This is a genomic window from Geobacter sp. PheSNFMC (assembly GCF_059620965.1).
In genome coordinates this window covers 1-42,979 of the sequence record NZ_JCAMRN010000024.1, presented here as the reverse complement: position 1 = coordinate 42,979, position 42,979 = coordinate 1, and the positions used below count along the sequence as shown (strand labels likewise).

Here is a 42,979-nt window from a genome sequence, read left to right as displayed (position 1 = left end):
CTGACCGTAACGATCGAGGCAACGAGCAAGGACGAAACGGGCCAACTGCTGGCGGCCATGCACAACATGGTCGAGAAGCTGAAAGGAGTGGTAGCTGACGTGAAGAGCGCAGCGGACAACGTGGCCGCCGGCAGCCAGGAGCTCTCCTCCAGCTCCGAGGAAATGAGCCAGGGTGCCACCGAGCAGGCTGCCGCTGCCGAAGAAGCCTCCAGCTCCATGGAACAGATGAGCTCCAACATCCGGCAGAACGCCGACAACGCCACCCAGACCGAAAAGATCGCCCTCAAGAGCGCCGCCGACGCCAAACAGGGTGGCACGGCCGTGGCCGAAACCGTCGTGGCCATGAAGGAAATCGCCTCCAAGATCTCGATCATCGAAGAGATAGCCCGCCAGACGAACCTGCTGGCCCTGAACGCGGCCATCGAAGCGGCCCGTGCCGGCGAACACGGCAAAGGGTTCGCCGTGGTAGCCGCCGAAGTCAGAAAACTTGCCGAGCGGAGCCAGAAGGCGGCAGGCGAGATCAGCGAGTTGTCTGCCTCCAGCGTACAGGTAGCGGAAGAAGCCGGCGAGATGCTGACGCGGATCGTGCCGGACATCCAGCGGACCGCGGAACTGGTGCAGGAGATCAGCGCCGCGTGCAAAGAGCAGGACACGGGCGCTGAGCAGATCAACAAAGCGATCCAGCAACTTGACCAGGTGATCCAGCAGAACGCCAGCGCCAGCGAAGAGATGGCCTCCACCAGCGAAGAACTGGCCGGTCAGGCCGAACAACTGCAGGCAACCATTTCATTCTTCCGGACCGATGATCGTGGCGCGTCGAGCCGGAGTGCGGCCCGTCTGCCCGTTGCCAAGAAAAAGGCAGCAATCCCTCATCTGGGTCACGGCACATCCAACGGCTACCATGCCGAGCCCGCGCCACCGCGAAAAGTAGCAGCAGGCGGCGGGGTGGATCTGAACCTGGCCACCGATCACCTGGACGACCAGTTCGAGAAATTCTAGGAGAGAGCGATGGCACACGCAGACGCAACAGAAACGCAGCAGTACCTGACCTTCACCCTTGCCGGGGAAGTATTTGCGGTGGACGTGGCCAAGGTCCGGGAGATACTGGAATGGAGCAGCATCACCAAGGTCCCGCAGACGCCCGGATTCATGCGCGGTGTGATCAACCTGCGGGGCAGCGTGGTTCCGGTAATCGACTTGCGGCAGAAGTTCGGGATGCCCGAAACCGAGCGCAGCATCGACACGTGCATCATCGTAGTCGAGGTGGAGACGGCAATGGAGACGCTGGTACTGGGAATGCTTGCCGACTCGGTGCAGGAGGTGTTCGAGTTGGAGAGAGGAAACATCGAGCCTGCGCCCCGGATCGGGACAAAGTTGGACACCTCGTTCCTGAAGGGCATGGGGAAACACGGCGATGCGTTTCTCATGATCCTGGACATCGACCGGGTGTTCGGGGAGGACGATCTGGCCGGGCTGGCCGCGGCAGGGGAGGCGGCTGCGTAACAGAGATAATCAAGAGCAGGAATGACACAAGGGCGCTCCGGGGAATCGGGGCGCCCTTGTGTTTGGATGACGTGGCAACGGGGTTTCACGCTGTCGCTATCATGATCGTAGGTATCAGGAAATTCCTGATGTCCGGTACCGGTTGGCGTCTGCACTCCGTGCGGGGAATTACGGAACATGCTTTGATGGATCTAATGATGGCGCCGGGTTACGGCCGGGGTGCTCGGCAGCTCGTTCCCGGGTATGGTATACGCGGTTATAAAACCGCTGTTGGTTTGAAGGCGTCGCGCAATCGCCGCTAAAGATGGGTTGCGGCCTGTCGAAAGGTATTCATAGCACAGTGTGAATGTTCGGGAGGTACGCATGGGATTACGCAGCATGACCATCCGGTGGAAGCTCATAGCCATGACCGCGATCATCGTTGTCCTGACGGCAACGGTTATCACCGCCATCTGTCTTGCGCGGTTCAGGGCCGATCTGATGAGAGTCGCCACGGTTTCCCAGGAAACGCGGATCAAGACCCTCTGGGAACTGCTCCGCCAGAAGGGAGCCAACGCCCGGATCGACAACGGCAGGCTCATGGTCGGCGAGTACGTGGTGAACGACAACTTCGAGATACCCGACAAGGTGAGGGATCTCTGCGGCGGGACGGCAACCATCTTCATGGGCGACCTGCGGGTCTCCACCAACGTCAAGAAGGAGGACGGCAGCCGCGCCATCGGCACGAAACTCCAGGGGCCCGCCTATGATGCCATTTTCAAGGAAGGGAAACCTTACCGCGGCGAGGCGAAGATTCTCGGCGTCCCCTACTTTACGTCCTATGATCCGCTCCGGGACGCGAGCGGTTCGATCATCGGCGTGCTGTACGTCGGCGTGAAGAAAAGCGAGTTCTTCGAATCCTACGAACGCCTCAAGCTGATCATCGTTGGCAGCGCAGTGGGCACGGTCCTGCTGGCGTGTCTTGTGGCCGGGTTCGTGTCGGGGCGGCTCGTGCGCCCGCTGCGCGACGCAGTTGCCACCGTGGACCGGTTGGCCACCGGCGATCTTTCCGTTGCCATTGAAGCGACGGAGACGGATGAGATCGGTCGCCTGCTTGCCGCCATGGGCAATATGGTGGACAAGCTCAGGAAGGTGGTCACCAGCGTCAAGTCCGCGTCGGACAACGTTGCCGCCGGTGCCCGCGAACTGTCCGTAAGCGCCGAGGAGATGAACGAGGGGGCCACCGAGCAGGCGGCAGCGGCAGAGCAGGCGTCCAGCAACATGGAGGAGATGAGCGTCACTATCAGGCATACTGCCGATAATGCGGTTCAGACCGAGAAAATAGCCGGCAAGAGCGCCGAGGATGCCCGCGAGGGCGGGGAGGCGGTGGCCGAGACCGTATCTGCCATGAAGGTTATTGCCGGCAAGATAGCGATCATCGAAGAGATCGCCCGCCAGACGAACTTGCTGGCCCTGAACGCGGCCATCGAGGCGGCCCGGGCCGGCGAGCACGGCAAGGGGTTCGCGGTGGTGGCCTCCGAGGTGCGCAAGCTGGCCGAGCGGAGCCAGAAAGCAGCGGGCGAGATCGGTGAGCTCTCCGCATCCAGCGTGCGAGTCGCGGAGAAGGCGGGAGAGATGCTCGCCCGCATCATCCCCGATATTCAGCGGACCGCGGAACTGGTGCAGGAGATCAGCGCCGCGTGCAAGGAGCAGGACTCGGGCGCGGATCAGATCAACCGGGCCATCCGGCAACTGGACAACGTGATCCAGCAGAACGCCTCCACCAGCGAGGAAATGGCCTCCACCAGCGAAGAACTGGCCAGCCAGGCCGAACAGCTCCAGGCAACCATCGCCTTTTTTAAGGTTTCATAGTCCTCTCGGGCAGAGAGGGGGATATTCCGCAGTGCGAGCCGCGGTATTTTTATGTCCGCAACTGTCTGTATGTCCTGTTGTTAGACCAATTGTTTTGTCTGGTGGACTCCAGGTTTAAAATTTTTCCTCAAGGTTTTGCTGGCTAAACCGATATATGCAATGAAATGTGGGGAATGGGGGGCGTCCTGGAGATGGTGTCAGAAAAACCCCGAATGAACGGAGTGTGGAGGAGTTAATGAGTTGGAAAAACCTGAGGCTGAGCCTCAAGGTGCTGGTGGGCATAGGCAGTGTCCTTGTCCTGCTGGCAGTTATCGGCGTCTGGTCGGTGAAGGGACTGTCTGAGGCCGTCAGGGACGGCAAGGAGGTCAGCGACGGCAACAAGCTGCGGGCCGAGCTCCTCCAGCGGGAGGTGGATCACCTCAACTGGGCCAAGAACGTCAGCGCGTTCCTCCTGGACGACAGGGTAAAGGAGCTCACCGTTCAGGTGGATCACACCAAGTGCAAGTTCGGCGAGTGGTACTACGGCGAGGGGCGTAAGCAGGCCGAGGCCATGCTTCCCGCACTGAAGGACGAACTGGCTGCCATCGAGGACCCCCACCGCAAGCTCCACGAGTCGGCGGGACTCATCAGGAAGGCCTACAACAAGGAGCAGGGTGAGCAGGGCCGCCGGGAGGCGGAGATCATCTTCGCAAGCCAGACCCAGCCGAACCTGCAACTGGTGCAGAAGCACCTGGGCGGGCTCAATGAGACATCCCGCACGCATATCCTTTCCGATGAGCAGATGATCGCCAACGCCAACGGCACCAAGGCTGTCGTCATCGCCCTGAGCGTCGCCGCCCTGGTGATCGGCATCGTTCTGGCGCTGCTCATTTCCCGCTCCATTAGTGGCCCGGTCCTGAAGGGGGTTGAATTCGCCCTGAAGATCGCCGGCGGTGACCTGCGGAGCACCCTCGACATCGACCGGAAGGACGAGGTGGGGCAGTTGGTGGCGGCCCTGAACGACATGGTTGCCACGCTCCGCGACATTGTAACCGACGTGAAGAACTCGGCAGACAACGTGGCCGCCGGCAGCCAGGAACTGTCCGCCAACTCCGAGGCCATGAGCCAGGGGGCCACCGAGCAGGCTGCCGCTGCCGAAGAGGCATCCAGTTCCATGGAGCAGATGGCGGCCAATATCCGGCAGAATGCGGACAACGCCTCCCAGACCGAGAAGATCGCCCTCAAAAGCGCCATGGACGCCCGGGAAGGCGGCGCGGCCGTTGCCGGCACGGTGAGTGCCATGAAGGAAATCGCCTCCAAGATCTCGATCATCGAAGAGATCGCCCGCCAGACGAACCTGCTGGCCCTGAACGCGGCCATCGAAGCGGCCCGTGCCGGCGAACACGGCAAAGGGTTCGCCGTGGTAGCCGCCGAAGTCAGAAAGCTTGCCGAGCGGAGCCAGAAGGCGGCGGGCGAGATCAGCGAGCTGTCTGCCTCAAGCGTTCAGGTAGCGGAAGAAGCCGGCGAGATGCTGACGCGGATCGTGCCGGACATCCAGCGGACCGCGGAACTGGTGCAGGAGATCAGCGCCGCGTGCAAAGAGCAGGACACGGGCGCTGAGCAGATCAACAAAGCGATCCAGCAGCTTGACCAGGTGATCCAGCAGAACGCCAGCGCCAGCGAAGAGATGGCCTCCACCAGTGAAGAACTGGCCGGTCAGGCGGAGCATCTCCAGTCGGCAATCGCATTTTTCAAGACCGACGAGCAGGGGCGATTTGCCGGGAATCCCCCGGTTGTGCGAACGGCTGCGGAGGCGAAGAAACCGGCTGTGCTGCGCCTGGGCCACGGCAGCGTAAACGACCGCCGGGCTGAGCCGGCCGTGCTGCGAAAGGCTGCCACCGGCAGGGGCGTTGACCTGAAGATGGACGGCGACTACCTGGACGACCAGTTCGAGAAGTTCTAGCTCCCGATGGAGTCTAACGCAAAAAGCCCGGCCCGGAGATCATCTCCGGGCCGGGCTTTTTGCGTGGGTCATGCCCGGTTACGGACAGGTTCCTAGACGAGGCCGTGGGCCACCATGGCGTCGGCAACCTTGGTAAAGCCGGCGATGTTGGCACCCAGCACGTAGTTGCCCGTGGCGCCGTATTCCTCGGCTGTCTCGTGGCAGAGACGGTGGATGCCTTTCATGATGTTCTCCAGCTTCTTTTCGGTGTCTTCGAAGGACCAGGAATCACGCTGGGCATTCTGTTGCATTTCCAGGGCCGACGTGGCAACGCCGCCGGCATTGGCGGCCTTGCCGGGGCCATAGGCGATTTTGGCGTCGAGGAATATCTTGATCCCTTCGGGGGTGGTGGGCATGTTGGCGCCCTCGCCCACGGCGATGCAGCCGTTCTTCACCAGGGTCTTGGCGTCCTTGCCGTTGATCTCGTTCTGGGTTGCCGACGGCATGGCCACCTGGCAGGGGATGTCCCAGATGTTGCCGCTCGCGATGTACTTGGCATCCTTGTGATAGGAGGCGTAGTCCTGGATGCGGCGGCGTTCCACTTCCTTCAGTTGCTTGATGAGGTCCAGGTCGAGACCTTTTTCGTGGTAAATGACGCCGTTGGAGTCGGAGCAGGCCACGCACTTGCCGCCGAGCTGGTGAATCTTCTCGATGGTGTAGATGGCCACGTTGCCGGAGCCGGACACGGTGCAGATCTTGCCGTCAAAGGAGTCCTTGCGGACCTTGAGGGCCTGGTTGATGAAGAACGTGGCGCCGTAGCCGGTGGCCTCGGTGCGCACCAGGGAGCCGCCCCACTTGAGCCCCTTGCCGGTCAGCACGCCCGCTTCCCACCGGTTGGTAATCCGCTTGTACTGGCCGAACATGTAGCCAATCTCGCGGCCGCCCACGCCGATGTCGCCGGCGGGAACGTCGGTGTGCTCGCCCAGGTGGCGATAGAGCTCGGTGATGAAGCTCTGGCAGAAGCGCATGATCTCGTCGTCGGACCTTCCTTTGGGGTCGAAGTCGGAGCCGCCCTTGCCGCCGCCGATGGGCATGCCGGTGAGGGAGTTCTTGAAGATTTGCTCGAAGCCCAGGAACTTGATGATGCCCAGGTAGACCGACGGATGGAAGCGAAGGCCCCCCTTGTAGGGACCGAGGGCCGAGTTGAACTCCACGCGGAAGCCGCGGTTGATGTGGACCTGGCCCTTGTCGTCCTGCCAGGGCACCCGGAAGATGATCTGGCGCTCGGGTTCGCAGATCCGCTCGATAATTTTGCGCTCCAGGTATTCGGGGTGCTTGGTGACAACAGAGCCGAGGGATTCGAGCACTTCGGCCACTGCCTGATGGAATTCCACTTCGCCCGGATTGCGCTTGAGAACGTCCTGATAGATGCCTTGAAGTTTCTCGTCAACTTGATGCGGTGACATGGTTCCTCCTCTGGTTAAGATGTAGGCAGCCAGCTGTGTGAACAGATTGCGTCCTGTTTTCTGAGTAGATCGTTTGTTTAATGCATATAGCGGACCAAGATTGTGAGTTTAGTGTATTTGTCTGACTAATCAGTTGATATTACGACTAAATTAATGAAGGGGGCATCGTGGCTGCCTGCGGTGAGATGAGTCCGGTGATTATATAATGTACACTGTCGTGTAGATTGCCTGTAAGGCGGGCGCATCCTGATCGAGCGGAACGGTTGTTGCCGGGAGGGGGTCTGGTATCCTTTTCGTGAGACCCGAATGAAGGGAGGATTCACCGTGCTGATCGAAATGCATTGTCATACCTCTGAATACTCCTCCTGCAGCGGCGTTGCGGCCGTGGACCTGGTGCGCCAGGTGGCGGCGAAGAACCTGCAGGGGATCGTTCTTACGGATCACCATCACCTCTGGGATCCCTCTGAGCTGGCCGATGTCCGGCGCCGGGCTGAGGTTCCCGATCATTTCGTCATCCTCACCGGTCAGGAAGTGACCACGCCGGAACTGGGCGACGTGCTCGTCTACGGTGCGGATGCGACGATCGACCGGGGGACTCCCCTGGCCGAAATCCGGCGGCGCTACCCGGCTGCCGCCCTTGTCTGGGCCCATCCCTACCGCAGGGGGAAGCGTCCCGCGCCTGAGCAGCTCTGCCATCCGCTGCTGGACGGTGTGGAGATCTTCAACTCCAACCACACGGTGCGGGAGAACAGCCAGGGGCTCCAGGACTGGCATCGGGAGCGGTTCACCGCCATCGCGGGCACCGACACCCATGGCGAAAACTACGCAGGGCTCTATCCGACCCAGTTCGACCATGCCGTCAAGACCATCGCCGCCCTGGCAGCCGAGATCAGGCACGGCAGGTGCCGGCCGTTCCTGAAGGAGATTCCCCGCTCGGGCGCCAACAGCCAGGTCATCGAGGTGACCATCGGCACCAAGGGGGCCGATGAGGTGCGCGAGCGGCTCATCATCAAGGAGATCGGAACCCGGCACAAGTGGCGGTCCGCCGAGCGGGCCTTCCGCATTATGGGGGAGATCGTCGGCCACGGCTTCGACGCGGGGAGATTCAGGGTGCCCCGCCCCATCGACGAGGATGATGCCTCCATGACGCTCATCGAACAGGGCTTGCGGGGGAAATCGCTCTTCGACAAGCTCCTGGCCGCCGAACCGGAGGACGGGAGGGAATACCTGTCCCTGGCGGCCGGCTGGCTGGCCCGGCTCCATAACTGCCGTCTCAGGATCACGCCGTCCGATGAGTTTCTGGTCCGGGAAGACGAGCGCCTGGCCCGATACCTGGAGCGGTTCACCGCCATTGAGCACAGGCACACCCGCAAGGTGCGGGAAATCCTCGCAGCAGTGGCGGCAGAGGAGCGGCGGGTGGTGGCGGAGGGGAGTGGGTACATGGTGCAGGGACATGGCGATTTCCATCCGAAAAACGTGTTCGTGGGCCAGGATGTCATGGAGAACCGGTCGACCCTGTTCGTGGCGGCCATAGACTTCGAAAGCTCCTACGTGCTCCCCCGGGCCTTTGACGTGGGGTGTTTCCTGGCCCAGTTCCGCAACCAGTTCTATCGCCATGGGGAGATAGCGAACGCCTATCCCGAGGAGCTGTTCCTGGATGCCTATCTGCGTGATTCCGATCAGGTGGAGCCGGATTTCCTCCGCCAGGTGGAACTGTTCCGCGCCCGGACCAACATGAGCATCGCTGCCTACCTGGTGAAGGTGGGGCTGGGGGACAGCGAGGATCTGTGGCGGGTGATCGTGGAGGCCGAGCGCTCCATCAGCAATCTCTCAGCCGGTCCGGCCGGTTGAACCGCCTGGCCTTTCGCTCGTTTTCCGATATACTGATCCCAACTCACCACACCCAAGGAGGAATATCGTCCATGCTGAACACCGAGATGGCCGCGGCCCTCAACAAACACTTGAATATCGAGCTCTATTCGGCCCAACTGTACCTCTCCATGTCGTCCTATGCCAACTCCATTGGGCTCAAGGGGGCCGCCACCTGGTTCATGGTCCAGTACCAGGAGGAGATGCTTCATTTCATGAAGTTCTATCAGTACATCAACAGCCAGGGCGAGCACGTGACGCTCGGTCCCATAGACGCACCGCCGGCCGAGTTCGCCTCCCTGCTGCAGATGTTCGAAAAGACCCTCGAACACGAGATGTTCATCACCCGGTGCATCAACGACCTGACCGAGCTGGCGGTCCGGCAGAAGGATCACGCCACCCAGATTTTCCTCCAGTGGTTCGTGACCGAGCAGATCGAAGAGGAGGAAAACGACCGGGAGATCATCGGCAAGCTGAAGCTGGTGGGAGACAACGGCTACGGGCTGCTGATGATCGACAACGAACTGGGTGCGCGGGTGTTCACCGCTCCCCCTGCCGACGGCCAGGTGCCCTGAGGCCTCGTTGTCCGGCATGCGAGATCGGCCGCGGGGAGGCGGTTTTTTCCGCCTTCTCCGCGGTCCGGGTGTGAAAGGATGGCGTGATGAAAATACGCTTCTGCGAGCACAACAAGGGAAAGAACAAGGTGGCCAAGCGGCTGCATGAACAGTTCCCCAAGCTCGACGTGAAGATCAGGGACTGCATCGGCAAGTGCGGCCCCTGCCACAAGACCCCCTTTGCCCTTGTGAACGGAAAAACGGTCTGTGGTATTGACTCCGAAGACCTGTATGGAAAGATCGTGAAGGAAATGGGCAAATAACCAAATAGTGCCACGCCTCATCTCTCTCCGAATTCCCTGTCTTTTCCCTGGCTGATTCTGGCGACTAATTCAAAAGTTACGAATAATCAAGATGTTGGCTTTGTGTATACGTAATCATGAAAATAACTTATGTAGCATATAATTGAATATTGGCGTTATTCTGTCAGGCACAGGATCTGTCATATGGCGAAAATGTATGACGGATGCAGGCAGCCGGTCCATGGAGCCACCAGGTCCGGGGTTTGGTTGCCGACAGTTATTTCCGGCAGGATGACGCATGGCGATCCCAAGGTTTCCTCTGTTCAGATGGCCCAAGCGCAGGCTGTTCACCCTTGCAGCCCTGCTCGTGGTGGCACTTGCGGCCGCCACGTCGGTGCGGGTCCGCTATTACGGACACTGGCAGGGTATTTACATCCTCAAGGGGACGGACGGCCGCTTGCTGGTGAAGGACGACCTGATGCTCGGCGACGAGAACGGCCTTCTCTTCGCCCTGCCGGCCGAGCCCGTGTTCCGTTTTCTCAATGGCGATGTGAGCCACGCTACGGGCGGGCCGCGTCTCGAATACGAGTGGTTCCGCCGTGACGGGAGCGGATTCGTCCGTAGTTTTGCCGCCGACGGCACGGAGTTTCTCACGTGTCTCAGCAGGTATCTGGATAGCGGAGGGGAGGAAACCCAGGGGCTGTTCGTGGGGGGTGGGCTGCCCTTTGATCTGGAAAAGGACCGCCGGGTGAGCATGAACGAAACCGGAATGGCCTTTTTCGACGGCAAATCCTGGCATCACATCTGGTGCAACGTTAACGAGGCCATTTCGCCCTGGAGCAATCCGGCCGCGGTGATGCCCCCTTCGGCCTTGAAATACCGGGGGAGCCGCATCCTCGAATCTACGCCCCAGCGGCTCGTTCTCAGCAGCAGCCACTGGTTCGAACTGGATGGCGTGCCGGTATCCATGGACCGCTTCATGGTCTTCAGGCCCGGTACCCGCTACGTGACCCTCGTGATCCGGATGACCAACATCGGCAAGCAGCCCACGGGCTACTACTATGTCTACGGCGACGAGCCGTGGGTGGGGAACTATGGCTCGGCCGAGGGCAACGTGGGTTGGGTTGTCGACGGCCTCGTTCCCTATGAAGGGACCATTGATCCGGAACGCTACGGCTGGACGGGCTACGTGGACCACGGCAACGAAGCGGCCGGCGAAACCCATGACCGCAGCGGTCTGGCCAACTTCATCGAGTGGAAGGGCCCCCTCGTGCCGGATACGGTCTATTTTTCCAACAGAATCGGCTCATTCTCTGACAGCTCCGCCCGAATCCCCCTGTCCCACCCCCAGGACCGGGTCATTTTCCTCCAGTGGGGCCCCCGCCTCATGGCGCCGGGGCAATCGGACACCATCGTTCTTTCCATCGGCATGGCGGACCGGGAGCCGAACACCGGCTTCCCGCTCAAGCCGGACACCTCATTCGATCTTGCCTCATTCGGGCAGTTCCTGGCATCCCAGGGCTTCTGACACGCCTCCGTACCCTTTACACATCCTGTCTGACATCTCACACCACTCCTGAACGGTCCGCACGAACCGGCAATCGATCAAGTCCGTGAGGCGCCAGGCGAGGTGCACCCGGAGATTGCACGGAAAAGCGGTCCCTGACGGTCCGTATGGACTTCCACCCGCAGCAGGGGATGCCCTCGAAGGCGATGCAGCCGCCGCCCACCACCAGGAGGCCGGGAGGCGCGGCTGGTCATCGGGCGGAAAAGCGGCTCCGGGCAAGGGGGGATGCCGCTGTCATGACGACACCGTGGTCCGGGTTGGCGGCGGCGTGCAGGAGGCTGCGGAATATCGTTTCCGCCTCCTCCGGCCTGCCGAGGGCCGCGGCGATTTCAGGGGCGGTGAGGGGTGCTCCCTCCCGCCGCAGGAAGGCAATGGCCTCACCTTTGAGGGCCAGGACGCTGCCTGCCGCCTTTTTACCCGCCTCCACGCCGGGCTGGTGGTAGGCATTGATGTTGACCAGGGAGGCATAGAGCCCCACGGCCCGCTCGAAGAGGGCCACCAGGACACCCACGGTGCGGGGGGTCACGGCAGGGATGGTGATGGTGAGTGACTCGCGCCCCTTTTCGCTCAGGGCGGTGCGGGTCCCCTGGAGAAAGCCGGACAGGTAGTCGCCGCTGGTGAAGCCTGGCTCAACCGCCAGGGAGACCCCCTCACGGTCCTTCAAGACCTCGATGAAGGCGACGAAGAAGTTGTTGGTCCCCTCACGCAACTGCTGTACATAGGCGTGCTGATCCGTGGAGCCCTTGTTGCCGTAGACCGTGAGCCCCTGGTTCACCACGGCGCCGGCCAGGTCCAGCTCCTTGCCGATGGACTCCATGATGAGCTGCTGGAGGTAGCGGGAGAACAGGAGCAGGCGGTCCTTGTAGGGGAGCACCACCATGTCGCGGGAGCCGCTGCCGCCGGTGGCGTGATGCCACATGAGGGCCAGGAGGGCTGCCGGGTTGCGGAGGGTCTCGCGCCGGCGGGTCAGGATGTCGCAGACCCGGGCGCCGTCGAGGAAGTCCCCGATGGGGATTCCCTGGAGCGCAGCCGGCAGGAGCCCCACGGCCGAGGTTTCCGAGGTACGGCCGCCGACCCAGTCCCACATGGGGAAGCGGTAGAGCCAGCCGCCGGCCTCGGCGGTCCGGTCCAGCTCGCTGCCGGCGCCGGTGACCGCCACGGCATGACGGGAAAAGTCGAGCCCGGCGCGCCGGTAGGCCGCCTCCGCCTCAAGCATGCCGTTCCTCGTTTCCTTGGTGCCGCCGCTCTTGGAGATGACGATGGCAAGGGTTTCCGCCAGCCCATCCCCCCCGAGGGTCTCAAGCACCCGGTCCATGCCGTCCGGGTCGGTGTTGTCGAAGAAAAAGGGCCGCATCCGGTCGTTGGGGCCGCCCAGGGCATCGGCCACGAACTGGGGGCCCAGGGCCGAGCCGCCGATGCCGATCACCAGGACGTTGCGGAAGGGGCGGCCTCCCGGTGCCGTGACCGCTCCGGCATGGACGTCGGCGGCAAAGGCGGTTACACGCTTCACGGTCTCACGGATCGCGGCGGCGATGGCAGGGTCGGGGGCCAGTTCGGGACTTCTGAGCCAGTAGTGCCCCACCATCCGGTTTTCGTCCGGATTCGCAATCTCACCCGCCTCCAGTCGTTCCATGGCGTCGAAGGCGCGCTGCATGGCCGGTTCCAAGGAAGCGAGGAAATCGTCGGTAAAGGCCATTCTGCTGACATCAAGAATGAGTCCCGTGTCCGCATCGGAAAGAAGATAGGTCTGGTAGCGCTGCCACAGCTCATGGGCGTTCATTGGACTCCTCCTCCGGTCGTTATGGTGTTCCGGGCCCCTCCGGGGCTCCGATGGTGCCGCCTCAGGTGAAGCCGGAGCCGGCGGTGCAGGCATAGCAGTAATCATCGGTGGGGATCAGGGTTCCCTCCGGGGGCAAGCCGGTCATGCCGGCCACGTGACGCCGCTCTCCCCCCAGCCCCCGGCCGGCGGCAAGGTTGAAGTCGCAGTCGTAGAGATGGCCGTCCCAGGCCACCGAGACCAGTGAGCGGCACATGAGGCCCGGCACCGTGGCCGGGTTGAAGCTCCCGGCCAGCCGCTGCAGGTACCCCTCCAGGTTGCCCGACTCCTCCAGCCAGCGGCGGAAGCGCCCCAGGGGGACGTTGGCAAAGGTGTAGAGGTGGGAGAAGGCCACCCCGTACTTGCGTTCCAGGTCCCGGCGGAACTTCCGCTCCGCCTCGCACTGGGACGGGGGAAGGAACGCGCCCGTGGGATTTGCCACCAGGTCCAGTTCCAGGCCGCTCCCATCGCGGCCGTAGCCGAGATCGTTCAGGAGCTTCAGGGCCGCGATGCTCTTCTCCATGATGCCATGGCCCCGCTGGGCCTCGGCCTGACCGGTATTGGCCGACGGGAACGATGCCACGACGGCCGCGCCAGCCGACCTGAGCAGTTCGGGCAGGTGCGCCGCTCCGGGGGTCAGGAGCGCCGAGAGGTTCGTCCGGACGATGAGCCGGGGCGTCAGCGGCGCCAGCCCGGTCACCAGGCGGTCGATGCCGGGGACGAGCTCCGGAGCGCCGCCGGTGATGTCGATGACCTGAAACCGGCAGCGGGAGGCGTAGGCGATGACCTCCTCCATGGTCTCCCGCGCCATGACCTCGGTCCGGGAGGGTCCCGCCTCCAGGTGGCAGTGGCGGCAGGCCAAGTCGCAGAGGGAACCCACATTCACCTGGAGAGTGGTGGTCCGGTCCCGGCGGAGCTCCAGCCCGCACCGTTCCAGGGCGTGGGAGAACGCCTCGATGCAGGGGGAGGAGGATGGCGCGAGGGATTCCGTCATGGTCCGTTGCGCTACAGCGACAGCTTCTCGGCGATCTTGCGCATCTGGACCCCGTGGACCAGGGCCGCGCCGCCCCTGATGGCGTTGGCCACGTGGACCGCCTCGGTCATCTCCCCCAGGTTCGACCCTTTCTCCAGGCAGGCCCGGGTATAGGCGTCGATGCAGTAGGGGCATTGGACCGCGTGGGCCACGGCCAGGGCGATGAGGGTCTTTTCCCGCTCGGTCAGCTCTCCCTCGGCGAACACGGCGCCGTAGTAATCGAAGAACTTCTTGGCCAGGTCAGGCGCATCCTTGCCGATGTCGCCGAATTTCGCCAGATCGTCGGGAACATAGTACGAGTCCATCAGGTTCTCCTTTGAGCGGTAATGTTCTTGTACAGGGCCGGCACCAGGGAAAAGAGTCCCAGCAGGGCGAAAGAGCCGATCACCCGCGGCGAGGCGATGTCAGCGGGGCTCGCGATGGCGGCGAGACTGGCGCCGGCATTGACGTAGACGAAGCCGCCCGGGATGATTCCCACGAAGGTCCCGAGCACGAAGGTGCGCAGGGGGAGCCGCGTCAGGCCCGCCCCCAGATTGATCAGGAAGAAGGGGAACAGGGGGACGAGCCGCAGAAAGAGCAGATAGTTGAGCCCGGCCTTTTCAAGTTCGCGGTTGATCCCCTCCAGCCTGGGGCCGAAGCGCCGCTGGACCGCATCGTGGAAGAGGTAACGGGTGAGCAGGAAGGCCAGCGTCGCCCCGATGGTGGCGCCGGTCACTGCCCAGGCGGTCCCTGCCGCGGCCCCGAACAGGGCGCCGGCGGCAAGGGAAAGGATCGTGGCCCCCGGCAGCGACAGGGCGGTCTGAATGACATAGACCGCCAGGAACATGGCAACCGTCAGGATCCGGTGTTCGTCGTAAAAGGCCAGCAGGGCTCCATGGTTGGCCTTGAGCGAGGCAAAGGTCAGCAGCCGCCCCAGGTCCAGGATGAAGAACAGGGCCACCAGCGCGGCAAAGAGGGAAATGACGGTAATTCGTTGTGCGTTCATGAACGAAGGTTATATACCAGTCACGGGTGCTGATGCAATCAGGTATAGGGATATATTCATATTTTCCATGCGTCACCCGCAGTCGATTGGTTCGCGACACATGCGAGAGCTCCTGCTGGGTTCCCGGTCCCCGTGGCCGCTGCCTGCTCCGACAACCGCCAGGTCATGGCGTGAAGCCGGCAACGGTATGATCCGGCCCGGGCGGGCGCAGCGGTTCGCCAAGGATCGGGCCGTGTGGGGAAGCGGGATTGTCGGACACGGTGTTCCTCCGCGGATCCGGCGGGGAAGGGGGAGTCCCAGGGGTATCGAGGCGATAGCCCGTTGTTGAGAAACGCTGCAAGGAGGGCATGATACCCGGCGCGCGGAGCAGTACAGCCGAGGCATGCCAGATGGCCAGGCAAGGGTGCGAGCGCCGCGCAACGCAGCAGATGGCTCCCACAGCAGTTTTTCAATGGTCTGATAGAGAGTGTACTTGGATGATGGCGGTGATGCAACGGACGTGGGAGCGGGCGGGTCAGGAGGTCCCTTTTCTGAGCTTGTAGAAGGCGCCCGCCGTGTCAAGGGCGATGGCCGAGTGGTTCGCCAGGGTGGTGAGGAATTCGATTTCCGCATCGGTGAAGGCTCTGCCGTCGGCCCTGCCGGAAAGGGTTACCACGCCCGCCACCCGGCCCTTGAACTGGAGGGGCACCGTGATGATGCCGGGAGTGGTGAAGAGCTCGCCGTTGGGGTCTTCCTCCAGCATCCGGTGGGTGAGGGGGGGCGGCACCTCCCCGTCGATGCACAGGGGCTTGTTGTTGGCGGCAACGAGCCCGGCTATTCCCTGGTCGTGGCGGAGCCTGAATCCATGGGCAAGGGTGCGGCTCACGCCCACGCTGACCTTCATGGAGAAGGAGCTCCCGTCCCGGTCCAGGAGCAGAAGGTATCCCTTTTTCGCCGTTACTTCCTCCACGGCCCCCTCCACCAGCCGTTTCAGGATTTCGCCGGCATCCAGGGAGGCCGAGATGGCCGTGCAGAGACGATTGGCGGATTTCATCAGGTGAAGCGCGTCGTGGAGCTCCCGGTTCTTCTTCTTCATGTCCTCCATGAGCCGCCGGTTCTCACGGGTGAGGGACTGTTTCTCGACGGCGCGTCCCACGATGTTGGTCAGGATGGCGGGGTCGTCCACGGGCTTGATGATGAAATCGTAGGCCCCCAGGCGGAGGGCCTTGATGGCGGTGAAGCTGGAGGCGTTGCTCGTGACGATCACCACTTCCAGGTCTGGATAGGAGTCTTTCAGGAGTTTGAGGAGATTGAGACCGCTCATCCCCGGCAGGTTGATGTCGGTCACCAGAATGTCGAAGGGGGCGGCATTGACCTCGTGGATAGCCTCTTCGCCGGAGGCGACCGAAGTGACGGTATGGCCGCCTTTTTCGAGGGTTGAGGCGATGAACGCGCGGGAAGGGGCCGATTCGTCCACGACCAGGACTCGGATTTCGATGGCGTGGCCCATTTGTACACCTCCCCATCCCGTCTGTATCTGGAATTTTGGATGGTAGTTCAGGATGATACAAAAATCAATCAGAAAGGAATCGGAAATCGACAGGGTTACGCTCTCCGGAAGACTGACGGAGAGAAATGCTTTGACAAAAAAGGCGTAATTACCTAGTATTGGCGAAAATTTACCCGAGGTTGCCTGATGCACGCTGCCCTTTCCCTGGTCGGGGACGACCTGAAAAACGTCGAATCACAGTTCAGAAAGGACCTGGAATCAGATGTCTATCTGATCCGCAAGGTGGGAGAGTACGTCCTTGCCAGCGGCGGCAAGAGAATACGTCCCATGCTGCTGCTCCTTTCGGCAAAGCTGTGCGGCTACCAGGGCGATCGCCACGTCCCCCTTGCCAGCGTCATCGAATTCATCCACACCGCGACCCTGCTCCATGACGACGTGGTGGACAACGCCACGCTACGCCGGGGCAACGCCTCCGCCAACGAGGTCTGGGGCAACGAGGCCTCGGTGCTGGTGGGCGATTTCCTTTTTTCCAAATCCTTTTCCCTCATGGTGGAGGCCGGGGACCTGCGGGTGCTCAAGGTCATTTCAGGCGCCACTACCATCATCGCCGAGGGGGAGGTCCTGCAACTCCTCTGCACCAGCGATCTGGAGATGACCCAGGAGCGTTACATCGAGGTGGTCAAGAGCAAGACCGCCGTGCTCCTTTCGGCCGCCTGCGAGGCCGGCGCCATCCTGGGCGCGTCGTCGGCCGAGCAGCAGGAGGCCCTGCGCGACTTCGGCATGGACCTGGGCATTGCCTTCCAGCTCATGGACGACACCCTCGACTACACTGCCAGCGAAGAGCAGTTCGGCAAGGAGATCGGCCACGACCTCGAGGAGGGGAAAATCACGCTCCCTCTCATCCACACCCTCATGAAGTGCTCCGACGAGGAGCGCGAAACCATTGCCGCCGTCGTGGAAAAGGACGTCCTGGAACCGGGGGATTTCGAAGCGGTGTTCACCCTCGTCCACAAGTATGGCGGCATCGAGTACACCGTCTCCGTTGCCAACGAATACATTGCCCGCTGCAAGGCCCACCTTGGCGCATTCGTCGATTCACCGGAAAAAGTCGCACTGATCGAACTTGCCGATTATGTGGTGAATCGTAAACGCTAAATAACCGTACGCTTTGGTCAAATAACGCTCCGTTCCGATTTGCCGTCTTTTTTTGCCAGTCATTTCCGTTGTTCACGGGTTGGCCCGCATATTGCTCACTCCCCGGTATGTAATCAGTGCACGGCGCCCTTTTCGGCGCGGGGAGATGTGCGATGGAAGACGTCACTCTTGTTATGCAATCGGAAGTGAAGATCAACGGCATCACCTACGCGATTCTCGTCTACCGGCGCGAGGACGGTCATTGCTTCGCCGTGACCCATCTGAAGAACGGCGACATCATCATCAACGACGGGGAGACCCAAGAAGAGGCCCTTGCCCGGCAGGAAGGGGTCCTTCCCCTCGCCGTCGGCTCCCGGGTCATTCTGGATGAATTCCGCCGCTCAAACGGACTGCTGCTCAAGTTTTCCCATTAGCTTTCCCATTAGCGGCCCCGTTGCCGCGGAACGTGCGCCCCTGCCAGGGCGCTTGGTTCACGGGCCCGGGTCCGTCTATTCATGTAGTTTTACCCTTTTGTCCTTGCATTATCTCCGGCCATGAACTACATAGTTTCCATCCCGTATGCAGGATGGGAAACTCTTTTGCTTTTCACGGGAATGCCATGCGACTGCCCGGTTCGGCGCGGATTCCATTGCTGGCGGTGTTCATCGTCGGGATCAGCCTGTTCCACTATCTGACACCCCTTCACCTGCCCGCTCTCCATGATCTGTTCCAGAGGCTCTACTACATCCCGATCATCCTGGCCGCATTCTGGTTCGGGCTCAGGGGGGGGCTCGGCACGGCAGTCGCCGTCAGCATCCTCTACGTGCCCCACGTCCTGTTCCAGTGGGGGGCGCGGCCGTCGCTGGAGTTGGAGAAGTTTCTAGAGATTCTCCTCTACAACGTGGTGGGAGGCATCACCGGCTACCTGAGCCAGAAGGAAGAGGAGCGGAGGAACGAGTTGGAGCGCGCTGCCCGGCGCCTGGAGGATTCCTACCGCACCCTCAGGGGGCAGGCCGACCTCATCATCGGCATCGAGGAGCAGTTGCGCCGGGCCGAACGCCTGTCGGCACTGGGGGAGATGTCGGCCATGCTGGCCCACGAGATCCGCAACCCGCTGGGCTCCATTCGGGGCACGGCGGAGATCCTGCGCGACGACTTCAGCCCCGGCGACCGCAAGTTCGAGTTCCTGGAGATTCTCATCAAGGAAACCGACCGGCTCAACCGGGTGGTCGAGGATTTCCTGCGCCTGGCGCGTCCGCTGGATGGGGAGAAGAAGCGGTGCGACCTGGCGGCCGAGTTGCGTGAGCTCGTGGCGCTCCAGGAGAGCGAGGCGAACGCCCGAAGGGTGGGGCTCAGTCTGGAGGCGGGAGATGCGCCGCCGGTGGCCGGTGACCGGGAACGGCTGCGCCAGGCCTTACTCAACCTGATCCTCAATGCGCTCCAGGCAACCGGCGAGGGCGGGCGCGTGGCCGTTCGCCTGGCAATGCGCGGAGCCAGCGGCGACACGCCCGCCGGAGTGGAGATCACGGTGTCGGACACGGGGCGTGGGATCGATCCGGCTCAGCGGGAAAGGATCTTTACCCCGTTTTTCACCACCAAGGAGGGAGGAACCGGCCTGGGGCTCGTCATTACCCAGCGGATCGTGGAGGCCCACGGCGGCACCATCGGCCTGGAGAGCGAGCCCGGCAGGGGAACCACTTTCAGGGTGTGGCTGCCGGTGTGATCGGGGAGGCAGGGGGGAGTGATGGCTGAAGAGCGGCAACCGGCCCGGGTGCTGATCGTCGACGACGACGTATCGCTGCGCCGGGTACTCGAATACAACCTCCAGGAGGAGGGGTACGACGTGATCACGGCGGGCAGCGGCGAGGAGGGCCTGCGCCTGTTCGACGAGCGTTCGCCGGCCCTGGTGGTCACTGACCTGAAAATGCCTGGCATGGGAGGATTCCAGCTCCTGCAGGAAATCAAGGGGCGTTCGCCCGACACGGCGGTCATCGTGATCACCGCCTTCGGTGCCGTGGAGACGGCGGTCGACGCCATGAAAGCAGGGGCCTACGATTACATTACCAAGCCATTCAACCGCGATGCCCTGAAGCTGACGGTGAAAAAGGCCCTGGAGATGCTCGGGCTTTCCCGGGAAAACCGGCGCCTGCGGGAGGCCCTCACGGAGCGGGAGGACTACCGGAACATCGTGGGCATCTCCCGCCGGATGGAGGAGGTCTTCCGGATCGTTGACCGGGTGGCCGACACGGACGCCACGGTCCTCATCACCGGCGAGTCAGGCACCGGCAAGGAACTGGTGGCCCGGGCCGTGCACACCCGCAGCTCCCGGATAGCAGCCCCCTTCGTGGCGGTCAACTGCGCGGCCATCCCCCGCGATCTGCTGGAGAGCGAGCTGTTCGGCCACGTGAAGGGCTCCTTCACCGGGGCCGTGCGCGACAAGCCGGGGAAATTCCAGCAGGCCGAGGGAGGGACCCTTTTTCTCGACGAAGTGGGCGAGTTGCCCGTGGAACTCCAGTCGAAACTCCTGCGGGCGCTCCAGGAAAAGGAGGTCCAGCAGGTGGGGGGCACCGAGGTCCGGAAGCTGGATGTCCGGGTGGTGGCCGCCACCAACGCCGATCTGGAGCAGGCCATCGAGGAGGGACGCTTCCGCGAGGACCTCTACTACCGGCTTTCGGTCATCCCGATCCACCTTCCTCCGCTGCGGGAACGGAAGGAGGACATCCCCCTGCTGGTGCGTCACTTTGCCGCGCGGCACGGCGGCGATCGGGTGACCTTCGCCCCGGAGACCCTGGAGCTCATGACCGCCTACGGTTGGCCGGGCAACGTCCGGGAGCTGGAAAACACCGTGGAGCGGCTTCTCATCATGCGCGGCAGCGACACCATCACTCCGGCGGACCTCTCCGACAAGCTACGCAGCCGCCGCGCACAGCCCATGGAATGTCCCGTTATCAGCCTTCCCGACGGGGGATACTCCCTGGAGCAACTGGAGCGGGAAATCGTGGTTGAAGCCCTTGAACGGAACAACTGGAACCAGAGCTCGGCGGCGCGTTTTCTTCGCATCCCGCGCCATACGCTCATCTACAGGATGGAGAAGTATCAGATCACTGCACCGGAGAGAAAAAAATGAGAAAGATTGTCCGCCTTCTGCCGCTGTTGATCCTGCTGGCGCTCCTGGGCTGCTCCAAGCAGCAGAAGCCCGCCGTGGAGGGAAATCCCGCCCCCGACTTCACCCTCAACACCCTCAAGGGGGAGGTGGTGAAGCTGTCCGACCTGAAGGGACAAGTGGTTCTCGTCAACTTCTGGGCCACCTGGTGCCCCCCCTGCCGGGAGGAAATTCCCTCCATGATGCGGCTTGAGACGGCCATGGCCGGCAAGCCGTTCAAGATGCTCTGCATCTCCATCGATGACGGCGGGCAGGTGGCGGTGGAGGATTTCTTCCGCAAGACCGGCTTTAATCTGCCCACGCTGATGGACACCGACAAGCAAGCCAGTAAACTCTACGGCGTCACTGGCGTGCCGGAGACGTTTGTAGTGGATAAAAATGGGGTTATACTCAAGAAGGTCGTGGGGGGAGTAGAGTGGGACCACCCCGACGTGATCGCTTATCTCAACGGCGCCCTGGCCAAGTAGGGCACCCCGCCAAGTCGAGGTATTCATGGAATCAACCAACATAACCTTTGTGGGCGCCTTCGTGGCGGGGCTTCTTTCCTTCCTCTCCCCCTGCGTGCTGCCGCTCATCCCGTCCTTCATAACCTACATCACCGGCCTCTCCTTCGCCGACATCCAGGCCGAGCACCCGACCCATGAGGTGCGGCAGCAGACCATTGCCCACTCGCTCCTCTTCATCGCCGGATTCACCTTCGTCTTCGTGCTTCTCGGCGCCTCGGCGACCTTTATCGGCGGATTCCTCCACGAGCACATGGACGTGATCCGCAAGGTGGGTGGCGCGCTGATCGTGATCTTCGGCATCCACGTGTCGGGCCTCGTGCCCATCCATCTCCTGCTGGGGGAAAAACGGCTCCACGTCCACCGCAAGCCGGCCGGGTACCTGGGGAGCTTCCTGGTGGGGCTCGCCTTTGCCGCCGGCTGGACCCCCTGCATCGGACCGATCCTGGCTTCCATCCTCATGGTGGCCGCCACCGAAGAGACCGTGACCAAGGGGATCCTTCTCCTGTTCACCTATTCCATGGGGCTGGCCATTCCGTTCTTCCTGTCGTCCCTGGCCATGCACCAGTTCCTGACCTTCTTCAACCGCTTCAAGAAGCATATCCGCATCCTGGAGATCGTCACCGGCCTCTTCCTGGTCATCGTCGGCGTGATGATCTTCACCAACTACCTGAGCGTCCTTTCCCGCTACACCATGAAGTGGTTCGGGGGGATGTAGGGTGGCCGGAGCCTCCGTCTCGATCCAACTGGCGGTGGCCGACCTGGACGCCACCGAGGCCTTTTACGTGGGGATCCTTGAGCTGGACGTGAACCGCGCCCTTACCGCCCGCGGCGCGCCCGAGCATCTGGAGCTGCACAGCGGTGCCTGGGAGATCATCTTCGTGGAGGAGGATGCCGTGGTCCAGGCCCACCCCTTTCTGGGCGAGCGCCTGGAGGAGTACCCCAAGGGGGTGGGGATGACGATCCATGTGCAGGTGCAGGGGATCGAGGATATCTTCGACGCGGTGGTGGAGGAGGGGCTCGACGTGGTCTATCCCCTGGAGGAAAAGCCCTACGGCGTCAAGCAGTTCTGGTGCTTCGACCCGGACGGCTACCTGCTGGTGGTGGAGGAGCCGCACCGGCAGCGCCGGAACGGCAGTGTGCGGAAAAGCGAAGGGGCGTGATCGCTCACGCCCCTTTGTCGTCCTTCTTTTCGTTCTTCCCGCCGGGAGAACAGGTGTCCGCCATTCAGGTCGGTACCCCGAGCCGGGGCAGGATGAATTTGTTGAGTACGATCCAGAACGCCAAAAACCCAAGCATATACAGTAGTTCTTGCATCGTCGCACCTCCCTGAACAATTCTATCAGATAGTCGGATTATTGAATAGAGGTTTTTACGACGGCCGTTTTTTACCGGACCTGCCCGCCGGTCCGGGCTTCCCGCGGCGGGGAGCGGGACGGGTGGCCTGTTTCTGGGGGCGTGCCACGCTCACGGTGATCACCCTGTTCCTGAGCAGGGCGCCGTCAAGGGTCTCGATCGCCTCTTTTGCCTCCTCCTCGGTGAGCATCCTCACGTAGCCGCACCCCTTGGACCGACCCGTTTCGGGATCGGTGATGATGTGGACCGACGTCACCGTTCCGGCCACCGAAAACAGCCGCCGCAGATCGTCCTCCGTTGCTTCGTACGACATATGCCCCACATAGAGCTCTTTAGCCATGGTCAACCCTTTCGTGTGTCATTGGAGTGCCTGATCCTGCATGGCCGCTCCACCGGCTGAAGCTGCCACCCCGCAATAGTTTTTCAACAGTCTTGCAGGTGGAAGTCAGGGGGTGGAAGGTTATTAACACATACTCTCCCCGGGCACAAGGTTTCCTTCTCCAGCCGCGAATGGAAGGGGGGCGGGGTGGTGTCGGCGAATCAAGGGGGGCGTGATTGCCGGTCGCAAGTATCCCCTTGCGGGCCGCGCATGGTGATGGCAGTATGTCTGTTCAATCGATGCCCACACGGCGTCATGATGAATTCATTCCGGAGCGGGAACGCCACTCCGCTCCCCGCAGCAGTTGTGAAGGACTCCCCCATGCCCGTGATGAAGAGGTCTGAAGACGGTTCGCTCCTGATCCCCGCCGATCTGCTGGGGCCCCTCGGACTTGCGCCCGGCGACCGGGTGGCGGTGGAGGCGGACGCAGAGGGGCGCCTGGTGCTGACCCGGTCGGCGGCCCGGGAGCCGTCGGCTGAGGGGAGCCTCCGGCAGGCCATTGCGCGCAAGAACTTTGAGACCCCCATGCAGTTCATCAAGGGGGTGGGGCCGAAGATGGCCGAGATCCTGGCGCGGAAGGGGATCGTCACCGTGGAGGATGCCCTCTACCTGCTCCCGAACCGCTACGAGGACCGCCGCCAAGTGGTGCCCATGAACCGGCTCCGCCCCGGTGAGACCTGCGTGTTCACGGGGGAAGTGGTATCGGCCGACGTGGTGACCACCAAGGGGGGGCGCCGCTTCTTCGAGGTGATGGCGCGGGATGCGAGCGGTGTCATGTCCTTCAAGTGGTTCAACTACCATGCGGCGTTCATGCGCAAGGCCTGGCAGCCGGGCCGGCGGGGAATCTTCACCGGCCAGGTGACCCAGTACGGTCTCCAGCGGGAGGTACATCATCCGGACGTTGACTGGCTGGCCGAGGGGGAGGCGGTGGAGGCGGCCATGGCGCGGGACCCAGTGGGATTCGGCCGGCTGGTGCCGGTCTATCCGCTCACCGAGGGGCTGAACCAGAAGGCGCTGCGCAAGGTCATGAAGGAGGTCGTGGACCGCTTCGCCCCCTGCGTGGAGAGCGCCCTGCCGGCCCGGGTGATCCGTGAGCGGGCGCTGCTGCCCCTGGCCGAGGCCCTGGGAGCGGTCCACTTTCCGGCTGCCGACGCCGACCCCCGTGCCCTGGAGGAGGGGCGGGACCCGGCCCACCGGACCCTGGTTTTCGACGAATTCTTCTTCCTGGAACTGGGCCTGGCGCTCAAGCGGCGGGGGGTGACCCTGGAGCAGGGAATCGCGTTTTCCGTGAACCACACGTACACCAAGCCGCTCCTGAAGCTGCTTCCCTTTGCCCTGACCGAGGCCCAGCGCCGGGTCCTGGCCGAGATCAAGGCCGACATGATGGCGCCCCACCCCATGCACCGGCTGGTGCAGGGGGACGTGGGCTGCGGCAAGACCCTGGTGGCGCTCCTGGCTGCGCTGGTGGCGGTGGAGAACGGCTACCAAGTGGCCATCATGGCTCCCACCGAGATCCTGGCCGAGCAGCACTACCTGAACATCCACCGCTGGTGCGAGCAGTTGGGGGTGACCGTGGCGCTCCTCACGTCGTCCCTGAAGGGGAAGGCCCGGGCCGGGGCGCTGGAGCGGGTGGCGCGGGGCGAAGCGCAGATCGTGATCGGTACCCACGCGGTGATCCAGGACAAGGTGGAGTTCCACCGGCTGGGGCTCGGCATCGTGGACGAGCAGCACCGTTTCGGCGTGCTCCAGCGGGGGCTCCTGCGCAAGAAGGGGGAAAATCCGGACATCCTGGTGATGACCGCCACCCCGATCCCGCGCACCCTGGCCATGACCGTGTTCGGCGACCTGTCCCTGTCGGTCATCGACGAGCTCCCGCCGGGCCGCACCCCGGTGGAGACGAAGATTTGCACCGATTCCCGCCGCCGGCAGGTCTACGGCATCATCCGCGACGAAGTGGGGTCCGGGCATCAGGCCTACGTCATCTACCCCCTGGTGGAGGAGTCGGAGAAGAGCGAACTCAAGGCGGCCACCCAGATGGCCGAACACCTGGCCAATGACGTGTTCCCGGATCTGCGCCTCGGCGTTCTCCACGGCCGGATGAAGCCCGAGGAGAAGGAGGCGGTGATGCGTTCCTTCAAGGAACGGGAGATCGACATCCTGGTTTCCACCACGGTCATCGAGGTGGGGATCGACGTGCCCAATGCCACGGTGATGGTGATCGAGCACGCGGAGCGGTTCGGCCTTTCCCAGCTCCACCAGTTGCGGGGGAGGGTGGGGCGCGGCAGCGCCACGTCCCGCTGCATCCTCATGGCGTCGGACCGGTTGTCCGATGACGGGGTCAAGCGGCTGCGGGTGATGGAATCAACCACCGACGGCTTCAGGATCGCCGAGGCTGATCTGGAGATCAGGGGGCCGGGCGATTTCCTCGGCACCCGCCAGGCGGGCATCCCTGACTTCCGCGTGGCCAACATCCTGCGGGACGGCCGCATCCTGGAAGAGGCCCGGGCCGAGGCCTTTGATCTGGCGGAGCGGGACCCTGAGCTGCGGGCCCCCGGCCACGAGCCGCTCCGGGAGGAGCTGGCGCGGCGCTGGGGCGGCCGGCTGGAACTGGCCGGGGTGGCCTGAGGAGTGAGAGCATGACTGACCACTTGTCGTTTTCCGCGTTTCTGGCGGAGGCCCCCGTGATCCTCGGCGAAGGGGCGGTCATCGAGCGCCTGCGCCGGGCCGGAGTGGACCTGGACCCCTGGCTGGTGAATTCGGCCCTCGTGTACGACCCCGCCGGCCGCTCCGCCTTGGCAACCATCTGTCGCGAGTACCTGGACATCGGGGCGCGTCACGATCTGCCGCTGCTCCTGTCCACCCCCACCTGGCGGGCCAGCCGGGAGCGGATCGAGGCGGCCGGACTGGCCGGCAGGGACGTGAACGGCGACAATTTCCGGTTTCTGGACGAGCTTCGGCGGAGCTACGGCGCCTACGGCCGGAAGGTCCTCATCTGCGGCCTCATGAGCTGCCGGGGAGATGCCTACCGGCCGGCCGAGGCCCTGTCGGAGGATGAAGCCCGCGAGTTTCACTCCTGGCAGGCCGATGCCCTGGCCGCCGCCGGAGTGGATTTCCTCCTGGCCGCCACGCTCCCCGCCCTGGGCGAGGCCGTGGGGCTGGCCCGGGCCATGGCGGCCACGGGCATGCCCCACGTGGTGAGCGTCGTGGTGCGGCCCGGGGGGACGCTCCTGGACGGCACGCCGCTGCGGGAGGCGGTGGCGGCCTTGGATGCCGCCGTGAGCCCCCGGCCCGTGGCCTATCTGGTGAACTGCACCCATGCCTCGTTTTTCCGGAGCGCGCTCCTGCACGAGACCAACTCGTCGCCCCTGGTGCGCCAACGGGTGGTGGGGCTGCTGGCCAATACCGCGGCCCTTTCCCCCGAGGAACTGGACAATGCGGCCGAACTGGTGGAGGAGTCCCCCGGGACCTTTGGCCGCTCCGTGGCCGCCCTTCACCGGGACCTGGGGATGAAGGTGCTGGGCGGCTGCTGTGGCACCGACGGCCGGCACATCGAATGTCTGGCGGCTGAGCTCTCCGGCACCGCCGCCCGGTAATCAGTACGACCACTCACCACACAGAGGAGGAACACCATGTCCGAATTCACCAACGTAACCGTCATCCGCGAGGCCAACGTCTACTTCGACGGCGGCGTCGTGAGCCGCACCGTCGTGTTCCCCGACGGGACGAAGAAGACCCTCGGCATCATGCAGCCGGGCGAGTACACCTTCACCACCGGCGCGCCCGAGATCATGGAGATCCTCTCGGGCGAGCTGGATCTCAAGCTGCCGGGCAGCGATGCGTGGAACCGCGTCGGCGGGGGGGAGTCCTTCGATGTGCCGGCCAATTCCTCCTTCACCATGAAGGTGCTGTCTCTCACCGATTACTGCTGCTCGTTCCTCGGTTAGGCCGGCATCGTCTCGAACCGCTCCGGCAGACCGCCCATGTGCGTCCCTTCCACCTCCCCGCCGCCGGTCATCGGCCGCTTCGCCCCGTCCCCCACGGGGCCGCTCCACGTGGGCTCCCTCGTGGCGGCGGTGGCGAGCTACGCCATGGCCCGGCGCCAGGGGGGGCTCTGGCTCGTCCGCATGGAGGACCTGGATACCCCCCGGGTGGTGCCGGGGATGGCGGATGACATCCTGCGGACCCTGGAGTGCCTGGGGTTTGACTGGGATGGCGACATCATGCAGCAGAGCCTCCGCGCCGACGCCTACGGGGCCGCCCTCCAGCGTCTCCTGGCGGCGGGGCACGCCTACCCCTGCGGCTGCTCCCGGGCCGAGATCGCCCGGGCAGCCACCGCCCCCCACGACGGGGACGGCGAGATTCCCTACCCGAATCTTTGCCGCGGCGGACTCCTGCCGGGCAAGGAGCCCCGTTCCTTCCGCGTGCGGGTGCCGGCGGAACCCGTGGAGTTCACCGACCTGGTCATGGGGCCGCAACGCCACGACCTCGCCGCGATCTGCGGCGACTTCGTGATCAAGCGGGCAGACGGCCTCTTTGCCTACCAACTGGCCGTGGTGGTGGATGACGAGGCCCAGGGGGTGACCCAGGTGGTGCGCGGCGCCGACCTCCTCTCATCGACCCCCCGGCAGATCGTGCTCCAGCGGCTGCTCGGCTTTGACACCCCCGCCTATGCCCACGTGCCGCTGGTGACCGGCCCCGGCGGCGGCAAGCTCTCCAAGCGGGACAACGCCCTGTCCCTGGCCGCCGGCCGCGACCTGACGCGGGAAGGGGGGCTGCTCCTGCTGACCGCCCTCCGCTTCCTGGGGCAGTCTCCTCCGGCGGAACTGGCCGGGGCGCCCGGTGCCCGCGTGCTCCAGTGGGCCGCCGGCAACTTCGACCCCTTGGCAATCCCGACCGCGGCCGCCCCCTTTCACGCTTCTCCCTGAAACCCGCCGTTTCCACCCCTCGATGTCACGCCGGAATCCATTGGCCCGTCATTGCGCAGGCCCGTTACGGGTTTATACTTTTCGCAGAATATTCTTCGCTACTGTGGAATATTCTGCACCGCCCGGCGGATAGTCGCGCCGCGCCGCACGGACTTTCAGCCGGTTACGGCATGGCACGGTCTGTGTAATGCCGATCTGAGACCCTATTCAGAGGTACCGGAGACTGAAATGATCACTCGCATCCTGAGGACCCTTCTCGCATCGGTGGCGTGCGTCCTGCTCCTTGCCGGCCCGGCCCGGTCCGGCGATGCACCGGCGGCGGAGGATCTGAACTCCCTGGTGAGCCGCGCCCTTTCCGTCAACCCGGAGCTCAAGGCCTCAGAGGCCCGGTGGGAGATGTTCCGCAACCGCGTGGCCCAGGCCGGTGCCCTGGCCGACCCCATGCTCATGTTCAAGCTCCAGAACTTCCTTCTGCGCGACCCCCTGGACAGCCGGCGGGACCCCATGACCCAGCGGGTGATCGGCATCTCCCAGGAGCTTCCCTTCTGGGGCAAGCGGGCCCTGAAGGCCGAGATCGCCGACCGGGAGGCCGAGGCCCTCAGGTGGCAGGTGGAGGAGCGCAAGCTGGAGCTGGCCCGCATGGTCAAGGAAACCTGGTACCAGCTCTACCTGGTTGATCGGGAGCTGGATATCGTGGAACGCAACATCCGGGTGATGGACGACTTCGTCACCCTGGCCGAAACCCGTTACTCGGTGGGGCAGGGGGCCCAGCAGGACGTGTTCAAGGGGCAGGTGGAGCGTTCCCGGATGCTCGACATGCAGATCGCCCTCGCGCAGCAGCGCACGAGCCTCCAGGCCACCCTCAACACCCTCCTCTTCAGGCCGGCCGAGACCCCGGTGGGGCGTGTGCCCGACCTGGATATCCGTCCCGTTTCCCTCTCCGCCATCGAATTGCGTGCCCTGGCCGAGGAGAACCGTCCCCAGTTCAGGAGCCTGCGGGCCCAACTGGAAAAGGGGGCGGCAGGGCATCGGCTGGCCAGCCTGGAAGCGTTCCCGGACGTGACCCTCTCCCTTGAGTACATGCAGCGGGACCCCTCCATGGATGATCGGGGATACGACATGTACTCGGTGGGGCTCACCTTCAATCTGCCGGTGCAGCGGGAGCGCCGCCGCGCCATGGCCCGGGAGTCCGTGGCCGACACGGACATGGCCCGGGCCGAGCTGAACACCCTGAACAATGCCATTGCCTTGGGCATCGCCGACAGCCTGGCCAGGCTGGAACGCAGCGAAAAGCTGGCGCAGCTCTACCGCACGGGGATCATCCCCCAGGCCGAGCAGTCGCTGGAATCTGCCACCATCGGCTACCGGGTGGGGAAGGTCGATTTCCTCTCCCTGCTGGACGCCCGGGTCACGGTCTTCAATTACGAACGCCAGTACCACGAGGCCCTGGCCGAGCACGGCATGCGCCGCGCCCAGTTGGAGGCGCTGGTGGGGAGGGAACTGGAGTGAGTCGCCATCGCGAGGGATATGCCATGTTGTTCACGAGGAAAATCATGCTGCCGCTGGTGGCGCTTCTGCTGGCCCTGGCCGCCGCCGGCTGCCAGAAGCAGGGGGCCGAAGCCCCCAAAGGGGACGGCCATGACCACGCCGCCGAGGCCAAGGTCGAGTACACCTGCCCCATGCACCCCTTCATCATCAAGGACAAGCCCGGATCATGCCCCATCTGCGGCATGGACCTGGTGAAAAAGGTTGCCGGAACCGGCGCCGACGCCAAGGAGTTGGAGAAGCTCGCCCAAGTAGCCGTCCCCACCACCCAGATGGTGATGGCCAACGTGGCGACCCAGCCCGTGACGGCCAAAAGCCTGCAAAAGGAGATCACTGCCACGGGGATCGTGGCCTACGACCAGCGGCGTCAGGCCAAAGTGACCGCCTGGGTGGCGGGGCGGATCGACCGGCTCAACGTCAATGCGGTCGGTGACTTCGTCTCCAGGGGACGGCCGGTGGCGGAACTCTATTCGCCCGATCTCGTCTCGGCCCAGCAGGAGTATCTCCTGGCCCTCAAGAGCCGCGACCGACTCAAGGACTCTCCCATCGCCTCCATCTCCCAGGGGGGGCAGGGGCTCGTGGCCTCGGCCCGGCAGCGCCTGCTGCTCATGGGGGTGAAGGAACAGCAGATCGCCGGGCTGGAGAAGGCGGGACAGCCCAACATCAAGCTCCCCGTCTATACCCCACTCTCCGGCGTGGTGATCGAAAAGATCGCCATCGAAGGGCAGTACGTGAACATGGGCGATCCCCTCTTCACCATCGCCGACCTCTCCACGGTCTGGGTCGAGGCCGAGATCTACGAGAGCGACGTCTCCTTCGTCAAGGTGGGGCAGCGGGTCGAGGTGACCACTGCCTCGTGGCCGGGCAGGACCTTTTCGGGGCGCATCTCCCTGGTCTACCCGTTCCTCGATCCCAAGACCCGGACCATCAAGGCCCGGATCGAGCTCTCCAATCCGGGGCTGAAGCTGAAGCCCGACATGTTCGTCAATGCTGCCATCAAGATGCCCCTGGGCACGGCCGTTGTCGTCCCCGTTGCGGCGGTGATGGATACCGGCACCCGGCAGGTGGTCTGGGTCCAGGTGAAGGAGGGGACCTTCGAGCCCCGCGACGTGAAGGTGGGGGCGAGGGTCGGCGACGAGGTGCAGCTGCTTTCCGGCCTGAAGGCAGGCGAAGTGATCGCCTGCTCCGGCGCGTATCTCATCGACTCCGAGTCGCAGTTGCGGGGCGGTTCCGGCTCCCATGCGGGCCACGAAGGGATGCCCGGCATGGAGAAGGAGGGGGCGAAACAGGCTCCGGCCGCGCCTCCCGCCAGGAAGAACGACATGAGCATGGATGACATGAAGATGTGAGATGCGGGACCCGGGATTCGTAACATCCGTTTCCCCCAGCTCCTGGTCCCCAGTACCTGATCCCGAGGTTTCAAGTGATCGAGAAAATCATCGAATATTCGGCCCGCAACCGGGTCATCATCCTCATGCTCTTCGCCCTGGTCATCGGCTGGGGGATCTGGGCGGTCTACAAGACGCCGGTGGATGCGATCCCCGACCTCTCCGACAACCAGGTGATCGTTTTCACCGACTTTCCCGGCCGCTCCCCCCAGGTGGTGGAGGACCAGGTGACCTATCCCCTGGCGGTGAACCTCCAGGGCCTTCCCCGGGTGAAGGCGGTGCGGGCGTCGTCGGCCTTCGGTTTTTCGATGATCTACGTGATCTTCGACGACAAGGCAGACGTCTACTGGGCCCGGACCCGGGTGCTGGAGCGGCTGAACTACGCGGCTTCGCTCCTTCCCGCCGGCGTGGTGCCGACGCTGGGCCCCGACGGCACCGGCGTGGGGCACGTCTTCTGGTACACCCTGGAAGGGAAGGGGTACGATCTGGAGCAGCTCCGGACCCTCCAGGACTGGTTCGTCCGCTACCAGCTCAACACCGTGCCCGGCGTGGCCGAGGTGGCCTCCATCGGCGGCTTTGTCCGCGAATACCAGGTCGACCTGGACCCCCACAAGCTCTTTGCCTACAACATCAAGGTCTCCGACGTGATGGAGGCGATCAAGGCGGCCAACAACGACGTGGGAGGCCGTCTACTGGAGCAGGCCGATGCCGAGTTCCTGATCCGGGGCCGGGGCTACGTCAAGTCGCCCGCGGACATCGAAAACATCGTGGTCACCGCCGACATGCGCGGCACCCCGGTCTACGTGAAGAACCTCGGCACCGTCCAGATGGGGGGCGCCATCCGCCGGGGGCTCCTGGACCTGAACGGCGAAGGGGAAGTGGTGGGCGGCATCGTGGTCATGCGCTACGGCGAGAACGCCAAGGACGTCATCGACCGGGTGAAGGAGAAGATCACCGCCCTGGAGAAGGGGCTGCCGCCGGGGGTGAAGATCAAGACCGCCTACGACCGCTCGGATCTCATCGAGCGGGCGATCCACACCCTCAAGCGGGCCCTGGCCGAGGAGTCCATCGTGGTCTCCCTGGTGGTGCTCGTGTTCCTGCTCCATTTCCAGAGCGCCCTGGTGATCGTCCTGACCCTGCCCATTGCAGTGCTCATCGCCTTCATCACCATGAAGCTCATGGGAGTCAGCTCCAACATCATGTCCCTGGGGGGGATCGCCATCGCCATCGGCGTGCTGGTGGACGCCGGGGTCATCATGGTGGAGAACTGCTACCGGCACCTGTCCGAGCTGCCCGAGGAGGAGCGGAAGGCGCGGCGGCTGGAGGTGATCATCGCCAGCGCCAAACAGGTGGGGCGCGCCATCTTTTTCTCCCTGGCCATTATCGTCCTCTCCTTCGTGCCGGTTTTCCTCCTGGAGGGCCAGGAAGGGAAGATGTTCCATCCTCTGGCTTTCACCAAGACCTTTTCCATGGTCGGCTCGGCCCTGATCGCCATCACCCTGGTGCCGGTCCTCATGTACTTCTTCATGCGGGGCAAGATGCCGCCGGAGAGCGCCAACCCGGTCTCCCGCTTCTTCATCCGGCTTTACGGGCCGGTGATCCGGTGGTGCCTCACGTGGAAGAAGACGGTCATCGCCCTGAACGTGGTGGCGCTGCTCGTGGCGGTGCCGCTGTACATGAAGCTCGGCTCCGAGTTCATGCCGCCCCTGGACGAGGGGTCGCTCCTCTATATGCCGGTGACCCTCCCCAACGTCTCCATCACCGAGGCCAAGCGGATCATCCAGGTGCAGGACGCCGTCATCAAGAGCCACCCCGAGGTGGAACTGGTGCTCGGCAAGGTGGGGCGGGCCGAGACCTCCACCGACCCGGCGCCGGTCTCCATGTTCGAATCGATCATCATCCTGAAGCCCAAGGATACGTGGCGGCCCGGCATCACCAAGAACGACATCGTCAGCGAGCTGGACGCCAGGCTGCAGCAGATCGGGGTGCGCAACGGCTGGACCCAGCCGATCATCAACCGGATCAACATGCTCTCCACCGGGGTGCGGACCGACCTGGGGCTCAAGATCTTCGGCAACGACCTGAACGTCCTGCGGGATCTGGCGATACAGGCGGAAGGGATTCTCAAGGGGGTCAACGGCGCGGCGGACGTGGTGGCCGAGCGGGTCACCGGCGGCAACTACCTGGACATCGACATCGACCGGGAGGCGGCGGCCCGCTATGGGGTGAAGGTGGCCGACGTGCAGGAGGTGATCGCCACGGCCCTGGGGGGCGAAACGCTCACCACCGCCGTTGACGGCCGCAACCGCTTCCCGGTCCGGCTCCGCTACCTGCGCGACTACCGCGATTCCATCCCGGCCATCCAGCGCATCCTCGTTTCCGGCATGGGCGGCGCCCAGGTGCCCCTGTCCCAGGTGACCACGCTCACGGTCTCCACCGGCGCGCCGGAGATCGCCAGCGAAGGGGGGCTGCTCCGCTCCATCGTCTTCCTCAACGTCCGGGGCCGCGACATGGGAAGCTTCATGACGGACGCCGAGGCCGTGGTCGAGAAACAGTTGAAGCTGCCGCCGGGCTACTATGTGTCCTGGTCGGGGCAGTGGGAGAACCAGGTGCGGGCCAAGGCGCGACTCCAGGTCCTGATTCCGGCCGGCATCGCGATCATCTTCATCCTGCTCTACTTCACCTTCCACTCGGCCCTGGAGGCGAGCATGGTCATGCTCTCGGTCCCCTTTGCCCTGGTGGGCGGGGTCTACCTGGTGTCCGCCCTGGGCTACAACATGTCGGTGGCGGTCTGGGTCGGCTTCATCGCCCTCTATGGCGTGGCCGTGGAGACCGGGGTGGTGATGGTCATCTACCTGCACGAGGCCCTGGACAAAAAGCTTCTGGCCGGCCCGGTGACGGAGCAGGACATCTATGACGCCACCTACGAGGGGGCGGTGCTCCGCCTGCGGCCCAAGCTCATGACCGTGGCGGTGGCTCTTCTGGGGCTCGTGCCGATCATGTGGTCCAGCGGCACCGGCGCAGACGTCATGAAGCCCATCGCGGCCCCCATGATCGGCGGCATGATCTCTTCCGCCATCCACGTGCTGATCATGACGCCGGTCATCTTCGTGCTGATGAAAAAGCACGATCTGAAGAAGGGAAAGCTGACGTATTCGGGAATGAAGCACTAAGCGAAGTCAATACCACGAAAAAAGGAGAACGCATCATGAAGAAACTCGCAGTTGTCATCGCCGTCGCAACCCTCGCCCTGGCGGCCCCCCTCATGGTCATCGCCGCCGACCACGGCAAGGGGGGCATGAAGCACGGCGGCCATGCCGACCACGGCACCGCGGCCCACGAGGAAGTGGTCGACGGCGTCAAGGTCACCTTCAAGGTCATGAGCATGGCCGAGCACATGAAGGCCATGAACATGGATCTGCCCAAGGGGATGAAGGAGACCCACCACATTGCCGTTGAGTTCAAGGATGCCAAAACCGGCAAGGCCATTACCGAGGGCGAGGTGAACCTGAAGGTCCAGGGTCCGGACAAGACGGCCCAGACCAAGGCGCTGATGGCGATGCAGGGACACTTCGGCGCCGATTTCAACCTCTCCAAAAAGGGGAAATACGGCGTCATGAGCAAGTTCAAGGTAAAGGACGGCACGGTGCGCAGCGCCAGGTTCTGGTATGAAGTGAAGTAAGCGAGCTGGCGAGGATACGTTTCGGGAAGGGGAAGGGCAACGCTGAAAGCCCCCGCATGGAGCGGGGGCTTTCAGCGTTGTGGAATGGTTCAGCGCAGGTGCTTCGAGGTGGTCAGCACCGCTCCCGACACGGTGCCGTTGATGGTCTTGACGGTGATGGCGGTCCCCCGGGCAAAGGCGGGGCTCATGGCGATGATGCGCGTGGGAGACCAGGAGATCACCGTCGCTTCGGTGGCGCCGGCAAAGACGCCGAGTCCCGTCTTGTATTCGGTAGGCGGCGGCGGGCCGAAGCCGCTGCCCGTGATGGTGAGGGTTTTGGCGGTGCCGAGCGTGGCCCGGCTGATCCGCAGCGGCGGTACCACCGTCAGGGTGGCCCGGTTGCTCTGCTTGTCGTTCTTGACCACCCGCAGCGTATAGTTGCCCGGGGTCAGGGCCGGCAGAAGAATCCGGATCTCGCCGTCGGTAATGGCGGCCGGTTGGATGGTCACCGGCGACCGGCCGTTGTCGAGGACGACCACCGACGAATAGGTGAGGCCGTCCCCGCCGACGTTGACGAAGCCCGAACCCGCAAGGGTCAGGCTCCGGGCGCTGCCGGCGGGAAGGGTGTACGCGCTCTGCTCCTTCAGGTAGGGGACCGTGGCGGACCAGGGGCCGGCCGAGGCCGCCAGCCACGAAACCTCAAGCCACGAATAGTGGCACCCGATGCAGTCCCAGTTGCTCCCCACGTGTCCCCACCCCGGCGTCTCCCTGAACGGGACGATGATGCCGGGATTTTCGGCCGCGGGGGAGTCCATCTGGATGTTGTGGAGCGTGTCGGGCCCATGGCAGGCCTCGCAGCTCCGGATGCCGGTGCCCGTCGGATCCGACCCGGGGTGGCAGACGATGCAGTCGAGCTGGGTCGCGTGGTGGGTGTCGGCATTGCTGAACACCGGCCTGACCACGCCGGTCCGGGGATCGACGGCCGTCGGGTCCGCCTGGTGGCAGGCCGCGCACCCGTTGACGACGATCGTTTTTCCGGTCGCCGGGTCATAGGTCTCCTCCCCGTGGGGCAGAGGGGACATGAAGCCAAGGCTGCCGACCGGGATGTAGTGGCCGTCGCCGGGGTTGTCGACGAAGCTGCCGTGGCAGGACTTGCAGTCGAGCTGGAGGGCCGCCCGGGTCGAATGGTGGGGGGACGACACGTGGCAGACGCCGCAGGTGCGGAAGTCCTGAAGGGTATATCCCCCCGAGCCGTCGGGGATGAGCACGTGGCATCCGTTGGCCAGGCTGGCCGGGTTTCCGGTGTAGTTGACGCAACTGACCGGCGGGGTGGTCGTGTTGATGAGGGCATGGTGCCGGAAGGCGATGGTATCGCTGCCCGCGTGGCAGACGATGCAGTCCTCCGTGGACTGATAGGTGGGAACGGTGTCGAACATCCCCAGGTACTGATTGGCGGGCGGAGGCAGCACCTGGGACCAGGCGATGGAGGCGAGGGCCGCCACCCCTGCCGCTGCCGACAATATGCCCCACAGACTCGGTAACGCCATGACCGTTCCTCCTGAACGAGAGTCGGCGCCGGTGCCGTCGGATCGGACCGCCCCTCCGTCAAGGACGGGGTGGTCTTTGTAACATCATGGAATCACAGGCGTGTCGGCAACTGGTCAGGAAGAGTGGGTGGGTGAGGTAACATGTCGATTTAACGCCCGAATTTCTAACAGTGTACCGGCGGCGCCTGTGCAGTCAAGCAAAAAGTGCCTGCCGGGGCGATGGGGCGTCGGCATCACTTCGTGTAGGGTTGATGCAGCCTTACCGGTTTTCCCTTGGCGCGCATCCTCATGTTGAGCATCTCGACCCCCATGGAGAAGGCCATGGCAAAGTAGATGTACCCCTTGGGGATGTGCATGTCGAGGCCGTCCCCGATGAGCGCCACCCCGATCAGGATGAGGAAGGAGAGGGCCAGCATCTTGATGGTCGGGTGCGTGTCCACGAAGGCGCTGATCTTGCCGGCGAAGAGCATCATGAATCCAACGGCGATGACCACGGCCGCCACCATGACTGCCAACTGGCTGGCCATGCCGATGGCGGTGATGATCGAGTCGAGGGAGAACACGACGTCCAGCAGGAGAATCTGGAAGATGATGGCCCCGAAGGACGCCGCGGCCTTGACCACCCCGTGCCCCTCGGTCCCTTCCAGCTTGTCGTGGATCTCCATGGTGCTCTTGGCCAGGAGGAAGAGGCCGCCGGAGATCAGGATCAGGTCGCGGCCCGAGATCTCCGTTCCCAGCACCGACAGCAGCGGTTCCGTGAGCCCCATGAGCCAGGCGAGTGAGAACAGCAGCGCCACCCGCGTGAACATGGCCAGGCCCAGGCCGGTGATGCGGGCCTTTTCCTGCTGCTTCGCCGGCAGCTTCGAAGAAAGGATGGAGATGAAGATGATGTTGTCGATGCCCAGGACGATCTCCAGGGCGGTGAGGGTGGCCAGGGCAAGCCAGGCCTGGGGGTCGGTCAATAAGTCCATTGATCCATGTCTCCTTTGTCAATAACGCCGGGGCACAAAAAAACCTCTACCTCCGGCTCTGTGAGCTCGTCAGGTAAAGGTCTTGCCTGCCGGAAGCAAAGGCCCCACGCCCGGGCAGCGATGCCGTCTTGACGGACGATGGGTCGGCCCCCACGGACCGATGGCTACTCCCCTTTACGGAATGGGGAAACTATACGCAACCGGTTCGAGGGATGTCAATCATGAAATTGCCGGGTTTCAACCATCCGGCCATAGGATATTCCCTTGAATTCGGCCGGCGATTTACTCTATTGTGTGAGAGTCTATACATCTCAGGGAGGACGACGATGAACATCAGAACGATGACGGCTGTGGCCGCTGGCCTCGCAGCAGCGGCGCTGGCGGGATGCGGTGGATCGGGCGGTGTCGGCAGCCAGCCGGCCGCGACCCAGACGGCAATCAGCGGCAAGGCTGCGGACGGGTATCTCTACCGGGCCGAGGTGTTCCTCGACCTGAACGGCAACTACCGGCTGGACTCGGACGAACCGTTTGCCATTACCGACTCGGACGGCGCGTTCACCCTGCTGGTCACGCCGGGGGACGAGGCGCTCTATCCGGTGGTGGTCCGCGCGGTGGCGTCCAACACCTATGATATGGACAGCCCGGCCCAGCCCCTCCCCCGGGGGTACATCCTTACGGCTCCCCGCGGAATGTACGGTTTTGTCAGCCCCATCTCCACGCTGGTGCGCGAGAAGTACGAAACCGGCACCTACGCTTCCGTGGCCGAGGCCATGCTCGAGGTGCGGCAGCAACTGGGGCTCACGGTTTTGAACCCTGCCAGCACGGTCCGCTCCACGGACGATTACGTTGCCCTGTCAAATTCCTCGAACATGGCGACCCGCACCGAATTCCAACGGGTTCGGGCCGTGGCCCGGGCCATGGCCGGCCTCATGGCGGGCCAGATGAGCTCCGACGTGGCCGTCAACGTCAACCAATACCGCTACATCATGGGCCGGATCAACCAGAACCTGGCCCAGATCTGCTTCGAGGCCACCCAGAGCGCCAACCCCGACATTACGGCCATGCGACAGCGCTACGTCGGCACCATGCCGGGCACCTTCGTCAACATGACGGGCATGTTCCGCAACATGACCACGACCACCTTCTGGAACCTGTCAGGCTCCACCATGGTCCCCCGCAACCGGGGCGGCATGATGCGCTGACCCGCGCCTGTCGCCGGCGTTTCGACGGGGCCGCTTCCTTTGGGGAGCGGCCCCGTTTTGTTGCAGAATAGTCCACAGGCTTTCTGGAGATTATTCTGCAATCCCCTCCCCGTATCATGCGTCCCCACTTTTAGTTATAGATAAATCAATGGAATACACGAACGGGCACACTGGCACGCCAATTGGATAAGACTCCCTCGTAACCCGGCGGAACCGAAGCCGCCGTCAAAGGAGCCTGTCATGGGTGCAATGAAAAAAGGAACCATCGGCATCGTGGCCGCGGCAGTGATCGTGGTGGTGCTCTGTGCCTTCGCGGTGAGGCTGGAGGCGTCGGCGGACAGCGTGGCCGTCCTGCGGGCCCAGGGCATGACCTGCGGCAGTTGTGCCGGCAAGATCGAGAAGACCCTCGGCACGGCAGCGGGCGTTGCCACGGTCCAGGTGAACGTGGGTGCCGGCGAGGTGGTGGTCGGCTTCGACTCCCGCACCGTGCGGCCCGAGACCCTGGCCGAACGCGTCACCGGTGCCGGCTACGGATGCAGCATCCTCCAGGTACTCACTCCCGAACAGTACCGGGCGCAGACCGGCAGCACAACGGCCTTTGTCCGGCAGGGGGGCGGCTGCGGCGCAGGCTGCTGCGGTAAGTAGAGCCCGGCTGATCGGGGAAGCGTTGAGTTTCCAGCCCCGGTCCCTCAGCCACGCAAACACAACCAGCGACATGCACAGATGCACTCCCGGCAGGGAGAAACGCACAAGGGGGATATTCGCAATGCAGACCGGAACAGTGAAAACCATGATGAAACTCGGAGTGGTCGCGCTGGCGGCCGTGCTGGCCGTGGCGGGAGCGGTGACTGCCTTCAGCCTGCCGGGGGTCGGCAAGTTCGCAAAGGCCAAGGTCGCGAAGGGGGCCGTGAGCGTTCCCCTTGCCGACCTGCAGGACGGCAAGGCCCGTTTCTACCGCCACAGCGAAGGGGGGCGCGACATTGCCTTTTTCGCGGTCAAGGCCCCCAACGGCAGCTACCGGGTTGCCTTTGACGCCTGCGAGGTCTGCTTCCAGGAGAAGAAGGGCTACGTCCAGGACGGCGGCTTCATGACCTGCCGCCAGTGCAACAAGAAGTTCGCCACCGACCGCATCGGCGAGGGGCCGGGCGGCGGGTGCAACCCGGCGGCCATCCCCGCCCGGCAGGCCGGCGGCAATCTGGTTATCAGCGTAGCCGACATCCGCTCCGGCGCCCGGTTCTTCTGAGCCCGGCAGCCTGACAACAGCACACAGGAACGGGGAACCCCATGAAGCTGCATAACATCTCCATCAACAACCTGCGCCGCCGCCGGGCCAAGATGCTCTTTCTCACGGTGGGACTCGCCGTGGGGATCGCCACCATCGTCACCCTCATGACCCTCACCGCCTCCATGTCCAACGACATCGGGCGCAAGATGGACGAGTTCGGCGCCAACATCCTGATCACCCCCCAGAGCAACGACCTCTCCATGAGCTACGGGGGCATCAGCCTGGGCCGGGTCACCTTCGACCAGCGGGAGATCCGTCAGGAAGACCTGGCGCGGATCACCGCCATCAAGAACAGCACGAACATCCTGGCCGTATCCCCCAAGGTCCTCGGCGGCGTCCGGTTCGGCGACAAGGACGCCCTGCTGGTGGGGGTCGACTTCGAGAGCGAACTCAAGATGAAACAGTGGTGGCGAGTCTTCGGCGAGGTGCCCAAGGACGGCGCCGGCGTGCTTCTGGGTAGCTCAGCGGCTGACACGGCCCATCTTACCCCGGGCGACACCGTCACCATTGCCGGGCGCACGTTCACGGTCACCGGCATCCTTGAGCAGACCGGCTCCCAGGACGACTCTCTCATCTTCATGCCCCTGGCCGATGCCCAGAAGCTGCTGGGCAAGGAAGGGCGGATCACCCTGGTGGAAGTGGCGGCCCTCTGCTCCGGCTGCCCCATCGGCGACATGGTGGTGCAGATCGCCGAAAAGCTCCCCGAAGCCAAGGTCACCGCCATCCAGCAGGTGGTCGAATCGCGGATCAAGGCCCTGGACCACTTCCGCCGCTTCGCCTACGCCGTGGCCGGCGTGGTCATCTTCATCGGCTCCCTCATCGTCTTCGTCACTATGATGGGGAGCGTCAACGAGCGCACCACAGAGATCGGCGTGTTCCGCGCCATCGGCTTCCGCAGGAGCCACATCATCCGGATCATCCTGCTGGAGGCGGCCCTGGTGAGCGTCCTGGCCGGGCTCGTCGGCTACGCCGCCGGCATGGGCGGCGCCACCGCGGCGCTCCCGTTCATGGCCGAAAGCAAGGACGCCGTCCTGGTCTGGGATTCAACGGTACTGGCCGGGTCGGTCCTCCTCTCCCTGGTGGTGGGGATGCTGGCCAGCCTCTACCCGGCGCTCCACGCCAGCAGGATGGACCCCACCGAAGCGCTCAGGGCGCTGTAACCCGCACCGCAACCACAGTCAGAGGGAACGCAATGGCACTCATACGGATCAAAGATCTCACCAGACACTACGCCGGCGGCGACGAAACCGTCCAGGCGCTCCGGGGCGTGAGCCTCGCCATCGAAGACGGCGAGTTCGTCACCATCATGGGCCAGTCCGGATCGGGCAAGAGCACGCTCCTGTCGGTCCTGGGGGGGATGAACCACCCCACCGCCGGCGAGGTGGAAATGGCCGGGGTCCGGCTCTACGACCTCACCGGCGAGCAACTGGCCGACTTCCGCGCCGAGAAGCTCGGCTTCGTGTTCCAGTCGTTCCACCTGGTACCGTACCTGACGGCCCTGGAGAACGTCATGCTTCCCCTGGCCATCACGAAGATGAAGAACCGCGACAAGGTCGCCGCGGCGCGCGAGGCCCTGGAGCGGGTCGGGCTGGGCGGCAAGGCCGACCGGCTCCCCAACCAGCTCTCCGGCGGCGAGCAGGAGCGGGTCGCCATCGCCCGGGCCATCGTCAAGAAGCCCCCCATCATCCTGGCCGACGAGCCCACCGGCAACCTGGACACGAAAACCAGCGAAGAGGTCATGGACCTGTTCCGCCGCCTCAACGCCGCCGGCCACACCGTTGTCATGGTCACCCACAACCCCGACAACTGCACCTACGCCGACCGGACCATCCGCCTGCGCGACGGCCTGGTCGTCGAAGACGGCGCGGCCGACGCAACTGCGCGAACCGCCGCCTGAAGCGGCCCCCGGATATCGTAGGGAGTCACGCCGAAGAAAAAAAGTGTTGACTCCCCCCGCGTCCCTTTGCTATATAACGGGAACCTGTTTCGCGGGAATAACTCAGTGGTAGAGTGCAACCTTGCCAAGGTTGAAGTCGCGGGTTCGAATCCCGTTTCCCGCTCCAAAAAATCAAGGGGTTAGGCAAATTGTCTAGCCCCTTTTTTCTTTTCATGTAACCTTTTGTGTAACCTCTTATCGACCTTACACCTTGTGGGATAGGTTATGGCAAAGAACTCTGCAAAACCTTTACTAAGCGGCTCAAATCCGCTTGCCGCCTTCTATTAAACAAGGGGTTAGCCAATCAAGGCTAGCCCCTTTTGTTTTGCGTTGGGAACATTCGGTGGGAACATCTGGGATTATGATGTGTTTGCAGAACGGGACGAAATGAAGTGTTTTTTAGGACAGTGTGTGTAGTACTGGTAATCACCTGACACTTGGCCGTTTATAAGGGGTGGCCATACCGCCCTTGAATGGATTAAAGATGAAGTTGCTCAGACAACATCTTTCCATCAAGGAGGAACGGTATGACCACCGCAGAGAAAGTAGCACGAAGAAAGCTCAGTTTGCTAGACCTTGCCGGAGAACTTGCCAACGTCAGCAAGGCATGCAAGGTCATGGGCTATTCACGGCAGCAGTTCTACGAGATCCGGCGCAACTATCAGACCTATGGTGCCGTCGGTTTGCTCGACCGCCTGCCCGGTGCCAAGGGACCGCATCCTAACCGGGTCGATGAGGCAGTGGAAACAGCGATTCTGGAGCACTGCCTGAACCACCCCGGTCATGGGCCGTTACGGGTTTCTCAGGAACTGTCCCTGAAAGGGATTCAGGTCAGTTCTGGCGGCGTGCGGGGTGTCTGGAGTCGGCACAGCCTGTTGACGAAGCAGGAACGTATGCTCCGGCTCGAAAAGAGTGTCAGAGAACAATCTTTCGAACTTTCCGACGAACAGATTCGGCTCTTGGAGCGTTTCAGCCCGGAGTTCCGAGAGCGGCATATCGAGACGAAACATACCGGCGATCTGGTGGCCGTGGACACCTTCTTTGTCGGCACTCTCAAGGGCGTCGGCAAGATCTACCTGCAGTCGGTGATCGACTGCTATTCCCGCTATGCCTGGGGCAGGCTCTACACTAACAAGCTGCCCCTAACCGCCGTGCATGTTCTCAACGAAGACGTGCTACCGTTCTTTGAGGAGCACAACGCCAGGATCAACACCATCCTGAGCGACAACGGCCGGGAATTCTGTGGCAGGCCGGACAACCATCCCTACGAGCTGTTCCTGCAGCTTGAAGAGATCGAGCATCGTACCACCAAGGTCCGGCGGCCCCAGAGCAACGGGTTCGTCGAACGGCTTCACAAGACCCTGCTGGACGAGCATTTCAGGGTCATGGGACGCACCAAGTGGTACGAATCTATCGAGGAGATGCAGGCCGATCTGGACGACTATTTCCGGCACTACAACCATGAACGCCCGCACCAGGGACGCAACATGAACGGCAGAACGCCGTACACCGCCTTCATAGAAGGCTTGCCAAAGGACGAAGAATCGGATACTGAGAACTCGAATCTGGCAGCGTAAATCTGAAACCCATTCAAGGACGGACTGTCAGGTGATTACTGTCTCTGTACA

38 protein-coding genes and 1 tRNA gene are annotated in these 42,979 nt (G+C 63.5%); 30 read left to right on the top strand and 9 right to left on the bottom strand.

Annotation, left to right across the window (positions count from 1 at the left end; all coding sequences use genetic code 11):
• From AC6CDK_RS07285 to AC6CDK_RS07270, 4 genes are all read left to right on the top strand, one after another.
• On the top strand, positions 1-999 hold a 999-nt coding region (locus tag AC6CDK_RS07285; RefSeq protein ID WP_496639787.1), incomplete at its 5' end, for a methyl-accepting chemotaxis protein.
• A gap of 9 nt (positions 1,000-1,008) precedes the next feature.
• On the top strand, positions 1,009-1,503 hold the full coding sequence (locus tag AC6CDK_RS07280; RefSeq protein ID WP_192905579.1) for a chemotaxis protein CheW: 495 nt from the start codon (positions 1,009-1,011) through the stop codon (positions 1,501-1,503).
• A 363-nt stretch (positions 1,504-1,866) separates the two neighbouring features.
• Positions 1,867-3,354 (top strand): methyl-accepting chemotaxis protein, encoded by a 1,488-nt coding sequence (locus tag AC6CDK_RS07275; RefSeq protein ID WP_192905953.1) that lies wholly within the window; start codon positions 1,867-1,869, stop codon positions 3,352-3,354.
• Positions 3,355-3,589: 235 nt separating this feature from the next.
• On the top strand, positions 3,590-5,296 hold the full coding sequence (locus tag AC6CDK_RS07270) for a methyl-accepting chemotaxis protein (RefSeq protein WP_039645466.1): 1,707 nt from the start codon (positions 3,590-3,592) through the stop codon (positions 5,294-5,296).
• Positions 5,297-5,388: 92 nt separating this feature from the next.
• Here the strand turns inward: AC6CDK_RS07270 and gdhA are convergent, their stop codons facing one another.
• Entirely contained in the window at positions 5,389-6,741 is a 1,353-nt protein-coding gene (gene gdhA, locus AC6CDK_RS07265) for an NADP-specific glutamate dehydrogenase (RefSeq protein ID WP_039645464.1), read from the bottom strand.
• Between the two features lie 324 nt (positions 6,742-7,065).
• Here gdhA and AC6CDK_RS07260 point away from each other — a divergent pair, with 324 nt between their 5' ends.
• The 4 genes from AC6CDK_RS07260 (at position 7,066) to AC6CDK_RS07245 (ending at position 10,994) form a co-directional block, all read left to right on the top strand.
• Positions 7,066-8,592 (top strand): phosphotransferase, encoded by a 1,527-nt coding sequence (locus AC6CDK_RS07260; protein WP_192905954.1) that lies wholly within the window; start codon positions 7,066-7,068, stop codon positions 8,590-8,592.
• A gap of 71 nt (positions 8,593-8,663) precedes the next feature.
• Positions 8,664-9,185 (top strand): ferritin, encoded by a 522-nt coding sequence (locus AC6CDK_RS07255; RefSeq protein ID WP_039645462.1) that lies wholly within the window; start codon positions 8,664-8,666, stop codon positions 9,183-9,185.
• A gap of 86 nt (positions 9,186-9,271) precedes the next feature.
• Entirely contained in the window at positions 9,272-9,487 is a 216-nt protein-coding gene (locus tag AC6CDK_RS07250; protein ID WP_039645460.1) for a DUF1450 domain-containing protein, read from the top strand.
• Positions 9,488-9,764: 277 nt separating this feature from the next.
• Positions 9,765-10,994 (top strand): hypothetical protein, encoded by a 1,230-nt coding sequence (locus tag AC6CDK_RS07245; RefSeq protein ID WP_039645458.1) that lies wholly within the window; start codon positions 9,765-9,767, stop codon positions 10,992-10,994.
• A 229-nt stretch (positions 10,995-11,223) separates the two neighbouring features.
• On the opposite strand, the gene AC6CDK_RS07240 is transcribed toward AC6CDK_RS07245, so the two are convergent.
• From AC6CDK_RS07240 to AC6CDK_RS07220, 5 genes are all read right to left on the bottom strand, one after another.
• Positions 11,224-12,813: a glucose-6-phosphate isomerase gene (locus AC6CDK_RS07240; RefSeq protein WP_039645456.1), complete on the bottom strand. Its 1,590-nt coding sequence runs from the start codon at positions 12,811-12,813 to the stop codon at positions 11,224-11,226.
• A 61-nt stretch (positions 12,814-12,874) separates the two neighbouring features.
• The gene (arsS, locus tag AC6CDK_RS07235; protein ID WP_039645454.1) at positions 12,875-13,843 is read right to left on the bottom strand and encodes an arsenosugar biosynthesis radical SAM (seleno)protein ArsS; all 969 of its coding nucleotides are present in this window, start codon (positions 13,841-13,843) and stop codon (positions 12,875-12,877) included.
• Positions 13,844-13,854: 11 nt separating this feature from the next.
• The gene (locus tag AC6CDK_RS07230; RefSeq protein WP_010941967.1) at positions 13,855-14,187 is read right to left on the bottom strand and encodes an arsenosugar biosynthesis-associated peroxidase-like protein; all 333 of its coding nucleotides are present in this window, start codon (positions 14,185-14,187) and stop codon (positions 13,855-13,857) included.
• Entirely contained in the window at positions 14,187-14,867 is a 681-nt protein-coding gene (locus AC6CDK_RS07225; RefSeq protein WP_039645452.1) for a TVP38/TMEM64 family protein, read from the bottom strand. The genes AC6CDK_RS07230 and AC6CDK_RS07225 overlap by 1 nt, the downstream gene beginning before the upstream one ends.
• A gap of 514 nt (positions 14,868-15,381) precedes the next feature.
• Positions 15,382-16,356, bottom strand: coding sequence for a response regulator (locus AC6CDK_RS07220; RefSeq protein ID WP_039645450.1), 975 nt, complete (start codon positions 16,354-16,356; stop codon positions 15,382-15,384).
• A 186-nt stretch (positions 16,357-16,542) separates the two neighbouring features.
• Here AC6CDK_RS07220 and AC6CDK_RS07215 point away from each other — a divergent pair, with 186 nt between their 5' ends.
• The 7 genes from AC6CDK_RS07215 to AC6CDK_RS07185 all read left to right on the top strand — a co-directional run bounded on the left by AC6CDK_RS07215 (position 16,543) and on the right by AC6CDK_RS07185 (position 22,319).
• Positions 16,543-17,511, top strand: coding sequence for a polyprenyl synthetase family protein (locus AC6CDK_RS07215; RefSeq protein WP_039645449.1), 969 nt, complete (start codon positions 16,543-16,545; stop codon positions 17,509-17,511).
• Between the two features lie 152 nt (positions 17,512-17,663).
• Positions 17,664-17,924 carry a hypothetical protein gene (locus AC6CDK_RS07210; protein ID WP_039645448.1) on the top strand — a complete coding sequence of 87 codons (261 nt, stop codon included), beginning with the start codon at positions 17,664-17,666 and terminating at the stop codon, positions 17,922-17,924.
• 185 nt (positions 17,925-18,109) lie between these two features.
• Positions 18,110-19,213 carry a two-component system sensor histidine kinase NtrB gene (locus tag AC6CDK_RS07205; RefSeq protein WP_039645446.1) on the top strand — a complete coding sequence of 368 codons (1,104 nt, stop codon included), beginning with the start codon at positions 18,110-18,112 and terminating at the stop codon, positions 19,211-19,213.
• Positions 19,214-19,234: 21 nt separating this feature from the next.
• The gene (locus AC6CDK_RS07200; protein WP_039645443.1) at positions 19,235-20,617 is read left to right on the top strand and encodes a sigma-54-dependent transcriptional regulator; all 1,383 of its coding nucleotides are present in this window, start codon (positions 19,235-19,237) and stop codon (positions 20,615-20,617) included.
• On the top strand, positions 20,614-21,120 hold the full coding sequence (locus AC6CDK_RS07195; protein ID WP_066357610.1) for a TlpA disulfide reductase family protein: 507 nt from the start codon (positions 20,614-20,616) through the stop codon (positions 21,118-21,120). Before AC6CDK_RS07200 ends, AC6CDK_RS07195 begins: the two co-directional genes overlap by 4 nt.
• 25 nt (positions 21,121-21,145) lie before the next feature.
• Positions 21,146-21,874, top strand: coding sequence for a cytochrome c biogenesis CcdA family protein (locus AC6CDK_RS07190; protein WP_039645439.1), 729 nt, complete (start codon positions 21,146-21,148; stop codon positions 21,872-21,874).
• A 1-nt stretch (position 21,875) separates the two neighbouring features.
• Complete coding sequence (locus tag AC6CDK_RS07185) at positions 21,876-22,319, top strand: VOC family protein (RefSeq protein ID WP_039645437.1); 444 nt, start codon at positions 21,876-21,878, stop codon at positions 22,317-22,319.
• Positions 22,320-22,528: 209 nt separating this feature from the next.
• Here the strand turns inward: AC6CDK_RS07185 and AC6CDK_RS07180 are convergent, their stop codons facing one another.
• Positions 22,529-22,852, bottom strand: a complete 324-nt coding sequence (locus AC6CDK_RS07180; protein WP_039645435.1) for an RNA recognition motif domain-containing protein — start codon at positions 22,850-22,852, stop codon at positions 22,529-22,531.
• Positions 22,853-23,212: 360 nt separating this feature from the next.
• On the opposite strand from AC6CDK_RS07180, the gene recG reads away from it, so the two are divergent.
• The 8 genes from recG (at position 23,213) to AC6CDK_RS07140 (ending at position 34,431) form a co-directional block, all read left to right on the top strand.
• A complete protein-coding gene (gene recG / locus AC6CDK_RS07175; protein ID WP_192905955.1) occupies positions 23,213-25,516 on the top strand; it encodes an ATP-dependent DNA helicase RecG in 2,304 nt (767 codons plus the stop codon).
• Between the two features lie 11 nt (positions 25,517-25,527).
• Positions 25,528-26,484 (top strand): homocysteine S-methyltransferase family protein, encoded by a 957-nt coding sequence (locus AC6CDK_RS07170; protein WP_066357605.1) that lies wholly within the window; start codon positions 25,528-25,530, stop codon positions 26,482-26,484.
• Between the two features lie 36 nt (positions 26,485-26,520).
• On the top strand, positions 26,521-26,835 hold the full coding sequence (gene ppnP, locus AC6CDK_RS07165; RefSeq protein ID WP_039645429.1) for a pyrimidine/purine nucleoside phosphorylase: 315 nt from the start codon (positions 26,521-26,523) through the stop codon (positions 26,833-26,835).
• Positions 26,836-26,871: 36 nt separating this feature from the next.
• Positions 26,872-27,816, top strand: a complete 945-nt coding sequence (gene gluQRS / locus AC6CDK_RS07160) for a tRNA glutamyl-Q(34) synthetase GluQRS (RefSeq protein ID WP_192905956.1) — start codon at positions 26,872-26,874, stop codon at positions 27,814-27,816.
• 228 nt (positions 27,817-28,044) lie between these two features.
• The gene (locus tag AC6CDK_RS07155; RefSeq protein WP_066357603.1) at positions 28,045-29,325 is read left to right on the top strand and encodes a TolC family protein; all 1,281 of its coding nucleotides are present in this window, start codon (positions 28,045-28,047) and stop codon (positions 29,323-29,325) included.
• A gap of 23 nt (positions 29,326-29,348) precedes the next feature.
• Complete coding sequence (locus tag AC6CDK_RS07150) at positions 29,349-30,710, top strand: efflux RND transporter periplasmic adaptor subunit (protein ID WP_192905959.1); 1,362 nt, start codon at positions 29,349-29,351, stop codon at positions 30,708-30,710.
• A gap of 74 nt (positions 30,711-30,784) precedes the next feature.
• Positions 30,785-33,922 carry an efflux RND transporter permease subunit gene (locus tag AC6CDK_RS07145; RefSeq protein ID WP_039645422.1) on the top strand — a complete coding sequence of 1,046 codons (3,138 nt, stop codon included), beginning with the start codon at positions 30,785-30,787 and terminating at the stop codon, positions 33,920-33,922.
• A 35-nt stretch (positions 33,923-33,957) separates the two neighbouring features.
• Positions 33,958-34,431 (top strand): hypothetical protein, encoded by a 474-nt coding sequence (locus tag AC6CDK_RS07140; protein WP_039645420.1) that lies wholly within the window; start codon positions 33,958-33,960, stop codon positions 34,429-34,431.
• Between the two features lie 89 nt (positions 34,432-34,520).
• On the opposite strand, the gene AC6CDK_RS07135 is transcribed toward AC6CDK_RS07140, so the two are convergent.
• Positions 34,521-35,957, bottom strand: coding sequence for an IPT/TIG domain-containing protein (locus AC6CDK_RS07135; RefSeq protein ID WP_039645418.1), 1,437 nt, complete (start codon positions 35,955-35,957; stop codon positions 34,521-34,523).
• Positions 35,958-36,190: 233 nt separating this feature from the next.
• Positions 36,191-36,928, bottom strand: a complete 738-nt coding sequence (locus AC6CDK_RS07130; protein WP_039645416.1) for a TerC family protein — start codon at positions 36,926-36,928, stop codon at positions 36,191-36,193.
• Between the two features lie 326 nt (positions 36,929-37,254).
• Here AC6CDK_RS07130 and AC6CDK_RS07125 point away from each other — a divergent pair, with 326 nt between their 5' ends.
• The 7 genes from AC6CDK_RS07125 to AC6CDK_RS07095 all read left to right on the top strand — a co-directional run bounded on the left by AC6CDK_RS07125 (position 37,255) and on the right by AC6CDK_RS07095 (position 42,928).
• Entirely contained in the window at positions 37,255-38,130 is an 876-nt protein-coding gene (locus AC6CDK_RS07125; protein WP_192905957.1) for a hypothetical protein, read from the top strand.
• Positions 38,131-38,370: 240 nt separating this feature from the next.
• Complete coding sequence (locus AC6CDK_RS07120; protein WP_039645412.1) at positions 38,371-38,775, top strand: heavy-metal-associated domain-containing protein; 405 nt, start codon at positions 38,371-38,373, stop codon at positions 38,773-38,775.
• 145 nt (positions 38,776-38,920) lie between these two features.
• Positions 38,921-39,373: a DUF2318 domain-containing protein gene (locus AC6CDK_RS07115; protein ID WP_237560726.1), complete on the top strand. Its 453-nt coding sequence runs from the start codon at positions 38,921-38,923 to the stop codon at positions 39,371-39,373.
• 41 nt (positions 39,374-39,414) lie between these two features.
• A complete protein-coding gene (locus AC6CDK_RS07110) occupies positions 39,415-40,575 on the top strand; it encodes an ABC transporter permease (protein WP_039645408.1) in 1,161 nt (386 codons plus the stop codon).
• 32 nt (positions 40,576-40,607) lie between these two features.
• Entirely contained in the window at positions 40,608-41,312 is a 705-nt protein-coding gene (locus tag AC6CDK_RS07105; RefSeq protein WP_039645406.1) for an ABC transporter ATP-binding protein, read from the top strand.
• Positions 41,313-41,403: 91 nt separating this feature from the next.
• Positions 41,404-41,478, top strand: a tRNA-Gly gene (locus AC6CDK_RS07100).
• A 400-nt stretch (positions 41,479-41,878) separates the two neighbouring features.
• Positions 41,879-42,928 (top strand): IS481 family transposase, encoded by a 1,050-nt coding sequence (locus AC6CDK_RS07095; RefSeq protein ID WP_039646317.1) that lies wholly within the window; start codon positions 41,879-41,881, stop codon positions 42,926-42,928.
• Positions 42,929-42,979: the final 51 nt, after the last annotated feature.

Coding starts and splice junctions, on each gene's coding strand:
- AC6CDK_RS07280 (WP_192905579.1), top strand. CDS start 1,009: ATGGCACACGCAGACGCAACAGAAACGCAGCAGTACCTGACCTTCACC.
- AC6CDK_RS07275 (WP_192905953.1), top strand. CDS start 1,867: ATGGGATTACGCAGCATGACCATCCGGTGGAAGCTCATAGCCATGACC.
- AC6CDK_RS07270 (WP_039645466.1), top strand. CDS start 3,590: ATGAGTTGGAAAAACCTGAGGCTGAGCCTCAAGGTGCTGGTGGGCATA.
- gdhA (WP_039645464.1), bottom strand. CDS start 6,741: ATGTCACCGCATCAAGTTGACGAGAAACTTCAAGGCATCTATCAGGAC.
- AC6CDK_RS07255 (WP_039645462.1), top strand. CDS start 8,664: ATGCTGAACACCGAGATGGCCGCGGCCCTCAACAAACACTTGAATATC.
- AC6CDK_RS07250 (WP_039645460.1), top strand. CDS start 9,272: ATGAAAATACGCTTCTGCGAGCACAACAAGGGAAAGAACAAGGTGGCC.
- AC6CDK_RS07245 (WP_039645458.1), top strand. CDS start 9,765: ATGGCGATCCCAAGGTTTCCTCTGTTCAGATGGCCCAAGCGCAGGCTG.
- AC6CDK_RS07240 (WP_039645456.1), bottom strand. CDS start 12,813: ATGAACGCCCATGAGCTGTGGCAGCGCTACCAGACCTATCTTCTTTCC.
- arsS (WP_039645454.1), bottom strand. CDS start 13,843: ATGACGGAATCCCTCGCGCCATCCTCCTCCCCCTGCATCGAGGCGTTC.
- AC6CDK_RS07230 (WP_010941967.1), bottom strand. CDS start 14,187: ATGGACTCGTACTATGTTCCCGACGATCTGGCGAAATTCGGCGACATC.
- AC6CDK_RS07225 (WP_039645452.1), bottom strand. CDS start 14,867: ATGAACGCACAACGAATTACCGTCATTTCCCTCTTTGCCGCGCTGGTG.
- AC6CDK_RS07220 (WP_039645450.1), bottom strand. CDS start 16,356: ATGGGCCACGCCATCGAAATCCGAGTCCTGGTCGTGGACGAATCGGCC.
- AC6CDK_RS07215 (WP_039645449.1), top strand. CDS start 16,543: ATGCACGCTGCCCTTTCCCTGGTCGGGGACGACCTGAAAAACGTCGAA.
- AC6CDK_RS07210 (WP_039645448.1), top strand. CDS start 17,664: ATGGAAGACGTCACTCTTGTTATGCAATCGGAAGTGAAGATCAACGGC.
- AC6CDK_RS07205 (WP_039645446.1), top strand. CDS start 18,110: ATGCGACTGCCCGGTTCGGCGCGGATTCCATTGCTGGCGGTGTTCATC.
- AC6CDK_RS07200 (WP_039645443.1), top strand. CDS start 19,235: ATGGCTGAAGAGCGGCAACCGGCCCGGGTGCTGATCGTCGACGACGAC.
- AC6CDK_RS07195 (WP_066357610.1), top strand. CDS start 20,614: ATGAGAAAGATTGTCCGCCTTCTGCCGCTGTTGATCCTGCTGGCGCTC.
- AC6CDK_RS07190 (WP_039645439.1), top strand. CDS start 21,146: ATGGAATCAACCAACATAACCTTTGTGGGCGCCTTCGTGGCGGGGCTT.
- AC6CDK_RS07180 (WP_039645435.1), bottom strand. CDS start 22,852: ATGGCTAAAGAGCTCTATGTGGGGCATATGTCGTACGAAGCAACGGAG.
- recG (WP_192905955.1), top strand. CDS start 23,213: ATGCCCGTGATGAAGAGGTCTGAAGACGGTTCGCTCCTGATCCCCGCC.
- AC6CDK_RS07170 (WP_066357605.1), top strand. CDS start 25,528: ATGACTGACCACTTGTCGTTTTCCGCGTTTCTGGCGGAGGCCCCCGTG.
- ppnP (WP_039645429.1), top strand. CDS start 26,521: ATGTCCGAATTCACCAACGTAACCGTCATCCGCGAGGCCAACGTCTAC.
- gluQRS (WP_192905956.1), top strand. CDS start 26,872: ATGTGCGTCCCTTCCACCTCCCCGCCGCCGGTCATCGGCCGCTTCGCC.
- AC6CDK_RS07155 (WP_066357603.1), top strand. CDS start 28,045: ATGATCACTCGCATCCTGAGGACCCTTCTCGCATCGGTGGCGTGCGTC.
- AC6CDK_RS07150 (WP_192905959.1), top strand. CDS start 29,349: ATGTTGTTCACGAGGAAAATCATGCTGCCGCTGGTGGCGCTTCTGCTG.
- AC6CDK_RS07140 (WP_039645420.1), top strand. CDS start 33,958: ATGAAGAAACTCGCAGTTGTCATCGCCGTCGCAACCCTCGCCCTGGCG.
- AC6CDK_RS07135 (WP_039645418.1), bottom strand. CDS start 35,957: ATGGCGTTACCGAGTCTGTGGGGCATATTGTCGGCAGCGGCAGGGGTG.
- AC6CDK_RS07130 (WP_039645416.1), bottom strand. CDS start 36,928: ATGGACTTATTGACCGACCCCCAGGCCTGGCTTGCCCTGGCCACCCTC.
- AC6CDK_RS07125 (WP_192905957.1), top strand. CDS start 37,255: ATGAACATCAGAACGATGACGGCTGTGGCCGCTGGCCTCGCAGCAGCG.
- AC6CDK_RS07120 (WP_039645412.1), top strand. CDS start 38,371: ATGGGTGCAATGAAAAAAGGAACCATCGGCATCGTGGCCGCGGCAGTG.
- AC6CDK_RS07115 (WP_237560726.1), top strand. CDS start 38,921: ATGATGAAACTCGGAGTGGTCGCGCTGGCGGCCGTGCTGGCCGTGGCG.
- AC6CDK_RS07110 (WP_039645408.1), top strand. CDS start 39,415: ATGAAGCTGCATAACATCTCCATCAACAACCTGCGCCGCCGCCGGGCC.
- AC6CDK_RS07105 (WP_039645406.1), top strand. CDS start 40,608: ATGGCACTCATACGGATCAAAGATCTCACCAGACACTACGCCGGCGGC.
- AC6CDK_RS07095 (WP_039646317.1), top strand. CDS start 41,879: ATGACCACCGCAGAGAAAGTAGCACGAAGAAAGCTCAGTTTGCTAGAC.